The organism is Peptoniphilus hominis (ex Hitch et al. 2025) (genome assembly GCF_040096015.1).
Taxonomy (GTDB): Bacteria; Bacillota; Clostridia; order Tissierellales; family Peptoniphilaceae; genus Peptoniphilus_A; species Peptoniphilus_A hominis.
This window is the reverse complement of record NZ_JBBMFO010000006.1, coordinates 1-57,671: the sequence shown is the minus strand read 5'-3', so window position 1 is coordinate 57,671 and position 57,671 is coordinate 1. Positions and strand designations below refer to the sequence as shown.

General features: G+C 28.8%; 43 protein-coding genes and 1 pseudogene (1 of these 44 running past the window's edge). 2 read left to right on the top strand and 42 right to left on the bottom strand.

Annotated elements, in window-relative coordinates; all coding sequences use genetic code 11:
• From WMO19_RS03495 to WMO19_RS03445, 11 genes are all read right to left on the bottom strand, one after another.
• Positions 1-1,216 carry the 5' portion of a recombinase family protein gene (locus WMO19_RS03495; RefSeq protein WP_349170208.1) on the bottom strand. 503 nt of this gene lie to the left of the window's left edge, so 1,216 of the gene's 1,719 nt are visible here — the first part of the coding sequence; the start codon lies at positions 1,214-1,216; its stop codon lies off the left edge, out of view.
• Positions 1,217-1,314: 98 nt separating this feature from the next.
• Positions 1,315-1,482: a hypothetical protein gene (locus WMO19_RS03490; protein WP_000332792.1), complete on the bottom strand. Its 168-nt coding sequence runs from the start codon at positions 1,480-1,482 to the stop codon at positions 1,315-1,317.
• 451 nt (positions 1,483-1,933) lie between these two features.
• A complete protein-coding gene (locus tag WMO19_RS03485) occupies positions 1,934-2,338 on the bottom strand; it encodes a sigma factor-like helix-turn-helix DNA-binding protein (protein WP_072469600.1) in 405 nt (134 codons plus the stop codon).
• An 810-nt stretch (positions 2,339-3,148) separates the two neighbouring features.
• The gene (locus WMO19_RS03480) at positions 3,149-4,492 is read right to left on the bottom strand and encodes an MATE family efflux transporter (RefSeq protein ID WP_349170207.1); all 1,344 of its coding nucleotides are present in this window, start codon (positions 4,490-4,492) and stop codon (positions 3,149-3,151) included.
• 31 nt (positions 4,493-4,523) lie between these two features.
• Positions 4,524-6,269, bottom strand: a complete 1,746-nt coding sequence (locus WMO19_RS03475; RefSeq protein WP_349170206.1) for an ABC transporter ATP-binding protein — start codon at positions 6,267-6,269, stop codon at positions 4,524-4,526.
• Positions 6,262-8,052: an ABC transporter ATP-binding protein gene (locus WMO19_RS03470; protein ID WP_349170205.1), complete on the bottom strand. Its 1,791-nt coding sequence runs from the start codon at positions 8,050-8,052 to the stop codon at positions 6,262-6,264. The genes WMO19_RS03475 and WMO19_RS03470 overlap by 8 nt, the downstream gene beginning before the upstream one ends.
• Positions 8,042-9,508, bottom strand: coding sequence for an ABC transporter ATP-binding protein (locus tag WMO19_RS03465; protein WP_349170204.1), 1,467 nt, complete (start codon positions 9,506-9,508; stop codon positions 8,042-8,044). The genes WMO19_RS03470 and WMO19_RS03465 overlap by 11 nt, the downstream gene beginning before the upstream one ends.
• Entirely contained in the window at positions 9,493-10,254 is a 762-nt protein-coding gene (locus tag WMO19_RS03460; protein ID WP_435891045.1) for an energy-coupling factor transporter transmembrane component T family protein, read from the bottom strand. The genes WMO19_RS03465 and WMO19_RS03460 overlap by 16 nt, the downstream gene beginning before the upstream one ends.
• Positions 10,196-10,792, bottom strand: coding sequence for an MptD family putative ECF transporter S component (locus tag WMO19_RS03455; RefSeq protein WP_349170203.1), 597 nt, complete (start codon positions 10,790-10,792; stop codon positions 10,196-10,198). The genes WMO19_RS03460 and WMO19_RS03455 overlap by 59 nt, the downstream gene beginning before the upstream one ends.
• A gap of 141 nt (positions 10,793-10,933) precedes the next feature.
• Positions 10,934-11,572, bottom strand: coding sequence for a TetR family transcriptional regulator (locus WMO19_RS03450; protein ID WP_174124519.1), 639 nt, complete (start codon positions 11,570-11,572; stop codon positions 10,934-10,936).
• Positions 11,573-11,679: 107 nt separating this feature from the next.
• A complete protein-coding gene (locus tag WMO19_RS03445; RefSeq protein WP_349170202.1) occupies positions 11,680-11,928 on the bottom strand; it encodes a hypothetical protein in 249 nt (82 codons plus the stop codon).
• Between the two features lie 492 nt (positions 11,929-12,420).
• Between WMO19_RS03445 and WMO19_RS03440 the strand changes: the two genes are divergently transcribed.
• A complete protein-coding gene (locus tag WMO19_RS03440) occupies positions 12,421-12,789 on the top strand; it encodes a plasmid mobilization protein (protein ID WP_033647464.1) in 369 nt (122 codons plus the stop codon).
• Complete coding sequence (locus tag WMO19_RS03435) at positions 12,789-14,156, top strand: relaxase/mobilization nuclease domain-containing protein (protein ID WP_035111980.1); 1,368 nt, start codon at positions 12,789-12,791, stop codon at positions 14,154-14,156. The genes WMO19_RS03440 and WMO19_RS03435 overlap by 1 nt, the downstream gene beginning before the upstream one ends.
• 762 nt (positions 14,157-14,918) lie before the next feature.
• Here WMO19_RS03435 and WMO19_RS03430 read toward each other — a convergent pair.
• The 31 genes and pseudogenes from WMO19_RS03430 to mobQ form a co-directional block, all read right to left on the bottom strand.
• On the bottom strand, positions 14,919-15,533 hold the full coding sequence (locus WMO19_RS03430; RefSeq protein ID WP_033647560.1) for a response regulator transcription factor: 615 nt from the start codon (positions 15,531-15,533) through the stop codon (positions 14,919-14,921).
• On the bottom strand, positions 15,511-17,049 hold the full coding sequence (locus WMO19_RS03425) for a histidine kinase (protein ID WP_048949706.1): 1,539 nt from the start codon (positions 17,047-17,049) through the stop codon (positions 15,511-15,513). The genes WMO19_RS03430 and WMO19_RS03425 overlap by 23 nt, the downstream gene beginning before the upstream one ends.
• 30 nt (positions 17,050-17,079) lie before the next feature.
• Entirely contained in the window at positions 17,080-17,814 is a 735-nt protein-coding gene (locus WMO19_RS03420; RefSeq protein WP_033647424.1) for an ABC transporter permease, read from the bottom strand.
• Positions 17,798-18,715, bottom strand: a complete 918-nt coding sequence (locus WMO19_RS03415; RefSeq protein ID WP_033647426.1) for an ABC transporter ATP-binding protein — start codon at positions 18,713-18,715, stop codon at positions 17,798-17,800. The genes WMO19_RS03420 and WMO19_RS03415 overlap by 17 nt, the downstream gene beginning before the upstream one ends.
• Positions 18,716-18,721: 6 nt before the next feature.
• Positions 18,722-20,266: a spermidine synthase gene (locus WMO19_RS03410; RefSeq protein ID WP_035111984.1), complete on the bottom strand. Its 1,545-nt coding sequence runs from the start codon at positions 20,264-20,266 to the stop codon at positions 18,722-18,724.
• 20 nt (positions 20,267-20,286) lie between these two features.
• Positions 20,287-21,447 carry a site-2 protease family protein gene (locus tag WMO19_RS03405; RefSeq protein ID WP_035111985.1) on the bottom strand — a complete coding sequence of 387 codons (1,161 nt, stop codon included), beginning with the start codon at positions 21,445-21,447 and terminating at the stop codon, positions 20,287-20,289.
• Positions 21,448-21,449: 2 nt separating this feature from the next.
• A complete protein-coding gene (locus WMO19_RS03400; RefSeq protein ID WP_035111986.1) occupies positions 21,450-22,820 on the bottom strand; it encodes a radical SAM/SPASM domain-containing protein in 1,371 nt (456 codons plus the stop codon).
• Between the two features lie 651 nt (positions 22,821-23,471).
• Entirely contained in the window at positions 23,472-24,614 is a 1,143-nt protein-coding gene (locus WMO19_RS03395; protein ID WP_048949707.1) for a single-stranded DNA-binding protein, read from the bottom strand.
• Between the two features lie 33 nt (positions 24,615-24,647).
• On the bottom strand, positions 24,648-32,618 hold the full coding sequence (locus tag WMO19_RS03390; RefSeq protein ID WP_353963050.1) for an SNF2-related protein: 7,971 nt from the start codon (positions 32,616-32,618) through the stop codon (positions 24,648-24,650).
• A gap of 1,139 nt (positions 32,619-33,757) precedes the next feature.
• Entirely contained in the window at positions 33,758-34,066 is a 309-nt protein-coding gene (locus WMO19_RS09895) for a TnpV protein (protein ID WP_353963049.1), read from the bottom strand.
• Positions 34,067-35,245: 1,179 nt separating this feature from the next.
• A complete protein-coding gene (locus WMO19_RS09925) occupies positions 35,246-35,491 on the bottom strand; it encodes a type III toxin-antitoxin system ToxN/AbiQ family toxin (RefSeq protein ID WP_435891044.1) in 246 nt (81 codons plus the stop codon).
• Positions 35,492-35,912: 421 nt separating this feature from the next.
• The gene (locus WMO19_RS03380; protein ID WP_349170200.1) at positions 35,913-37,619 is read right to left on the bottom strand and encodes a DNA topoisomerase 3; all 1,707 of its coding nucleotides are present in this window, start codon (positions 37,617-37,619) and stop codon (positions 35,913-35,915) included.
• A 69-nt stretch (positions 37,620-37,688) separates the two neighbouring features.
• Positions 37,689-38,528 (bottom strand): nucleotidyl transferase AbiEii/AbiGii toxin family protein, encoded by an 840-nt coding sequence (locus WMO19_RS03375; RefSeq protein ID WP_349170199.1) that lies wholly within the window; start codon positions 38,526-38,528, stop codon positions 37,689-37,691.
• Positions 38,521-39,114 carry a type IV toxin-antitoxin system AbiEi family antitoxin domain-containing protein gene (locus tag WMO19_RS03370; RefSeq protein WP_349170198.1) on the bottom strand — a complete coding sequence of 198 codons (594 nt, stop codon included), beginning with the start codon at positions 39,112-39,114 and terminating at the stop codon, positions 38,521-38,523. Before WMO19_RS03370 ends, WMO19_RS03375 begins: the two co-directional genes overlap by 8 nt.
• A 312-nt stretch (positions 39,115-39,426) precedes the next feature.
• Positions 39,427-40,290, bottom strand: coding sequence for a CD1107 family mobile element protein (locus tag WMO19_RS03365; RefSeq protein WP_349170197.1), 864 nt, complete (start codon positions 40,288-40,290; stop codon positions 39,427-39,429).
• A 14-nt stretch (positions 40,291-40,304) separates the two neighbouring features.
• Entirely contained in the window at positions 40,305-42,659 is a 2,355-nt protein-coding gene (locus tag WMO19_RS03360) for a leucine-rich repeat protein (RefSeq protein ID WP_349170196.1), read from the bottom strand.
• Positions 42,656-42,913 (bottom strand): hypothetical protein, encoded by a 258-nt coding sequence (locus WMO19_RS03355; RefSeq protein ID WP_004837916.1) that lies wholly within the window; start codon positions 42,911-42,913, stop codon positions 42,656-42,658. Before WMO19_RS03355 ends, WMO19_RS03360 begins: the two co-directional genes overlap by 4 nt.
• Before the next feature lie 17 nt (positions 42,914-42,930).
• A complete protein-coding gene (locus WMO19_RS03350; RefSeq protein ID WP_349170195.1) occupies positions 42,931-45,894 on the bottom strand; it encodes a C40 family peptidase in 2,964 nt (987 codons plus the stop codon).
• Positions 45,895-45,903: 9 nt separating this feature from the next.
• A complete protein-coding gene (locus WMO19_RS03345) occupies positions 45,904-46,869 on the bottom strand; it encodes a DNA-methyltransferase (RefSeq protein ID WP_060799613.1) in 966 nt (321 codons plus the stop codon).
• Positions 46,841-49,336, bottom strand: a complete 2,496-nt coding sequence (locus tag WMO19_RS03340; protein ID WP_349170194.1) for a VirB4-like conjugal transfer ATPase, CD1110 family — start codon at positions 49,334-49,336, stop codon at positions 46,841-46,843. Before WMO19_RS03340 ends, WMO19_RS03345 begins: the two co-directional genes overlap by 29 nt.
• On the bottom strand, positions 49,333-49,671 hold the full coding sequence (locus tag WMO19_RS03335; RefSeq protein WP_002838958.1) for a PrgI family protein: 339 nt from the start codon (positions 49,669-49,671) through the stop codon (positions 49,333-49,335). The genes WMO19_RS03340 and WMO19_RS03335 overlap by 4 nt, the downstream gene beginning before the upstream one ends.
• A complete protein-coding gene (locus WMO19_RS03330) occupies positions 49,671-49,928 on the bottom strand; it encodes a hypothetical protein (RefSeq protein WP_019107263.1) in 258 nt (85 codons plus the stop codon). Before WMO19_RS03330 ends, WMO19_RS03335 begins: the two co-directional genes overlap by 1 nt.
• A 17-nt stretch (positions 49,929-49,945) precedes the next feature.
• Positions 49,946-50,809: a VirB6/TrbL-like conjugal transfer protein, CD1112 family gene (locus tag WMO19_RS03325; protein WP_004838430.1), complete on the bottom strand. Its 864-nt coding sequence runs from the start codon at positions 50,807-50,809 to the stop codon at positions 49,946-49,948.
• Between the two features lies 1 nt (position 50,810).
• The gene (locus WMO19_RS03320) at positions 50,811-50,891 is read right to left on the bottom strand and encodes a Maff2 family mobile element protein (RefSeq protein ID WP_202947905.1); all 81 of its coding nucleotides are present in this window, start codon (positions 50,889-50,891) and stop codon (positions 50,811-50,813) included.
• Between the two features lie 6 nt (positions 50,892-50,897).
• Positions 50,898-52,544: a recombinase family protein gene (locus WMO19_RS03315; RefSeq protein WP_349170193.1), complete on the bottom strand. Its 1,647-nt coding sequence runs from the start codon at positions 52,542-52,544 to the stop codon at positions 50,898-50,900.
• A gap of 3 nt (positions 52,545-52,547) precedes the next feature.
• Entirely contained in the window at positions 52,548-52,772 is a 225-nt protein-coding gene (locus WMO19_RS03310) for a hypothetical protein (RefSeq protein ID WP_036757784.1), read from the bottom strand.
• Positions 52,773-52,926: 154 nt separating this feature from the next.
• Positions 52,927-53,628, bottom strand: coding sequence for a replisome organizer (locus WMO19_RS03305; RefSeq protein WP_349170192.1), 702 nt, complete (start codon positions 53,626-53,628; stop codon positions 52,927-52,929).
• 87 nt (positions 53,629-53,715) lie between these two features.
• Positions 53,716-54,721, bottom strand: a pseudogene (locus WMO19_RS03300) (ORF6N domain-containing protein).
• 408 nt (positions 54,722-55,129) lie between these two features.
• Positions 55,130-55,657 (bottom strand): PcfB family protein, encoded by a 528-nt coding sequence (locus tag WMO19_RS03295; RefSeq protein ID WP_349170191.1) that lies wholly within the window; start codon positions 55,655-55,657, stop codon positions 55,130-55,132.
• Between the two features lie 183 nt (positions 55,658-55,840).
• A complete protein-coding gene (locus tag WMO19_RS03290) occupies positions 55,841-56,014 on the bottom strand; it encodes a hypothetical protein (RefSeq protein ID WP_349170190.1) in 174 nt (57 codons plus the stop codon).
• 73 nt (positions 56,015-56,087) lie between these two features.
• The coding region (gene mobQ, locus WMO19_RS03285; protein ID WP_349170189.1) for a MobQ family relaxase at positions 56,088-57,671 on the bottom strand (1,584 nt) is incomplete at its 5' end.

The following is a 57,671-nucleotide window of genomic DNA, read 5'->3' as shown; positions in this document are numbered from 1 at the left end:
CTTTCAAATTTTTATTTATATCTATACGCTGAACTTTAGAATATAGATTTTCATTAAATTCAATGTAGGACTTCATTATTTTAGATACTGCTTTTATCAAAGTTTCTTCTTTTATGCTGTGTCTTGTGCAAGATTTTCCCTTGTTGTACTTTGAACAGATATAGAATATCTCTTCTCTTTTTTTATACTTTACAGTCCTTCTAATCAAAGAACTTCCACATTCTTTACAAAAAAGCATTCCTGTAAAAATATCAATTTTGTCCTTTCCACGAGAATTATTCAAATCTCTTTTTAACATAGTATTTGCAATAGTAAAAACTTCTTTACTTATAATTGCTTCATGGGTATTTTCTACTCTTATCCATTCTTCTTTCTCTTTTTCTATCTGCTTTTTATTTTTATAACTTAAAGTAACACTCTTTCCTTGTAAAGTATTTCCAATATATACTTCATTTTCTATAATTCTATTTACTGTCTTTGCTGACCAAGTTCCACCTTTTGTATTTTGAAATCCATTACACTTAAATCCTTGACTTTCTTTATATTTTCTTGGAGTTAAAACTCCTAAATGATTTAGTTCATCTGCAATTGCCTTTGAGGAATATCCCAAGAGTTTCATATCAAATATATTTTTGATAATATCCGATATCTTTTTATCAATCACTAACTTGTTTTTATTCTCCTCAGACTTTTTATATCCATAAGGTGCAAAAGCACTGATAAAATCTCCTTTTTCTCTTTTTATCTTCTGAGAACTCTTTACCTTATTGGAAATATCTCTGCAATAACTGTCATTGATGAAGTTTTTTATAGGAAGTATAAGATGTGTATCGTTTATATCTGCACTTTTACTATCGTAATTGTCATTTACTGATATAAATCTTATACCGTTGTCCGGAAATATTCTTTGAATATATTTTCCAGCTTCTATATAATCTCTTCCGAATCTCGATAAGTCCTTTACAATAATTGTATTGAACTTTCTATCATAGGCAGCCTTTATCATTTCTTTAAAATTGGGACGATCAAAATTTGCACCTGAATATCCATCATCAACATACTCTTTGATCATTGTAATTTGATTTTTTCTTGCATAAGAGTTTATAATTTCTCTTTGATTGGATATAGAGTTACTTTCTGTTTTTTCGCCATCTTCTTTTGATAATCTTAAATACATAACTGCCAAATTTTCTTTTGCTAAATTGTTTTTAAACATAAAAAAGCCTCCTTTAATTCAATTTACATACAATAAATCGAACCAAGGTTAGGCTTCCACAAAAATATTATAACGCTCCTTATATTTTTTGTCAGCCCCTAATAGACAGAAAATTTTTCTTTGATGTATTCCTCTACTAAATTTTCTAAACTAAATCCATTTTCATTAAATTTAACTTCTATATTCCAACCATCAATTTGATTTATCATCTGTTTATCTTTTTTATCTGTTTTCATTTCTGTATTTATATTATGTTCATCACACATAATACCTTCTCCTTATCTTCAATATTTTTAAGTTTTTTGACATTAACAGGCGTGTAGGTCACGACATTGGAATTTCACCACCGCCCCTTTTCAAGATGAGCCGGCAACAACTGTAGAAGTATCATTATCCCCATTTGCTTCAACGCATCAGTTTCCTAGGCTGAATATATAATTTCTTTTTGTCGCTCGTTTTCTTTTATCCTTCTTTTAACTAGAGTATTTATTTAAACCGAAATCCTTATCAGCAGAAAAGTCATGGCGAAGAAATTATAAAGCTCCACAAATGGTTAATGTCCTGTCTTGGTCTATTCAGTTGTCAAGGTTCAAATCTATATATAACGAGGTTTTAAAAGTCCCTCTATATATAAACCTTAATTTTTATGCCTCTTGTTTCCATTTTTTTGAAGTATTTTTTAATTTCCCATAAAACAAGAAGATCCTTAGTAATTCCCTAATCTTCTACATCGAGTAGTTTTTTTAGTTTTTGTAATATTTTATTTCTTGATGTGAAAATTTTTTTGGAAGATACATCTTTTTCTTTTGCTAGATCTCGGATTGTTTTTTCTTCAAAATATAAAGCATCGATTATCTTTCTTTCTTCCTCATTTAAGTTATCAAGTGCCTTATATAGATCCCCTATTCTAAGCTTAGTCTCAATTATCTTTTCTACATTTACACTTTTATCTACTATATTTTCTATAGCATCATTTTCGCTTGTAAAATAAAGATCTCTATACTTTCTATCTAGTCTTGATAGATACTCTTCACGATTCTTTAGTTTCTTATATTCTCTATAAATTTCATCGCTTACATATATTTTCTTTCCATCCACATAAATATATTTTTCTTTAGACATCTTGTCCTCCTTTTCTTTTTCAAATTCTTTTTTGAAAATAAAAAAAGGAGGACTGCGACATTTAGACATGCCGCGTCCTCTAAAAAATAATAGTTTAAAAACTAAATACAGTTTTTTATTAAATCTAAAAAATAAAAATAAATATGATGTTTAAATAGGTAGATAAACTTATTATTTCCTTATATAGATTTTTTATCATTAAAGTATCTACCTCCATTACACATATATCTTTCTAAATATTGATATGAGTATAATTATCTTTTTTAGTATCTAAATATTTTATTGAAAGTATTAATAACTAAAGCTTGTCATGAAATTTATCAGCTTCCATGCTTGTGTGATTATCTAAATTATTATTAAAATAATTTATAAATCTGAGTTTTATTTGTTCTTCCAAATTCTTAAATTTTTTATCATCCTTAGATTCAACTAAAAAATAGCATATATAGATCTGAATTCTTCACAACTGAATATTTTATCTATTAATATTTCTATAATATTTGTATTAATAATACTGTCTACATCCTTTAATACAAATTCTATGAATTTCACAAAATTAAATTTTTCAGAAATTAAATCATATAAAATATCCTCTTTTCTTTTATAATAACTATATAATCATCCTGTACTTATTCCCGCTTATATATCATTGTTGACTTATTAAACCTTTTGGAAATAAATACTTTTTTCCCAGTTTTTTTGTATTTGTAATTTTTTTGATTGACGGATAATCTTTATCTTTTTGAATTTTCATTCACAATGAAAATCTTTCCTTTCAAAGTCTAAATATATTATTTTTTAAAATGTTATTTAGTTACCTTTTACCATTTTTGAAAGAGCTTTTCCTTGCATTATTAATCCAACTATAATCATCAATAAATCAACTGCCGGCTCTGCCCACCAAACTGCACTACTACCGAAAATTTTAGGAAGTATTAACATAGCTGGAACAAATAAAATAAGTTGTCTTAGCATTACAATCTTTCCTGCCTTTTTGCCATCACCAATAGCTTGGAAAAATGTTATGGTCATAACCATTACTCCGTATAAAATAAATACTGAGTAAAATAATCTAAGATTATTCAATCCTTGTGATATTATTTCTTCACTTACATTAAATCCTGATAGAATTTCTCTTGTAAATATTTGTACAGGTATCCAAAATATTGCAGCAAGAACTAGTCCGCCTATTGAAAATACTTTCATAGTTTCTCTTACCCTATCAAATTTTTTAGCACCAAAATTTGTTCCAACGACCGGTTGAAGTCCTTGGCTCATTCCCCAAAGTGGAATGAATGAAAAGGCATAAATTCTTAGAGTTGCTGCCATTAATATGCCGTTTGTCTCTCCTCCGTATAAAAAGGCTTGTTTATATAAAAGTGTCTGTTGAATCATAAAGAAAACTTGCATAATCATTGCAGAAACTCCTACACCAAACATTTCTTTATAAACTTCTTTATACTTTCTAATTTTTCCTATTTTTACATTTTCACTTTTATTTTTAAAGTAATATAAAGTTACAATAGCTTGAATAATTTGAGCAACTATGGTTGCAATGGCAGCCCCTTCTATGGCATATTCTCCCATAGCTTTCATAAGTATTGGATCAAGAATAATATTTATAAAGGCTCCCATTGCCATAATTCCCATGGCTCTTTTCATAAGACCTTCGCCACGCATAACCATATTAGCTGATTGTGTGAAGTTTACAAAAATAGAGCCTAAAAATATTACCCTTAAGTACCTAACTCCAAGTTCTTTAATCTCTCCACTTGCACCTACTAAGTCTAGAAAATGTGGAGCTAAAATTATTCCTCCAACTGTAATTATTACGGAAAATAAAATTACAAAATAAATCAAATTTCCCATAATCTTATCTACGGTTTCTCTATCACCTTTTCCAAGAGATCTAGATAAAATTGATGCACTTCCCACTCCAAGTAAAGTTGATGTACCACTGTTAAAAAATGTAAGTGGAAGTGCAACTCCACAAGCGGTCATTGCACTTTGTCCTATAATATTTCCTGCAAAAATTCCATCCATTAATGGATATAATCCTATAACTATCATTCCGATTACGGCCGGAATGGATAGTTGAAACATTAAAGATAATGGACTTTTTGTAAGAAGTTGTTCTTTCATATCCTGTTTCACGTACTTACCTCCATTTATAATAAATATTTTCTCACAGTATTTTTACGCCATTATTTTTATTTTGCAGCTCTACCATATTTTTATAAATCCCATTTAAAGAAATTAGTTCATTATGGGTTCCTTGTTCTACAATATTGCCTTCCTTGATTACAATAATATTATCGGCATCTCTAATAGTATTTAATCTATGAGCGATAACTAATAATGTTTTATTCTTTACCAATTCACTGATTGCTTCCTGTATATAGCTTTCATTATCCACATCAACACTTGCTGTTGCTTCGTCAAGAATTACAATAGGAGCATTTTTTAATATACAGCGAGCAATAGAAATTCTTTGTTTTTCACCACCAGATAGAGTTGCACCTCCCTCTCCGATCATTGTGTCAAATCCATCAGGAAGTTCCATAATAAAATCATAACATCTTGCTTTTTTGGCTGCTTCTATAACTTCTTCCTTAGTTGCATTTTCTTTTCCCATAGCAATATTATTAAAAATTGTATCTTGGAATAAATAAACTCTCTGAAAAACCATACTGATTTCTGACATCAATTCAGACAGTGAAACATCCTTTATATTCACTCCTCTAATCAAAATTTCTCCAGAGTCTACATCCCAGAATCTTGCCAAAAGATTAGCCACTGTGGATTTTCCTCCACCAGACTGTCCAACTAAAGCCGTCATTGTATTCTTATTCATTTTGAAACTCATATCATGCAAGACCTCTTTTTCACCATAAGAAAATTTAACATGATTAAAACAAATTTCAGGTTCTGAGGACTCAGATTTTGGTATATGTTTTTTCCCTACATCTTGTAATTCAGTTTCATTTAACACTTCTTCGATGCGATCCAAAGCAGCGTTCATTACAGTAAGCCTTGTAGCTTCACCATAAAGTGTTTTTAAAGGGCTAAATAAGTCAAACACAAACAAAATAAGCCCCAACATATATGGAAGTCCCAAAGTTCCTTTATTATTAAGATATAAAGCCACTGCTAAAATAAATGTGATACCAATTCCATAAATAATATTTAAACCGGTTGTCCATGGTGTTATTTTATTTTCAAATTTTATTGATGTGTTCTTTGATGATATAAAATTATCTGTAAGAGATTTAGAATTTTCACCTAAAAGGTTATAACTTTTAATAACACTGATCCCCTCAGCAAATGACAAAACTGCATCAGTGAGTTTTTCACTTTGTTCTTGTCTAATAACCGATTCAGATAAAGACATTTTGTTCATGCTATTTGCAAGCAATGTTGCAACCAGTGTCACACACAGCGCAATCAGTCCAATTCTGTAATCTAAAACAAACATGAATACTGTTAGTACAAGTGTTGATAATACATAGCTCATCATATTGGCAATCGTACTCATGGAAACTTCTTCAATAAAAGCCATGTCCGAACTTAAAACAGAATTTATTTTTCCTAAATTACCTGCTGTAAAATATCCCATTGGAAGCTTTCTAAGATGATTACCAAGCTGCATTCTTTTATCAGCAAAAATCATAAAGCCGGCTGCACTTTGTAATTTATCACTTAAGAAGTGAACCACAGCTTGTAATAAAACCACTAAAACAAGTCCTACTCCTACATATAGAAAAGTTTTGGGAGTATTCGTTTTTTCATAAAATCCAATCAAAACGGTAAATGCAATAAATATAGGCATTTTACTTAATATAGATTCAACAAAGGCAAATATAAATGCGGACTTTATTCTGTTTTTGTATTTACCTGATAGATTTAAAATTCTTGAAATTAGTCTAAACATTCATTTCACCTTTCTTTCTACTGATTTTCCAATCTTTACTAAATAGTGTCGCATCCCATAATTTACGATATTCTACCGAAGATTCTAATAAATCTTTATGCTTTCCATTCGCAACTAAACGACCATGATCCATAACCAATATCTGATCTGCATCTACAATAGACGGCAACTTATGTGCAATAACAATTAAGGTTTTCCCTTTTACAAGTTCACGAATAGCCGCTTCCATTTTTTCTTCATTTTCCGGATCTGCGTAAGCTGTTGCCTCATCAAGCACAACAATCGGAGCATTCTTTAATATAGCTCTTGCTAATGATATTCTTTGCCTTTCTCCACCTGAAAGCATCTTTCCTGCTTCTCCAGCTAAAGAATAAATACCATTCGGAAGTCTATTTAAGAACTCCATGCACTGGGCTTTTTTAGCTGCTTCTATTACCTCATCATCACTGGCATCTAAATTACCAATGCGAATATTTTCTAAAAGAGAGGTATTAAACAGATATTGGTCTTGTGCTACATAAGAAATTTGTTTGTTGAGTGATTCCAATCTTATGTCCTGTATGTCTTGTCCACCAATACTTATGCTTCCATCTAAAACATCATAATAATGAATTAAAAGTTTAGCCAAAGTACTTTTTCCTGAACCGGATTCGCCAACAATCGCTGTCTTTTCGCCGGCTCTTGCCGTAAAACTAACATTATGAATAACATTCTTAATATAGGTTTCAGGCTGTCCATTTTCTCCCATCCTGCTTAACTGATAGCCAAAGGTAACATTGTCAAATAAAATAGTCTGTCCTGTTCCCTTAAAATCATTTTCTCCCTGTTTTAAAGGAGCCATATTTAAGGCTTGTTCTAAAGCAGAAATTTTATAATTTAACTGCGGCATAGTTGGTAAAAATCCGAGAGCTTTCAGTAGTGGTAAGCCTATACTTAAAGAAAGGCATAATATTAATATTAAGTTAGAAAGGCTTGCATAGCCCATATATACAAAGTAGCCACCAAGCGGCAATGTTAAAATAATTGTGCATGGAAGTAAGGCACTGTATAACGCCATCCATGGCCATGCCGTCTTATACCAAGCAAGTGCATAATCTCTGTAATTACTGATATCTTTAGAAAGGCGTTCATAAGACTCTGTTTGCTTATTAAATACTTTTACAACTTCCATACCGTTTACATACTCAATAATGGTATTATTCATTTTTCCACTTGCCATATAATATGGACCCATTTGTTTCATACCTACAGAGTACATAATCATCATTGCGAGAACGCTAATCGGAATAGAAGCTAATGACATTAAAGCTAATCTCCAGTCAATAAAAAACATTGAAACATAAACCATAATAGGTACAACTAAATTAGCTATTCCTTCAGGAAGCGAATGAGCTAAAAGCACTTCTAAACTACCAATATCATCCACGAACATTTTTTTGATTGTACCCGTCCCTTTTTCTTCAACAACACCCAATGGAAGAGCTTCCATTTTTTTCTGTAAAGATGTTCGAAGTCCAAGTAACGTGTTGTATGCTGCTTTATGTGAGACATTAAGACCTACTCCACCTAAGACAGCTTGTAATACTAAACAAACTAAAATGCTTATCAATAAAAAAACAATTCTTTCAAATTCCAATTGTTTACCTAAAACAAGTGGATTGATGATTTTATATACAAATAGAAAGGGTAACACACCCATAATTACACTAATAAGCATAATAAAACTTGCTAAGTGAATTGATTTTTTATGCGTACCAGCATATTCGAAAACCTTATTTAACATAGTTTATCTCCTTCCATAAAATTTTTTTATCCATAAAATCCATGATCAACTCTTCATTTCCTTTTACAGATATTTTTTTATAATCCTTATCACCGAGCATTAAGACGGAATGACAGGTTTTAAATAACAGCTCTAAGTCATGAGTAATTATTATAATTGGAATCTCCTTTGCTTTTTCTTTCATTAATTCGGACATGATTTTCATACTTTTATAATCAAGCCCTGATGTTGGTTCATCCAAAATTATTAGCTTACGACCTGATAAAAATGAAGTGATAATTGCCAATCGTTGTTTTTGTCCCCCTGATAATTTCTGTGGGTGATTGGTTTTCTTATTCCACAAATCTGTATCTTTTAAGTAGTTACGGATTTCTTCTAAATCACTTTCTGAATTTTTATCTTTGCAAAATATCAGTTCATTTTCTACTGTGTCTAAAAAAATCTGAGCATCTACATCCTGTAATACACAGTATGAGTTTCTGAGCCTTTCCTTTTGTTTATGCCCATAGTTTACATCTAAATATTTTTCAGATAATCCGCATAATGCTTTTGCTAAAGTACTTTTCCCAATACCATTAGGACCAATAACTCCCATTATTTCGCTTTTCCCAAGCTCAAAAGTTAAATTTTTTATCAAGGTTCTTTTCCCTTGATGGATACAAGCGTTATTTAGTTTTATGTAGCTTTCAGCTACAATCGGTTCTATTTCTGATACCAATTCTCTTTCATTAAGTGTTCTTAACTCAAGTTCCTTACATTTATCATTACTAAGACTCCCATTCGGAAAAATACCACATATTGTACCATCTTTTATATAAATCAACCTGTTAAAAATCTCTTTTAAATAATAGAGTCTATGTTCCGCTATAATTATTGTCTTCCCCATCGCTTTCAATCTGAGAAGTATTTCTCTGAAGTGTTTTATACTATCGTAATCGAGGCTACTTGATGGCTCATCAAAAAAAATAATATCTGTATCATAGATAAGAGTTCCAGCTATAGCTACTTTTTGCTTTTCTCCTCCTGATAATTCAAAAATGGATTTTTTGCTGATATGGCTTATTCCTAATAAGTCCATTGCTTCTTCAACCTTTTCTTTTAATGTATCCCTGTCTAAGCCCAAATTTTCACCCACTAAAGCTATTTCATCTTCAACAACATCACAAAAAAATTGATCTTTAGGATTTTGAAATACATTGCCAATATATTTAGCTAACTCTCCTTTTTTATATGCCGTTATATCTTTCCCTAAAATCTTGATTTCTCCGTCCAAATCACCATCATAAAAGGATGGAATAAGCCCGTTTAGTAATCTTAAAAGTGTCGTTTTTCCGCATCCGGAAAGACCCGTTAAGACTACAATTTCGCTTTTGTTTACGGACATTTTTAAATTTTTTAATATCAAATCTTCTCCATAATGAAAAGATTTGATTTCTGCCTCTAAAATTTTTTCCATAAACTCGCCCCCAACAAAATCATCCCTCCGACTATCATTGCGATATCAATAAAAGTAATTTTCACCTCATGAAAACTTGTTTTTTTCCCATCGTATTCAATTCCTTTTGATATAATTGAACAAGTTAAGGTGTCGCTTATGTCTATGCACTTATACATAAGAGGAACAAAATATAACTCAAATGTTCTAATTGGTTTGAAAATACTTGCTTTAAATCCTCTAATTTTCATGCCGTTGTTTATTTCCTTCATCCTAATAGAGATTTCTGGAATAAAACGAAAAAATACTGTGATTCCTATACCTATTCCACCATCAACTCCAATCTTTCTAAATGCAGCAATTAGATGCGAGGAGCTATATGATGACAGAACTCTTCCTAATATGAAAAGTGGAGCAAACTTCAACACTATAAGTAGCATTGTATATATAGAGCCAATCAAAACATTTCCTAAATGAGGTTTTAGTAAATAAATAAGTCCCCATACTATAAGCAATGAACATATCGTTCTAAATGCTTTTTTGATAGAAAATAAAAATAATAACCCTAAAACAAAAATAAGGGAAAATAAGTATTGGGATTGTTCTCCTACCGTTAAAATAACTGAAAACAATAAAATCAACCCAACTATAGTAAGTGGGTTGATTTTATCTGATAGTTGGTGTTTGTTTTTATTATTTCTTTCATCTCTACAAAACACTTTTTTTCTTCCTATTGCTAAAAAATTTATTATAAGTGTATGTCCCAAAATAAGCACCTATGACTGAAGCTACAACTGAAATCAACAGACAAATCAATATGTTTTTAGGAGTGTAAAAATTATAAAGGAATGTTGCATAATCTTTTGTAAACATTTTTGGAAATTGCTTTGCAAGTCCTTCTACACCAAATACAAACATAAAATACATAGCATGTAAGGAATATATGAACATACCTGCTCCAAACGCAGTTCCAATCCTCATATTTTTATTCACATAATTTTCCTTCTTACCAATTACAAGTTCTGCTAAAATTCCTGCAATAGCGCAAACAACAATTACTGGCCACATTCCCATGAGAACATAGAAAACACCCATCAATAGAAAATATAAAAATGCTGTACCTCTTTGCTGAACCTGTTTACACATAATAACAAAAACCGGTGCTACAATAATTGTTGGCAGGGCTGACGATAAATATAAACTTGGGAGCATTCCAAAGGATCCCGTCAACAATCCTAATCCCATTGTCAATACAAATCCAATAACAGAGAATACTGCTATTTTTACAATACCTTTTAAATTCATAAGTTAATCCTCCTTAAAATTTTATTTATGTCTAATACATAGATATTAATTTTTAACTCCATAATCTCCACGACCAATATAACTAAGTTATATTTAAGTTAAAAATCAATTATAACTAAGTTATATTTAGCTAAAATTTATTTATAATCCTCGAATTTTTCTCCATCCTTCATTAAAGAACTGTGAAATCAAACTTGCATTTAATTTTACTTCTTCTTTATTTTGCGAATGAACTGCTACTTCTGACAAAGCATAAAAATATGCATGATTCAGCAAGTGTATTCCTCTATTAGTTATTACATCATTGACATTATTTTCACCATAAATCATACTTAGAATTTTAAAATGATTTTTGTCTTCTCTCTCAATGATACTATCTAAAAAGTTATTATGTTTTGTTCCATAAGAACCGAATATTAAAAGTTCAAACACATCTTTATGTTCAAAGAAATACAGTACCATTTCAATAGCACCTTGTGCTTTTGATTCCAAAACATTCTGAATAGCTTCTCTACTTATTGGACTTTCTTTCTTATAAACATCAAAACTCTTGTCTTCATACATTGTATAATATATGTTTATTTGGTCTATTAGAGGTTCAACCAATTTACAGAAAAGATCTTCTTTATCTTCAAAATGTCCATAAAAAGCACCTGTTGTCACGCCCGCAGCTTTACATATTGCTCTTAGATTAGCTTTTTCAAATCCTTTTTCTTTGAAAATTTTTTTACCACAATCTAATATCTTTGAGTGAGTTACCTCATAATCTCCATTAGCCACTATTCACTACATTCTCCTTTCAAATATAACTTAGTTATATTATAACACGCCTTGCTTTTAATTTCAATGCTAATACATGTAAGTACTATACTTTTAATATAAATAATTTAATTCCTATATGCTATAATGTAATTATTTGATATCTGAACCCCTTTAATTCCAAATTTATGTAATTCATTAATAATACATTCATTATCTATATTTTCCCATTCCAATGTATATAAAATCTGTCTTTGTAAAATTTTATCTCTATTAAGATTAATCAGAAACTTCCATTGAAACTTGTTTTTTTTAATGTGTTTTTTTTCTTTCATTATCAATTCATATTCATAATCTCCTACTCTCACATTTTCCAATACAGTTCCGTTCTTTATATAAAAATAGCAAAAATAGCAAAAATAGCAAGCACAGTAAGTGCATATGCACTTACTAAAAATGAAATAAGAATACTACGATTATATCGCTTATTTTTTTCCATTTTACTTGTTGGGGAATATCCCCAAACCCCTAAATTTATAATGATTAAATTCAGCAACAAACGCTTATAATAGCTTCAACGTAAACTTGAATATTATCTCAAAAAGTGATAAAATATGAATAATAAAAATTTAAATCAGGAGATTTCCAAACGAAATATATAGAATAAATTAAACCTGTAAGTCAAGTTATCCTACTTGAATTTACAGGTTTTTCTTTTTTATTTCGATTAATAAATTTATTAGGAAGAGGAGCTTCAAGGAAGTTTACTACGAGCTCTATCTATATAATTATTATCACATAATAAAGAGGGATTGAGAACAAAATGTAGTATTTATTATTACAACTACAATATACGAGGAGGTTAAATTATGACAAGTAGATTTAGAAATAACGGAATTTATTTAATGTTATCTGACGAGGAGTTAGAATTGCTAAATGAAAAACATAAAGCATCTAAGTGCAAAACTCTTAGGCAATTTATTATGAAATGTATTTTAGAAAAAGATATTTATGTATTAGATATGGATGTCTTTCGTGAAATGTCAACAAATATAAGTCGTACTTCAAATAATATAAATCAAATTGCTAAAAGGGTAAATACTACATCAATTATATATAAAGATGATGTAGAAGATTTAAAAAGCTTATTAGAAAATCAAGCAAAAGATATTTTCTCTATGCGTAAAAAAATATACTCTCTTACTAATTCTAATAGCATAAATACTGAGAAAGAATAATGGCAATTACTAAAATTCATCCTATAAAATCCACTTTAAAAGTAGCACTTGATTACATTATGAATAGTGATAAAACAGATGAAAAAATTCTAATTTCCTCCCTAAACTGTAACCCTATAACTGCTCATTTAGAATTTGAACAAACAAAAATAGAATGTAATTCTAAAGCAAAAGTTTTAGCAAGACATTTAATTCAAGCTTTTGCACCTGGAGAAACTACACCTGAAGAAGCACACAAAATTGGAATTGAATTATGTGAGAAGGTACTACAAGGAAAATATGAATACGTAATAACAACCCATGTAGATAAGGAGCATATTCATAACCATATTCTATTTAATAATGTTTCTTTTGATACAGGTAAAGCCTATCAAAGCAATAAAAAATCTTACCATCAAATTAGAAATTATAGTGATGACTTGTGTAGAAAATATAAGTTATCTGTTATAGATGAAGACTATATGAAGTTTAAAAATAAATATAAAACTAATGGGAAATCATATAAGGAATATATGGAATTTAAAAAAGGGACATCTTGGAAATATAGACTTCAAATATCTATTGATCATGCTATTCAAAAGTCTAATAGCTATGATAACTTTTTAAAAACTATGGAAGAATATGGATACGAAATCAAATTAGGCAAGTACTTATCTTTTCGTCATAAAGAACAAGGAGAAAAAGGACGATTTATTCGTGCTAAAGAAAATACTCTTGGAAAAGATTATACCAATGAAAAGATAAAGGAAAGAATCGAGAATAATATGAATAAAAAGTCAGTAAAAATTGATTTTGATTCTTCTACGAAAACATATAAAAAAGTCGACAATATAATAGACTTAAAAAATAATAAAAAGATACAATCTTCTGAAGCTTATGAAATATGGGCAAAGAAACACAATATGAATACTATGGCTGATACTTTAAATCAACTCAGAAAGTATGGGCTGACATCTAATATAGATCTAGAAAATAAACTTCAACAAGAAGCCATTAATAGGCAAAAAACTTTAAATGAAATTAAGAATATAGAAAAAGATTTGAACGAAATCTATACTGCAATTGAAGCTTTAAACACTTTACAAATAAATAAATCTATTTATGAAATCTATAAATCAAACTCTAAAGATAAAGAATTTTATACAGAATATAGAACTCAAATTATCACATACGAAAAGTCATTAACTACTTTAGACAAAAACAAGTATAAAAATTTAAGTATAAAAGAATTATCAAATATTTACGATGAATATAAAAGTAAAAAAGATATTCTTATGAAAGACTACTCTAATAAGAACACCTTGATTTACGAGCTTACTCAATTAAGAAAAAATACAGATAAGTATATTAATAATGAGTTAATATAAGTAATATATTTTTAAGATATTTAGAAAATAGGTTACGAAGTACTGTAACCATGACTTTCTCTCAATTGGTTCTGTAAAACCTGCTCTTCCCAATAGACTGTAAGCTGCTATTTTTCTTAATCAAAAAAATGCACTTTTATCACTAAATTCTGTGGTTCAAATATTTGTAACCTAATTTGGCACAATTAACCAATAAGGATAAATTTTAGATTATATCTTCAAAAATAAAATCAATTGTGATAGTATTTGACCCAATCCGCTTATTCTGCTTGTCCATTTACTTGAAGCATCCACCACTTCTAAATACAAACTTTTTTTATAAAACATGGTCATTTAAAAACATCATTTTGTTTTTTGTTACTTCTCTTAATTGTCTATTAAATAATTGTCTATTAAAGTTTTCCATTGCTATTATTTTTAAGTCTTTCATTTTGAAATGTTTAGATCTATGTTTTCACAGGACGATTTTACTATTTCTTGCTTGATCCATTTCTAATACTTAAAGATAATATTTTTCACCATATTCATAGTCTAAGTACTCGTCTAATTCTGCTTTTAACATTTGTTCCACTGTCTCACCTAAAATATCTTCTATTGTTTCTTGTGAGTCTTGCACTTTCTCTGAACGATATTATTCGATTTAACACTTTAGATATTTTATTTAATCTTATTTCTAATCTTTTATATACATAAAATATTACACAGTCACTCCTAAGAGTGCCTTAATATTAGTTCTATTAAATAAAGAACTTTTTAATTCTATTATTTAAAATATACAGGTTTTACATATCCATATTTCATTGCAATATGAACCATCTCTTGATAATTTCTAACACCCAATTTTTCGTATATGCGATTTAACGCTGTCGCTAATGAACTTTTACAAATATTACATTCCTTTGCGACTTCCATTCTTGTAAGCCCTGAACAATACAAATTAATAATTTCAATTTCTCTTTCTGTCAAATCATAATTCAAGTTAGTGTTTGCATTAAATATTAACTCTCCATTTACTACATCATTTAATTTCTTTACTAAAACTTTGATATTCTCATCTTTGCATATGAACCCTTTAGTACCTATTTTCTTCGCTTTCTCTTCAAAGCCTATTAAATCATATCCAGTTAGCATAACGATTTTTTGTTTTGGATATTTTATTAATATCTCATTAGCAACTTCTAATCCATCCTTATTGCCCTTCATTTTACTCAAATTAATATCCATTAAAATAATATCATATTCTTTTTTTTCTAATATTGATCCCAAATTAAAAATATCATCAATCAAATCAACAATATCTATTTCTTCTTCACGCTCTAAACTATATTTTAAACTATTAGAAAACATGGTATGGTCATCTATTAATAATATTTTCACAGATCACTTCCTCCTCTATAGGTATAGTTACATTAATTTTAATGAATGGTTCAACTTTGTCATAAAACTGATCAATTAATATTTTCCCATCTAATTTTTCAATTTCATCTTTTATAATCTCTAATCCTCTTCCATTCCCTATCTTTATATTTTCATAATCAAATACATCTTCATGATTGATTACGCTAATATATAATTCTCTATTATCCGTTTTTATATTAATCTCAGAATAATTTCCTTTTGAATGTTTGTATATATTTATACATAATTCATGCAAAATCTTATAAATAACCATATCGTATGGATAATTTACAAAAAACTCTTTATCACAATTTAAGTCTATTAATATATCATTTTTGTTAAACCTGTTCCTTAAAGATTCTATTAAATTATAGTAATTGTCTGCTAATGGTAAATCATAAATAATTGTAGGATTATATAATTCAATCTCGGACCTTGTAATTCCAATTAATTTATCTATTGTTTTAATTGACTCATCTAAAAATTCTTTTTCTCCTAAAAGAATATTCATTTTTATAGCTATTATATCTTGTAATATATCATCATGTAAAAAGTTTGAAATTCTTTTGTTATAATTCTTTTCTATATTGTATTGCTGTATTTTATTTCTTATCACTCCATTTGGATCTTTCTGTTTTTCAAAATAAAAGCAAAACATTAACATACTCTCTTTGTATATTGTTATTAGACTTATCCCCATATAAATAACTCTCCTTAGACCTTGTCCAAATAAATTTACAAATACTATAAATATACATAAAAACATACAGTCTATAATCATCAAGAGCATTTCATTTTTGTTTATCACTTTAGATGAATTTTGTTTTTTTAGTAGTATGAAATATAATGTAGTCAAATATATTGAATTCAACAAAAAGTATATTTCCAGCTTTTCTAACTTAGCGTTATTTATAAATATTCCGCTAAATATATATATAAATATTGAGGCAATAAATAAAAATGTTACCCCATATATTTTTGCACCAAACTCAAATAATATCTTTCGTTTCTTGTATGCCATAACAAAAGGACCAAATGTTATAATTACATACAAAATATAATTTATTATCTCTGCATACCCTAAATCAAGTGACTCAAACAATATAGCTAAAATTGTAAAAAATATAATAATCTTATTAAGTATTTTTATATCTATTAAATATGCACTAACGACTTTGAGTAAATTTGCTGTAATTACAAACACCGTTATTAGCTTAAATGTTGTGTACATATTACTTTTTAAAAAATCAAAAACGTCAACTACTACAAAAATATTAATACATAAAGTAGCTATTATAAAATTTTTAATCGTCTCCTTAACTCTATCTAATACCAAAATTTTATAGCTTATGTATCCGTATACTGTAAATAAACACAAAGAGAATAGTTGTATATTATTAATGCTATTATTTCCCAAATGACTAAGGACGAAATAACTAATCACACCTTGAACTATTATACATAAAACTAATAATACACTTTTTCTATTTATCATATACAGTACCTTCCATTTATCATGTTATTTTTAATTAATATCTGACTTTCTAAATATTAATATTGTTATTGTAATCATAATAAAAAAGACTATTAGGGATATAGTTGTAGGTCTAAGAGTTCCGTCTATAAAGTTTTTATTTATAATTACATTTTTTATTTGAGATAGCGGAAAAAATGTAATACTTTTTTTTATAAATTCTATAGGTATTATTCCCTGTAACATTGATATTACTACTGGAATTGCTAAAGAGATCCCTATTGTTTCTCCGATACTTTGGGTTGCAAATCCTAATAAAGAATAAATACTCGTTAAAGACATAAAGCATAAATTAGAAATAATTATTATTCTTACAATTTCAAGAATATTATTATAGTCTTTGATTGGTAAAAATCCATACTTTAAGCTTCCCATTATTCCTACTATAATTGGATACAAGTTAACAATTATAAAAGAAGCAATCATCAATACAATCAATTTTGATATTACAATGTCTTTTCGACTAATTCCTGAAGAAATCTGTCTTTGTATAATCTTTGAAGAAAAATCACTACCTATAAAATATCCACAATAAACCGCAATGAAAAATGACATAAATATATCTGAATAAGATTTTATAAAACCTTCATACCCACTGCTTATATTTCCCTGTACGGTATCTTGAAATCCACTTAATATTGATAACAATGTTACACTTAAAATTAGCACATAAAAAAACTTATCTTTCTTCAATCTTTCTGCATTAAATTTAATTAAGTTCTTCATTGTCTCCCTCCACTAATTTTATCATATATGTTTCTAAATTATCTCTTTTTATTTCTGTTTTACAGTTATTTAGTCTTAATTTTTTTATAATTTCTAGCTCTTCATCTTTTGAATATATGCCTCGAACCTCTAAAGTATTATTTTTTAATCTATATTCTCTTTCAGGGCATGCTATTTTCAATATATTATAAACTTCCTCGATATTTTCTCTATATCCTATAACAGATGTGCCTAAATCTTTCGTTAATTCTGTTTTTGAAACCACCTGTATTATTTTCCCCTTATCAATAAATATGAAATCTGTGGCTATCTCATACAATTCTGTTAATATGTGGCTAGATATTAATATTGTCTTATTTTCTTTTTCTATGAAATCTCTAAAAATTCTTCTTAGCTTTGATACGGATATTGGATCGATTCCGTTTGTTGGCTCATCTAAAATCAATAAATCAGGATTTTTCAAAAAAGCTATTCCTAATCCAAGTTTTTGCTTCGTTCCTAGCGATAAATTTTTAGCTTTCTTTTTTAAGCTATCCATTATTTCTAGTTGTTGGAATATTTCCTTTTGCTCCATTCCAAATTCAATCCCAAGTTCAATACAAGCTAATCTTATATTTTCTTCTGCAGTCAATCCGGAGTAAAAACTTGGAGTTTCAATCGTTGCACTGATATGTTCTCTACTCTTTATCAGTTCTTTTGAAAAAGATTTATTAAATAATTTTATAGAACCTTTTGTAGGAAAAATATTTCCAGTAATTATTTTAACTAAAGTAGATTTCCCAGCTCCATTTACTCCTATCAAACCATAAATTCTATTGCTTTCTATTTTTAAATCTATATTCTCTAGAGCGATAGTCTCTTTATACTTTTTAGAAATATTTTCTAATTGAATTACATCCATTTACGCTCAATCCTTTCTAATCTTCATTTGATTTTTCACTATTTTATTAAATTCTTCATCTTGAAGTTTCTCAATATTATTAATATCATCAGATAAAATATTATTTACATCTTCAACTTTTTGAGAATCTTTAAACAACTTTTTAGTCTCATCTTTAAGATGGTTTTTGTTTTGCTCTTTTAACGATAATTCTAAATTCTTTTCTGAACCATATACAATAACATTATTGTCACTTTTGGTTTTATATTTATAAACATTAGGGCAAACACATTTCAAAGTACCACTTAAGGCAAGCACAAGATTAGAATTCAGGCTATTTCCTAAACCTATATTCAATGCAATAATTCCATTTCTATTAAGATGCGCTTTACAATCCTCAAAAAATTCTCTAGTAGTTAGGTTTATTGGCATAGATATATTCTGATAAACATCAAGTATTATTAAATCATACATTTCATCTGTACTATTTAAATAATTCCTTCCGTCAGAAATTATAATTTTATCATCACTTTTATTAAAATAAAGCTCTCTTAAGTTGACAATATTTCTATCTATTTCTATCCCTGTAACTTCAAAATTATCAAAATTTTTATGCAACAAAGTAGACATAGTTCCCGTTCCATAACCAATAATTAAGATTTTATGCTTGACTTTATCATCAAGTAAATTATTAATCTTAACAAATTCGTCATAATAATATCCTGATTTCTTTTTATTCTTATCAACTTTTATTGACTGTGCGCCAAAAAATACATTTGTTTTTAAAGCTAATTTTCCATCATCATTTTGTGATACATTAATATAATTATATTCTGACTCTTCTTCGTGCACAGGCTTATCAAAGGCTAGACTTGTTGTTGATAAATATAACGACATACAAAGCCATAAAACACAAATAATTGAATTTAATAAAAAGTTCTTTTTTATTTTTTTGCTATATAATATCAAAATAATGGCTAGTACCGCTCCAAATAATAGAAAAGATCTTTTTACGCCTATTTTGGGGATTACTAATATAGTTGGTATCATTGTTCCTAACACAGATCCAAATATGTTGAATAAATATAAATTTCCCATTACATTTCCAGTTTCATCTAAAGAAGTTATACTTATTTTTGCTAGCAGTGGAGAGATTGTCCCCATAAAAATTAATGGAACACTAAATAATACTATGCTGCAAATAATAGAAGATATCATAATTATATTCCCTAATTGCACTTCAGAAGCCAATATTATTGACCCCATTATAACTATTTTAGACGTTAGTGGTACCGTACATATGAACAAAAAAGATATTAATAAATTTTTAACAATCCTTTCCTCACAAGTTCTTGTTTTTACTAATTTATCTGCACGTTTACCCCCAAAATAATTCCCAATTCCTATACAAATCATTATTAAGCTAATTTCAATTAACCAAATTAGAGTTGTTGAGCCAAAATAAGGAGATAATATTCTTGTCGCACTTGTTTCAATTCCCATTATACAAAACCCTGATATTAAAGCAGTAAAGTAATATATAATAACTTGCTTATTTTTATTTACATTCATATAGGCCCCCCATGTTCTAACTATTTTTTATATTTTTTTATGATTTTAACAAACAATAAAGATATGTAAACTAAAGATATTATATCTATAATTAAATTTGCTCCAATTTTGATTCTTTGAAATAGAAACAATTCTCCATAAAAAAGTAAACGAATTGATTCTAGTAAATTTCTCTTTCCAAAAACCACTTCTAATACTCTAATAATCCCAAAAATTATTATTATCAAATTCACTAATGCATACATCAAAGAATAAACTTTCACACACTTGCTACTTTCCATTGTATATGCTTTCCTTTTATTATATATTTTTTCATTATAAATATAATTTAATAATTTCATGGATCTACCATGAATATTCGGTTCATCAATAAAATCTGACAAAATCCAATATCCATCTAATCTTAAAAATGGATTCAAATTAAATATTATAAGAATTAAGTTAAATATAATTAGAGCATCCATAGTGTTATTTCGGATCATTACCGCCGAAAAAAAATACATAAATAATCCAACAAGCATTTGTAAATAAATCCCAGCAAAATCTATGATTAACCTTTTTTTATTACTTAATTTCCATGAATCACTTAGGTTAACATACATAACAGGTCTAAACATATATACTCCTATACCAATATTACCAACTTTACAATCAAGTGACTTAGATGAATATATATGTCCTAGTTCATGAACTACGAAGATTAAACCAAATGATATAAAAAATAGAAAATAATTAATACTGTTTATTCCGTTAATAAAATATATCCAATTAAATTCCTTTATATATTTTAGAGATATTACACAATAAATTATACTCAAAATTATTATAAGTGTTGGTTTAAATATAAATCCAGGTAATATCATTTTTAGTTTATCACCATCTATTATTGGTAAATGAAACCAAAATTTATATTGACTACTTTCATTATATTCGCTAAATACCCCAGTCATTATTAATCTATTATTTATTAAATCTTCTAATTCTGATTCTGATATCTCAAATCCTTCATTATTTAATTCATTTTTTACTTTATTTATGCTTTTTGTACCATCAAATTTTTTAATTATTTCTTCTACAATTGGCGTAACTCTTACCCTTTTCCCGTTATCAAAACTAAGTAGTAGTCTTCCATCATCTAGATATTCTTTAACGTAATGATTAGTCTTTAAATTTTCTACCATATTTACATCTCTAAAAATTTATACTTAATCGAATTTATATATTCTCTTAAAACTTCTTTAGCATTATTACAATAAGGGTCATTAATATCACCATTATTTTTTATAGCTGCGTAGGCACACCCACCGCCACAGAACGGAGCAATTTCACAATCCAAACATCTATCAATGTTCAATATACATCTATTACTCCATATTGAATATGCCTCTTTATTAAGACTAACTCTTTCATCGTTATAAAATCCTATAGCATATTGGGGATTTCCTATTGCTTCAGGACACGCATATATGTTACCCTCTGGATCATACACATAATATTGTCCTCTATTAGCTTCACAATACGTGTATTTTGCAAAATCTTTTTTTGCATTCTCAGAAGTTCCTCTCATTATATGAGATATTACTCTAAACATTGATAATCTATTTTCCATATAATTTGGAAACTTTTCATTTAATTTTTTTATAATCTCATCTTCCGATATTGTGTCCACAGCATTATCTGCAGTATGATCTGTCACAGGTGCTAAATCGAATCTAAAATTAGGGCTATCTATCCATTTTTTTGATTTTAAAAAATCTTCAAGCTCTTTTAAGTAGTTAATATTATACTGATTTATATTAACTCTTAAATTTATTTGCCTTATTTTAGTATTTACTAATAAATCCAATCCATTAACTATATCGTCAAATGTTCCTTTACCATTTTTATAAACTCTTCTAGAATCATGAATTAATTTAATTCCGTCAATAGTTATCTGTACGGAATCTATCGTATTTTCAAATCTTTTAAAAATATTTATGTAGTTTTCCACATGACTTCCATTTGTTATTATACTAACTGGAATATTATTTTTTTCAGCAAACGACAAAATTTTAATATTTATATCTTTGGTAATAGGAAGAATAGGTTCTCCCCCGAATAATTGAATTCGATGCTTTATATTTGGTTTATTCTCTTTTACTTTATATATAAAATCACAAATAGACTGACATTGATTATCACTAATAACTTTTTGTTGATTTCTAACCTTAGAAGGTTCAAAACAATATACACAATTCATATTACAAAACATAGTAGGACAAATAACATGAATCACAGATATATCACATAAATATTCATGAATTTTCATTTGTCGTTTCATCTCATTTAACTCATGATTTCTATCTTCAAATATATATCCTCTTTTCTTCAAAGAATCATATATATTTTTTTCTCTAGCATTCAAAGCTTTAATGTTATCTTGTTCACTAAACTTATGAATTATAGATTTCGTTTCCGAATCTATAATATCAATAGCACCAGAAAGTGCATTCACCATCAATTCATTTTCTTCGTTAATATTATAAAACGAAATATATTTTGTTAATATAGCCATGTTTAGTCCTCCTAATGTGTAGTATTATGGCGATGCCATTAATAATAACAACACCGCCATATTTTTTTGCGTTGTTCACTAATTAAGTTTCACAACTTTAAAGCTAAAAACGTTAAATTATACTAAATTCTCCAACAACACAAACAAGAAATATATTCTTCTCTTTCTTCAAGCTCTTCAATTTCAACTTCCGTCCAAAGTTTCACTTCATTAACTGATTTCATAAAAGTTCTCCTTTCTAAATCTTAGTAAACAACGCAAATACAACTTTTGTTGTACTGTCTTTATAATATTATTTAATCTTATTTTTGTCAGCTTACTTTTGTCTTATTTTTCTATATTTACGATATTGAATAATCGATTCTTCTAAAAGTTTATTTCAAGGACAATTTTCTAATTCTGTTAAGTTTACGTAATTTCGCAAAACTTTGAAATTTTATCATATATATTAATATCAATTGCAAAAATAAAATTACATATATGAAAATTAATGATCATTGCTGATTAATTTTAATTATCTACTAATAGTTTTTTGATTTAAACTTGTTGTTATGTTTATACATTATTATATTAAGAATATTAATGTATAACCGATATTGCAAACTTATCAAAAAAATAAAGGCAATCCTAAAACCTGCCCCCTATAATCTTTTACCTTTCTATGCTATTATCCTTTTTCTTCTTTTCATCCACTTTCATATCCCCTTTAGTCTTAAATTCCTTTAATTTTCCTAGTGTTGATGCTTTTGCTTTAGTATGCTCTTTAGCTTTTAATAACTTTGCAGAGTATACTTTTAGATTTGTGTATTCCTTATTATCCTTTCCCATACTTTTCTTTTCTTTGCCAAATAGGTGTACAAAATCTCCTTTTTTCAAATTTTTTACTTGATTGATTTTGTCATTATAGGCGTAGCAGCTGATGAATTTTGCATTTCCTTCCTTGTCATTTTCAGCAATAGAAAAGGAGGCTACTTTAAAGTCCCTCCCATCTTTTGATTTTAAATCTTTAATTTCTATATCAGTTGCTATATTTCCATCTATATTTAATGTATCCTTTTCTTTATTATCAATATCTTTCATCTCTTTATCTCCTTGTTCTTGATTAGCTTCTAAATTTTCTTTTAACTCTTCTTCGTCTATATATTCAATAAACTTTTCATCAATAAGACCCATAACTGAATCGTTCATATAATTATCATAGGCATTATTAAGAACATTATCATTTTCTACTCCTGTTTCAAGAGATATAATACCTTTTACAAATTCTTTATGATTATATTCTGCTAAAAAATCTATTGTATTTTTCATGCTTTCAAAATTTGTATTTTCCATATTTGCTATTGTTTTTATATCACTTGCGTATCTAACAGAATCCCATTCATACTTTCCACTTTCTTTGTTAAACTCTACTCCTGTGGCTAAAATAAATTGCTTTCCGTCAAATAAGGTAGCTTGATTATCTTTCACATCCAATACCATAGTGTCTCCAAATTCAGTTTTAATTACATTTCCCTTTTTTATATTCATTTTTATTCCTCCATTTCTATTTTTATCTTTCTTATCTGTTAAATCTTTTATTTCTTCTTCCTTTCCGTCACTAATAATAAATTGTTTTATTTCTTCAACTGTTGGATCATCAATTGTAGTCTGGATAAATCCAACTAATTTATCTTCTGAATCGGCAAAATTTTTAATTCCATATTCAACTATATTGTTGATTATTCTCTGAGTATTACCATCAAAAGAAAAATTTTCTCGAATAAATTCATTAAATCTATCTCTATCAAATTCCATATTCTTTTTCCTCTAATAATCTCATTAAAAGTTTTATCTGCCACATGGTTCACTATTATTTATTTCTTTTATATTATTATTTACTGCTAAATTTCCCTTATATTCCTTTAATTTATCCATAATAGATGTTTTTTCTTTCCTTTCAAAATCTCCTATTTCCTGCACTTTACTATCTCTAAAGTCAGCATCATTTCTATCTATTATTCCATCTAAATCCATATCTTTAGATAATGGATCATAGAAGTTGCCATCATCATCTATTTCAAGTCCCATTACTTCTCTCAGTTTTTCTTCATTTACTGATACAAGCTCACTAAAATTCCAAAAGCCAATAGATGTCTTTATCTGTACTAGCTCTTTTAAATCACTTGCATCTAAGGGATCATAGGTGTATTGAAAGCTGTCAATTAGGTTCTTATCTACATAGGTGTTCATCTTGTAATTTATTAAATCTAAACTTACTTGTATTTCATGTTTTTCATCTGGTGTAGTTGTATAAGCTATTCCTATATCTGTTAAGTCAGGAAATATAGTATCAAAGTCCTCTAACCTGTTTTCTTCATCATATTCTCTGTTAAGGAAGTCTATCAATTCTTCCTTTACTTCTTCTAGTAATGGATTATCTTGGCTTATATCTTCACTTTTTCCCATATCTAGTAAATTATTTACTTCTGCAAGTCTTAGTGTCTTATCCTTTAAAAGTTCAGCTTGTGGAAATGTCTTTTGTATTTCAATTTTGGCTGTTTGAAATTGCTCTTCTGTATCTTTTAGTTTTGAAATTGTATTTTCTAATCTTTCTGGTAATTTATCTAATACATTATCCATTCTTGTTATATTACCTATTCCATCTGTTCCAAACTCTCCTCTATATTCTCCCTTACCTTTTAATATAAAGTTATATTTATTGAAAAAAGAATCATATTTTATGGATAAATCAAAATTTCTATATTCACCTATTTTTTCTCCATCTTTATCCATTTCCCTATATATTTTAACTCCCTTAATTTTGTTCAACAAAAACTCTCCAGCCATTTTCTTATCTGTATATTTCTTACCATCAATGGTTAGTGAAGTAAATTTATTATCTTCTTTTGTATTTTTATCTATAAACCTATAAGGCTCAACACTTTCAATATCATTCTTTAATTCGTTTATCCTCTCTTTTAATCTTTCTATTTCCTTTGGATAAAATTTAACTACTTTATCTTCCAGCTTGTAAAGATTTGATTTAAAATTGGACTCTAGCATTTTAAGTTTAGATACTTCAACATCAAGATCCATTTTCTCCTTTATTAATGGGTTTCCTGTAGCAAGAGCTTTAATTTCAGCATAATTTAATGTGGCTTCGTCTACATCTTCTGCTACTCTTACTGGTGTCTTTGAAGTCATAATTTGGGAAATATATTTTTGTTTATTCTCTAAGGTTTGGAATAGGTAGGCATCAAAAGTATTTTCTGTTACATATCTAAATATATGGACTTCCTTATTCTCATTTCCCTGCCTCACAATCCTGCCTGCCCTTTGAGAAAGATCAGCAGGTCTCCATGGTATATCAAGATCGTGAATTGCAATTAGTTTGTCTTGGGCATTAGTACCTGCTCCCATTTTCTGTGTTGAACCAAGTAAGACTCTTATTTCTCCCTTTCTTACCTTATCAAAGATAGCGTCTTTTTCCATATTGTTTTTTGCCTTATGAATAAATTCTATTTCATTTTCAGGTACTCCCATATCTATAAGTTTTGTTTTAATATCATCATATATATTAAAATCATTACTTGGTGTAGACATATCGCAAAATATTAATTGAGCAGATTTTTTATCTTTATATTTATCCCAAATGCTAAATACATTTTTTATACAGGTATTCACCTTACTCTTAGGATCATCAGGAAGTAAAGGATTGATTAATCTTTGATCTAACGCCATCTTCTTCCCATCATTTGTTATTAATAGCATATTATCAACACTTGAATCTACCTGCTTATCACGAACCTTATCTGCTCTCTCGGAAAAAGTTTCAAGAATTTCTTTTTGTTCTTCGGTAGGCTTTGTTTTTATAGTTTCATAATGGGCAATTGGTGTAGGAAGATTTAAAACATCAGCTGTTTTAATATCCATAAATCCTTTTACAGTATTCATAAGTTCAGGAAGATTATAAAATTTTGCAAATCTGGTTTTGCTCCTATAACCATTACCCTCAGGATTTAATTCTATTGCCGTTATTGTTTCTCCAAAAGTAGACGCCCAAGAATCGAAATGTTGCAATTTCATCTTTTTTAATTCATCATACTGTAAATATCTCTGCATGGTATAAAGTTCAGCCATACTGTTACTTACTGGTGTACCTGTAGCAAATACTAATCCTTTATTATTAGTTATTTCATCCATATAGCGGCATTTCATAAGCATATCTGATGATTTTTGTGAATCTGTAGAAGTAATTCCTGCTACATTCCTCATTTTAGAAAATAGATAGAGGTTTTTGTATGCGTGGGCTTCATCTACAAATAACTTATCTACTCCCAGTTCCTCAAAGGTTACAACGTCATCTTTCTTATAATCAGCATTTAGTTTTTCTAACTTTGTCTCTAATTTTTTCTTTGTTTTTTCTAATTGCTTTACAGTAAATCTTTGATCCCTTTCTCTTTTATATTCATCTATATAGTCAATGATTTCATCAATTTGACCTTGCAATTCATATTCTTGTCTTTCTTTTGATATAGGAATTTTTTCAAATTGACTGTGCCCTATAATAACAGCATCAAAACTTCCTGTAGCAATACGACTACAAAATCTTTTTCGTCTATCTGGTGTAAAATCTTTTTCTGTAGCACATAATACATTAGCTCCTGGATAAAGTTCATTAAATTCTCTTCCAAATTGCTCTACAATGTGGTTAGGAACAACAAACATTGACTTATTACTCATACCAAGTCTTTTTGACTCCATGGCTATACCTATCATTTCAAAGGTTTTTCCTGCTCCTACTTCATGGGCAAGTAAAGTATTTCCACCAAACAAACCTCTTGCTATGGCATCTTTTTGATGTGCTCTTAATTCTATTTCAGGATTCATTCCTTCAAAAGTAAGATTAGATCCATCATATTCCCTTTGTCTTATGGAATTAAATCTTTCGTTATAATCTTCTACTAATCTATTTCTTCTTTCCACATCATCAAATATCCAGCTTTTAAATTCTTCTTTTATCATCTCTTGCTTGCTTCTTGCAAGCATTGTTTCTTTTTGATTAAGCACAGATTTTTTCTTTCCATCACTGTCTTCTACTTGGTCAAATACCTTAGTATCTCTTAAATTTAAAGTATCTTCTATCAATTTGTAGGCATTTACCCTATTTGTACCATAGGTAAAAGAAGCAAGGTCATTGTCCCTATCAGAGCTTTTTCCTTCAACTCTATATTCTCCTGTAAAGTCAGAATACTTAATATCTATATTCCACCTTGATGAAACTGGTGTTTTCAACAAATCAAACATAAATTTTTTGTAATCTTGTTCCGGTATCCATGTTGCACCCATTCTAACTGTAATCTCACTTGCATCTAGTGCTTTAGGCATTACTTCCACTAGCTTTGCTTTTTGAAAATGTAACTCTTCTAATTCTTTTTTTAAGAGTTTACTATCCTCTAGATTTTCTTCCTTTCCTAACTCTTTTTCGATGTTTTTGATATAAGAGTCTACAACTTCAATTTTATCTCTTATATTTCCTGACAAGTATTCATCAGCACTTACGTAAGGTCTTGAAAAATCTCCTAGCTCATTAGCAGACTTAAATGGATTTATATCATTAGGTTCAAAGGAATCTAAATTTAAAAATATTTCTCCCTTTAATTCTTCTATTAATTTATCTCTTGTTTTTCCTGTCAATTCTTCCATATAATCAAAATTTATTTTACCTTTTTGACTAATAGAGAGTACCAGAGCATCTATTGCCCTATCTGTATGATCTATTATTACAGCTTTTTTTATAGTTCTCTTGTTAAAGATGTCAGATTTTCCTATAAAGTTGCCTTCTTTATCTAATTTTTCCAAAGTTGAAATTAAAGAAAAATTGGCATCTTCTCTAAATAACTTTTTATTGTTTTTTGAATTTAGTCTTCCATGTTTGCTATTGAAATCATCGTAGAATTTATTTAGATTTTCTTGTTCTTTTTTTATCTCTTCATCTGAATAGTCTTCTCTTTGATAGGTTATAACTTTCCTTAGACTTTCATTTAATCTTAAATATTCTTTTACCTTATCTTTATCCTTTTGGTTTAAGGATATTCTTTGCATAATTGAATTTTCTCTAAAATATATTTCATCATCCACTAAAGCAAAAGAATAGTTTTTAACACTATCATCAGCTGGTATTATTTCTTCTCCTAAATCATCATTTATTTGAGCTTCTTCATACCTACCTTGAATATTTTTAATGGCTTTTTTTAGTCCTTCTTCTAAAGAAATATCTTTATTTTCAATACATGCAAGGCTTGTCCCAAATCTTGACGGTATTTCTTCCATAGTCCCTATTACCATCTGAGGATTATCTACAAAGTATTTATTATATATTAGTCCTTTTGTATCTTTGTCTAGCTTTATCCAGTCTTCATCTATCTTTAATAGCCTATCTCTCTTTTTTAAAAAGATTATATCTGAAGTTACTTCTGTTCCAGCTACCCCTTTAAATGTAGTATTTGGTAGTCTTATTGCTCCTAAGAACTCTGCCCTTTCCGATATATATCTTCTAATATCTTCACTTTTTTTATCCATTGTTCCTGAAGATGTTATAAAAGCAATGATGCCTCCATCCCTAACCTTATCTAAAGTTTTAGCAAAAAAATAATCGTGAATTAGAAAGTTATTTCTTTCATACTCACGATCTGCTACTTTAAATTCTCCAAAAGGAATATTTCCTATGGCCACATCAAATAGGTTATTAGAAAAATTGGTTTCTTCAAATCCTTTTATTTGTATATTGGCATTAGGGTAAAGTTCTTTGGCAATTTGTCCACTAATGCTATCTAATTCAACTCCATAAAAGTTTGACTCTTTCATTTCTTCAGGTAGATTTCCTATAAATCTCCCTGTCCCAGCACTTGGTTCTAATATATTTCCTTTTTCAAATCCAAGATTAGAAAGACTTTCATAGATAGCGTCTATAACTACTTTCGGTGTATAAAAAGCTGTTAAGGTTGATTCTCTTGCCCTATTATATTCTTCCCCAGTTAGATTTTCTTTTAAAAAGTTTCTTGCATCAAGCCATTGACCTTCCTTTTCTTCATCAAATATATCAGAAAGTCCTCCCCAGCCGATATATTTTGACAAAATTTCCTGTTCATCTTTTCTTGCACTTCTATTTTCTTTTTCTAAAGCCTTTAAGACATTTATAGCTTCAATGTTGTTTTTTAATCTCTGTGAAGGTGGTAGGTTTTCTTCTTCATTAATAATTTTATAGTTTTCTAAAGAAACTTCAGAAACCCCTTCTATATTTTCTCTATCAGTCTTTTTGTCTTTTTTAACTTCTTCTTCTTCGTTATTATTGTCAATATCTTCAAAGCTGATTTGTTCTACTAGTTCCCCTTTATCAATAGATTGTTTTTCTTTTTCACTAGATTTATATACTTCTAAATCAAGATTTTTGTAATCATTAAAAAGAATTATTTCACTTCCTGTAATAAAACCATTCATTAGTCCTGTGCTATCTTCTAGTTCTATAGTTTTAGGACTTGTATTATCGTTAATGGTGGTTATAGTGTATTCTTTTCCTTTGTATCTAACACTCATACCTTCTTTAAATGGATTTTCTTCTTGCCTTGTTCTATCATTTTCTATTTGCTGATTTAAATATCCATTTAAAAGCACTTCTCTATGTTTGTCATCAAGTAAATAAGGTAAGTTACTTAATATGTCCTTATAACTTTTATATTTTATAGCTTGATTAGAATTTAAAATATACCCATTGTATCGTAAATTTTGTTTAAGAGATTTCCCCTTAACATCTAAGATTAGCTCTACCTTATACCCTTCTTTTCCATCTATAATATTTTCTGGTTTTTTTAATAATCCATCTTCTATTTTCTTTGACAGTAGTAAGTATTCTTCATTTTGAGGATCAAAATAGTATTCCCTTTTTTCTTTGATATCCTTATCTATTAACTTGGAAAGAACTTGTTTCTTATCTCTTATTTCTTCAATTTTGGATTTTTCTTCTTGCGATAAATTTATATTAAAAGTAATTTTATTTTCTTCATTTATATGTGCTAAATTTTGATATGCTCCACTGATTTCAAGATTTTTATTAAAAACATATATATCATTATAATAATCTGGAAATTGCTGATTAAAGCTTTGAACATCTATATCATAGCCTTCCTCAAATTTTGTAACTTTATCATCAGTAATTTCAAATAAACCTTCCCTTTCGAATTCTAATACATCATTTAAATTTGTAAGGTTTACTTCTTTCATTTTGGCAGTAATTTCATCAAACAAATTGTCTATTTTTCTGCTATCTTCAAAAGATTTCCCTTTATATAAAGTATAGATCTTTCCTTGTGAGTTTTCCTTTCTTGGATAAACTCTAATTCCTGTTTCTTCTAGTTCTATATCCTTTGTTTTCTCTTTATCTACTAAAGCATAATAATATCCTACTTTTACTGCTAATTTATCTTCTACAATCTCTTTTGTTAATTTTTCTTCTACTTCATTTCTTAATACTTCTAAAGCTTTTAAATCGCTTTCTTTAAAGGAATGTGAGAATAGTTTTAAGTCCTTATCAAAATAGGCATCATATGAATAATATGTTATTGGATTATGGTTATTATCATATCCACTGGAAATATCTTTTATTTTTAAATATTTATTATCCTCTGTTCTAACTATATCTCCCACTTTTATAGAGAGTATCTCCTTATCATCTTCTATATTGTTTTCAAGTGAATTATTTAAATACTGTCTATATCTATTTTGGGTTCTAAGACTTAATTCTTTAACCTTATCTATTGCCTTCATATCATCCGGAAGATTTCCCTGCTTATCGGCAACTTCTCTCATGATTTTCGCATATTCTCTTTGGAATACAGAGTTAAAACTTGCTAAGGTATTATTTCCTAAGTTTTCTCTTGCCTTTATAATTTCATTTTCTAAAACTTTATCCTTAACTAATACATCAAAAATTCTATCTTCAATTTGGTCTATGGAAATTATTTTTTCATCTATCTTATTTTCTTCTATAGTTTGATTAAGTTCTATCTGACTTTTTCCTATTTGTTCATAAAGAAATTCAAAATCTCTTTGGTTGATCTCATTTCCATCACCTATGTCTATCTTATAGTGATCAACAATTTTTCCATCTACTATATGGTCAAAATAGAATTTGGAATACCCCTCCCACTTATCAGTCATCTGCCCATATTCATCTTCTCCTAAGGTCTTATTATGAAGTCTTATCTTTTCATCTATTTCTCTTATTTCATCTAATAGTTCTTTGGTCAGCCTTTGTCCTGTATAATCTTTTTCTATTAGACTCGAACCCTCATTAAACTCAATTATCCAATAATCATCTTTTATATGGCTATCTAAATCAAAACCTATATTCTCTTTATTTTTATTAGGATAAAATTCCTTAAATTCTTCAAAACCATTTACTATATCATCATCTATAACTTCTTTGTTAGAATTAACTATAATATTTGGAATATCATCATATTGACTTTGACTTTCTAAAAGGTAATATTCTCTTCCTTCTATTTCTTCCTTTTCTTTAATATAAAAAGTGTCATGTATTCCCTCAAGAATAATTCCATCGTCTAACTGGTCTAATGGTATATCTAATTGTTTTTCAAAGGCTATGGAATATATATCTTCTTTTAAAAAGTTTGGTATAAATTCATCATAAATGATAAGTTTTCCATCATCACCTATACTTGCTACAGACTGTCCTTGATAATAATATATAGAACTATTATTTGTTCTTTCTATATATACATCATTATCAGTTGGAGGCAAATCATCTTGATAATTTATATACTCCTGGCTTTCTTTTTCTGTTTTATTTATTTGCTGATCTGTTTTTTTCTCCCTATTTTCTTCAAAACTTTCTTCATCTATATATCTATTCTTTTTAATAAGGTCATTAATTCTTCTTGCAACATTAGACCAAGATAGTAGTATTTCTTTTGCATTACCTTTATTATATTTTATTCCCTTCGCATCGTGCCACTCACCACTTTCTCTTGCAGCAGATAGTGCATGAGAACTTCCACCTACGCCATATTCATTTTTCAAGAAATCTGCTTGTTCTTTTAAATCATGCTTTTCAGTAAAAAATTCATATATTCTTTTCTTTCCATCAGAAAACCCGCTTCCTCTTTTTAGGCTTTCATCTATTTCATCTTGTGTTATAAAACTCTGAATAGGTGCAATATCCTTTAAATTTGACCTATATAATTTTCTTTCTATTTCTAAATCATTGATATCATTATAGATTCTAGATAATTTATAATGATGAAATCTTAAAATATCAGGATTAATCTTATATTCTTCTAAAAATACCTCGTATTCTTTTCTGAGTTTATTTATAAAATTTTTATCTTCAAGTTTTTTCCCGAGATTTTCTTTTTCATCTTGGAAGCCTATTCCTTTTATATCATTAAGACTCGATAGATATCTATCCTTAGTTTCATCAGTAAGATCTCTCTTTAAATACAATAATGTTTCTGCTATTTTTTCTCTTTCATATGTCGCGCTTTCTACAATCTCAACATTGCTAGCAAATTCTCCTCTATCTAATAAATTATTAATATTATTAGCTAAATCTTTCCAAGAAACTATATGCCCTTCTCTATATCTTGCCTCATCTCCATCTTTAAAAATTGCTCCTTCCTTTCCAAACCATGCAGATATCTTTCTTCCTTCAATTTCAAGACCATTGGCTCCCCTATATATTTCTTTCAAAAAGTTTGCCTGTTCTTCTAAAGATTTACCCTTAGAAAATTCTGCTATTACTGCTAATCTTCCATCTTCATGATTTCCTCCATGAATTAAAAATGTATCTATTTCTCTTTGACTTATTGGATTTGAGAAGGATATTTGCTCTCCCTGATTTTTAGCAGAAAAAAAGGAAGTAGACTCTACTTCCTCATTTTTTAGATTAAGATTATCTCCCTTTCCCCTATTTCTTGCAGGGTCATATCCATGTTCTTCTTCAATCTCAGATATTTCAGATAGTCCTCTTCTTTCAGTTCTTCTGTCAGCCCCCAAGTTTCCATCATTTTGACTTCTTCCCTCGTGATAAAGTCCTCTATCTCTTTTTCCTTTGATAGAAGATGATCCATTAATATCCCTTGCAAATACATTATCTGATAATCCTCTTCTTTGTTCTCCTTGAGAAAGTTCAATCTCATCCTTCCCCATCTGTTGAGTTTCTTTAAATCTATTTCCTTGGGAATTGCCATATTGGGTATTAGGACTTCCATGCCTTCCTCCAATTCTTCCATCTTGTATGTCCCTCCCTGTCTCTCGAAGGAATTCTCCTTGACGATTGGTGTGTAAATCCCCTCCTCCATGAGGTATTCCTTGCCTGCCAATGTTAATTTCTCTTTCATCTTCCAAGCCTCCTTTAAAATTTATTTCACCGTTTATATCAGAACTTAATTTATTATAACGCTCCTTAAGCTCTTTTGTCTGCTCCAAATCTTTTCTTTCTTGAATTTTCTCTAAAATTTCTAATCTTTTTATTTCACTTCCCAAATCAAGTAAGATATTTTTACTTATATTAGCACTTATACTTAATACTTTGTCTATGTCCGAACTTGATATTTTAGAAAGTAAAGATAAGTTTTCTTCTTTTAGCTGATATGAGACCTCCATTCTCTCGCTTATGGAAATTTTTACGGATTCTTTTAACAAATTAAAAAGGTCTACCTTTTGAATGCTTTTTAAACTTTCATCAGATAGACTTTCCAAAATTTTATTGAATTTTCCTCTAACATTACTTTCTACTAAGGCAGCAATTTTATCTTCTTGGCTTAATAGAAGCTTACTATCTTTTTCTTTAAACTTATCTATCATTTCATCTAGTAAGTTTAAATGCTTTTTGCTATCATATTTCCATAACTTTACCTCAGAAATATTATGATTAATACTTACTGTTTGCCTTATGTCGAATATATATTTTATCCTTCCACTATCTATATCTAAAAGTGGTATTCCTTTTTCGCCTCTTTTAACGCTTCTACCTATACTTTTCCAATAATCAAATTCTGCACAGGCTGTTGCTTTTGGATCCATATTGTATATAGATATTTGATGTATATATGGATACTTATAGTTATTGCCTGATACCTTTAAATATTCCTCATATTTTTTTATATCTTTCTTAAATTCTTCTTTTGCAAGATAGATTGTTCTGCTTAAATCTACTATATCATATCTTGGCATTTTATCCCTCCTCATTATAGTGATAAAAATGAACTAAATTTTTATATATTTATTTATTAAACTTTATTTCTTTCTATTTTTTAAATTTCTGTAAGCAAAAGATAACTTTAGCATGTCATTTACTCTATCTTTTTATTGCAATAAAAAAACGATTAGAATTTTTTACTTTTCAAATCGCTTTAACTGCCTTTATCCTATTGCTTCCAATCCAACATTGCTTTTTCTAACTTTGAAAAATTACAATTTGCTCTTCTTATAATTCCTGTTTTCTTTTGCTTTTGGTATATTTTTTCTACCTTTATCAAGACCTTTGTTTTTACCTTTAAACAAAAAGCATATTCTTTTTGAAATAAGTCTTTATATCTGATATCCTCAAGCTCATTAAATTCAATTCTTTCATAACAATCAGCCGGTACAGGAATCATTTTCTTAATATCCAATATAGATATTATGTGCATTTTTCTTTATCAGAATAATATTTGTAGATATCTCCATCTATATTAATACTATTATTGATCACTTCATAAATCAAAAAATGCTCATCAGAAACATTCTTCCATTTTTTGCGTTTTCCTTTGCAGAAGAAATTGGAATAAAAAAATAGAAAGGTTTTAACCTCTCTGTTTGCTTTAATATTTTACCTTTGGGATGTAGGTAGTGATACACCTTCTTTAATGCTCCACCTTTAACGGTAGCGGGACACCATCTTTATCTGATAAGAGTATAACGTATATTTATAGTAATGTCAAATAAGCAAATTTCCTAATACCTACTCTTTTATCACTTATATTATACCCTATTTCTTTCATAAATCATTCCTTTCTTCATTCCTATAATTATATTCAAGTTTTTATAATCAATTTACTTATAGTATTTACCTATGGTATTTTTTATTTCTTCTTCAATTTCTTTTAAAAAATTCTCTTTATATTCCTTACCCTTTGCTATATCACTTAATCTCATTTCCCATTTTGCTGTTGTCTTTGGAGATTTAAACTCATCTATAACTATAGTCACTAGGTTTAATCCCTTTCTAGTTGATATTAGATTTTTCTTTTCTCTTTTTATATAACCTTTGTATATCAAATTTTCTATTATTCCCGCTCTTGTAGCAGGAGTACCAAGTCCTTTTCTCTCAACTTCAACATCCTTAACTAATTCATCATTCCCAGCTATTTCCATTGCTTTTAAGAGTGTGTCTTCAGTGAAGTGTTTAGGTGGATTTGTATACTTCTCTTTTATATCTTTATTTTCAATATATAAAAAATCTCCTATTTTTACATCAGGAAGTTGTATATCTTCTTTCTTCTTTGATTTATATTCTTCTAAATATTTTGTAAATCCTTCTTCAGCAATTATTTTATAAGTGTTTATAAATTCAAACCCGTCAAATTCAGCCACTATCTTTGTTGTATTTTCTACAAGTGGGTATCCAAAACTTGCATAGAGTTTATTTGTTATAAGTCTATATACTTTGGCTTCACTTTCCGGAAGATCTGAAATATCCTTATTTAACGAACTTATCGTTGGAATTATTGCATGATGATCTGTAACTTTTTCAGTATTAAAAACTACCTTAATTCTTTCTGTATCAAAATCATTTTTCCCTATAATATTATTTACAGTGCTTTCTATCATGTCTACTGTCAAATATCTTGAATCTGTTCGTGGATAGGTAATATACTTCTTTTCATACAGACTTTGGGCATAATCTAGTGTTTGTTTTGCACTGTATCCAAAATACTTATTACATTCTCTTTGAAGTGTTGTTAAATCAAGTGGTAGATTAGGCTTTGTGATATTTTCTTTTTTAATTACATCGGTTATTTCAATTCTTTCTTCAATTAAGTTTTTTAGCTGCTCTGCCACTATCTTATCATCAATTCTATCTGTCGACAGTGTTAATCCATTCATGGAAATCTCCACTGTATAATATTTTTCTTTTTTAAAACTATTTATCTCATCATCTCTATTCACAATCATTGATAAAGTTGGTGTTTGTACTCTTCCTACACTATAATTTTCATTATATAGACAGGAGTAAAGTCTACTTATGTTCATTCCAACAAGCCAATCAGCTATGGCACGAGCCTTAGCTGAATCAAAAAGATTATCATAGTTACTTCCATCTTTTAAGTTGCTAAATCCTTCTTTTATGGAAGAATCTTCCATTGAGGAAATCCAAAGACGTTTCATTTTCTTTTTACAATTTGCCATCATATATACAAGTCTAAAGATAGATTCTCCTTCTCTACCAGCATCACAAGCATTAATAATGGTGTCAACTTCAATACTATTCATTAGCCTTTTAAGAATATTAAACTGTTTTTTAGTTGTCTTCGTTACCTCATACTTGTATTCTTTTGGGATAATAGGTAAATCTTCAATTCTCCACTTCTTATATCTTTCATCATACACATCAGGATTTGCCATTTGTACTAAATGTCCAACACACCATGAAACAATATATCCATTTCCCTCATAATATCCATTATTTCTATTTTTTGCTCCTATAACTTTTGCTATTGATGCTGCAACACTTGGTTTTTCTGCGATTACTAATTTCATTTTTCCTCCTTTAGTTTTTTAATAAAAAAATGAGAGATTAAATTTTCAATCCCTCATTTTTTTATAGCTCTACTGATTTTTTATTTTATCTATAATATTTATTCCATTATCTATTACATCTTCAAACTTTATATCTCTAGCATAAAGATTTTTCTTCGAATAAGAATTCCATCTATCTAAAAAAGCTTGATCTGTTTTTAACATTCTCATTAAACTGATGATTTTATCTATATCAAACTCCGCTTTTCTATAATCAAAAGTTCTAATACATGCTTCTTTTAATATCTTGGTATCAACTTCTTTATCTTTTAATTTATAAATTATATAAAGATCGTAGTAATCCTTACTTCTGCTATTTAAAAACCCCCTAGAGTATATTGTTTGAATTTTTTCTGCCACAATTGTTTCAATAGGATAGGCTTTAATTAAAATATCTTCTTGCCCAAAAGCACTTATATATTTGTAATCTATGGGATGTGGTGTGATAACATCACCTGTTGCAATATCAAGAGGTACAATTTGTCTTATATTCTCCATCCTACAAAGTATACTTACACGAAACCCTCCATACTGGTCATCTTCCTTGATTTTACTTATTCCATGTACTTTATAGGATATATCATCTGAATAACTTGCTTCTAGTGATTCTTGTATTGTTTTTAATACATTTTCTTCTGATAAATGCATATTTCTTAAAAGAAAATCTATATCTACTGTACTTCTTGAATCTATGCCTACTACATTTGATAAAAGAAAACCTCCTTTAAAAATAAATTTTTCATGATACTTACTCTGTGCTAATTTTTTTAATATGCTCTCCAAAAAATAATATAACATTACTGAATTAAATGGGAGTCCTGATTCTTTACTTATATTATGACAAATGGCGGTTAACTTTGCTTTATTCATATACCACCTCCATAACTTCCTTTACTTTATCTTCTATTCCCATTTTTCTTGCTATTTCATATAGAGAATGTATATCCTTATCCTTATATTTAGAATAGGAACGAATGAGTTTTACATAAACTTCAGTATCCATTTTTTCTTTGTTATAAATAAAATCACAAAGTATTCTTTCATAGGAGTAAACATTCACAATGTTTCCAAACATTGTTTTTTTCTGTATAATTCCTAGATTATAAATAGATTTTTTTACATAATTGATATTAAGTGTATCTTGCTTCTCATTAAATTTATATCCATTGTATACTGTAACATCTTTTCTCCATGGAATTTTATCCGTTACCCCAAGTAGGAACAAAGCTGTCTCATAGGAAAATATCGCCTTTCTATACTGATATTGAAAAAAATAGTAATCATCGTAATCACTTTCTTCAATAATATATATTCCTTTTTGAACTCTAAACAATTTTCCCTCTTTTGCTAGTCTACTTAAATATACTGTAGGTATGTTATTTTCTCTGCAATAAGCAGATGTTATAATTCCACCTGATTTTTTTAGATGTATTTCAATTTGCTTTCTATAATTCATTATATTCATCCCCTTGTTGCGTTTACACTTATATTATATACTTTTATAAGTGTGTTTGCAACAAACATTTGAATTTCTAGCCCAATTTATTTCAAAATTATCAAGAAATTTAATATCAGCGAATTCTTAATTATATAATCCATCATTTCTACTTAGCTTTCCTTATATATTAAGTTTGGGCTGTCGTTTTGTTCATCGTTTTTTATTAAAGTTCCAGAATTGTAGTTGTACTTTTCTATCGTATGTTTATAAATTTATACGATAATTGAGTTTATTGTTTTCCTTAATCTACTGCTTAAATCATTGAGAAGATTAAAATTCATCTTCATCTGGAATAATTTCTGTATCTTCCTTATCTTCAAGATCATAATCCTCCCCTTCAGATTCATAATCATCTTCTAATTCATTATAATCTTGCTCATCTTCAAAACTTGCTTCTTCATTTTTTTTATAGATTTTGAAGTAATATCCTGCACCCATTACACCAACAATAATTAAACCCATAAATAAATAAAGTCCTATCCCTGATTTCTTTTCTTCTTTCTCCTCTTTCTTCGGTTTTTCCTCCACCGGTTCTTCTTTTTTTACTACTTCTTCTTTTGGCTTTGCTTCACTTTCTCCTTCAATCATATTTAGTAGATCTTGTTCTCCAACTTCTGTTAGTAATTGTACATTTTCTTGATTTTCCGAATGATCTACAATGAGGTGCATAGTTTTTCCACTTTTAGTTTGAAATGTTAAAAATTGTCTTACATCTACTGGATTTTCTTTATCTTTTTCTGTATCTCCACTTGGTGTAATATCTTTTCCATTCCTATCTACATTCTCAATTACTGAACCTCTTGCCTTATTTTCTTGTGTCGCAAGATTATTTACTGCCTTAGTATTACCACCTTTTACAAGTGGTGTTTTCTTAGGAGTATTATTTGAAGGCTTGTTTGCTTCACTTATATTTCCTGGTATTCTTGGAACATCTTGATAAGGAATCTCTTCTTTTGATGGTGTAAAAACATCATCTTTCAACATTTTTTCAAATTCTTCTTTTTGTGGTTCATAGATTGATTCGTTTTGACTTTCTATTTGATCTTCATTTGTCATCGCAAATGTAGTTGCTGGTACTGTAAATGTAAAAAGGAGTAACGCTATGGCTACTCCTCGTTTAATACTCTTATTCATTTTTCTATCCTTTCTTATTTTACATTTTTAAATACATAGACTGCTTTTCTAGTATTGTCCCATTCTATTGTTTGATTTTTGCCATCTTTAATATCTCCATGACTTGCTCCAAAAGCTTTAGCAATATTTGAAATTGAAGCATGAATTCTTCCATTTATAATAACTGGCTTAACATCTGAATTGTAGACCTTTCCATCTGAATCTTTCATGACACCAGTATCAATATTTAGTCTTAATGTCTTTTTTGCTAAGATATTATTCTCTTTATTTGAGAAAATAGCTTCACGAGTAGAGTTGTCATACTCAACATTAAAACCTAGAGTATAAGCAATATATCTTACTGGAATCATAGTTCTTCCTTGATCTACATAAGTCTTTACATCCATATATACTGTTGTCTTACCATCTTTGTTGATAATGTTATAAAAGTTTTTGTCTACTTGGAAAACTGCAAATTCTTTTTCATCTTTAACTTGTTTTTTGCCTTGTTGTTCCTCTTGCTTTTTCATCTTGTTAAGATCAAATTGATTTAGGATATTCTTGTCATCAGCTTTCAAAGTTTCGTCCCACTTCTTATCTTGAGATTTCTTATCTTCTTTCTTCTCTTTATTTTCTTTTTGGAGTTTTAGAAGTTCATCTAATTTCTTAGATAAGTCTTGGTTTAGATTTTTGTCTTTTTCATCTTTAGCTTGTTTCTCAAGTTCTTCTTTCGATTTTTTATTTGCTTCCTCGATTAACTTCTTTGCTTCTTCAATTTTCTTATCTAAATCTTCTTTTAGCTTTTTAATTTCTTCTTCAGAAGCTTTTTGTTTTTCTTCTAGTTCTTTAATCTTCTCTTCTAATTCTTTTTTTGTATTTTCAGAAGTTTCTTTTAAACTATCAATAGACTTTTGAAGCTGTTCAATTTTCTTACAGCATTCTGACTTAGAATTTTCTGTCTCTTTCCTTTTAGACTCTAAGTTTTTTATCTTAGTATCTTTTTCATCAAGAGCTTTTTCCAAACCCTTAATTTTATTATCTTTATCCTCAATTTCTTTAGTCTTCTTTGCAAGTTCTCCTTCTAAAGACTCGAGCTTTTCTTGCATTTCTTTGATTTTATTTTCGTTTTTATCGGTCTTTTCTTTCTCAGCCTCTAACTCCCATTTTGTAGATGAATAATCTTCTTTTAGTTTTGCATTTTCATCTTGTAATCTTTTTAATTCATCTTTAAGCTGAGTAATTTCTGCTATTAGTTCATCATTATTAGAATTTTTAAGTTCCTCAATTTCTTTATTCAATTGAGCAATCTTATTATCTTTATTTCTAATCTCTTCTTCTAGCTTAGCTTTTTCTTGTTTTAGTTTCTCTCCATTATCTTTGCAAGATTCTAACTTTTCCTTTAACTCATCTATCTTTGATTGGTCTTCTTGTTTTTTATCATTTAAATCTTTGATCTGATTTTCTAAATCCTTAATGTTTTTAGTTAAATCATCAATCTTATTGTCCTTTTCATCAATATCTTGTCCTGTTAAATCTGTTTGAGTATCAATGGAATATTTATTTGGATTGTATATAGTCATCTTTCCTTGATACATATCATTGTTATAATCAAATTCAACTTCTACACTATCTACATTCTTATCAAAGACAAACTCTCCATTTTCATACCTCAATCCATTAGGAATAAATTTGAATCCTTGATTTCCGTTGAAACCAAAATGATTTTCGTAAAATGGATTTTGTTTTGGTCTATACTCAACTTCTTGATTATGGAATACTCCCTTACTGTTAATATTTGGATTGCCTAAAACTTTTATAGTGTGCAATTTATTTCTTGAAAAAGCATACTGTTCAATTGTCTTCACAGACTTAGGTATAGTTAATTCTTGAAGGTTATTTCTTTCAAAAGCATTATGTTCAATATTTACCAAAGTATCAGGTAAAGTTACTTCTCTAAGTCCACAATTGAAAAATGCTAAACCACCAAGATAAGTTAGACTATTTGACAGTTTTACTTCATCTATACTTGCTTCGTAAAAGGCAGCATAACCTAAATGCTTAACAGAATCAGGAATAATTACTTTATCCCAATGTTTGCCACGTCCAAATTCTCTTTTATATCTAAGTTCATCATTTGAATGACTTAAAGAATAATTTCCATTTATAGATTTCGTTCCTTCAGGAAATACTAGAATATTTGTCTTTTCTTTCTTTTCTAAGCCCTTATCACTAAAGGCAATTATATTTCCCTCAGAGGAATACATAAAATCATCTTCCGTCCACTCTACCTTATAATCTGTACTTGCATATACAGGACTTACAGCCACTATATTCACTAGACTTACAAGTAGCATTATCACAGCTAAAATTCCACTTGTTATTTTTTTCATAAATTTTCCTCACTTTCATTTGTATCTTTTCTTTTAAGTTCTTGTCTTTCTCTATTTTCTTCTTCCTTATTTTTTCTAACAATAAATAAAAATTCATCAAGAGATATTTTTTGACTTCGAAATTCCTTGATGACCTCTAAATTTTCTATTTCTTCTTGTTCCTCTACTAATAACTGAAGTTCTATTTCAATTTCTTCTTTTTTCTTTCTTAAATTCTTCTGTTTTTCTATGTTTCTGATTAATTTTTTATTCATAGATTTTTACTCCCCCCTTATTTTGGTCTACCAAAGGAATAAAAGTGATTTTTCCAATATTTTGAGTTTATACTGGTATATTGGATAGGATCTCCTGCATGGAGCATCATTCCATTTCCGGCATATATCCCTACGTGAGAAATTGGCGTACCGGAATTATATGTGCCTTTAAAGAAAATAATATCCCCAGGTTTTGCCTCGCTTGGAGATATTGGATTACAATAGTTTTTATAAATAAGCCAAGCTGTAGTTCTTGGCATTCTCTTTACACCAGACTTTGTAAATGACCAACATACAAAACCTGAACAGTCAAAGTTAGATGGTCCACTTGCTCCAAACACATATCTTTTGCCTATATGTTTTTCTGCTTCATTAAATAAGGCTTTGGCAGTTTCAGAATCAAAAGCAAGACCGGGATTTCCAAAGTTTGGATTGTCTATAATCTCTCCCAAGTTCCCATAGCTTGATCCAAAATATCCACTCATATTTCCCTGACTATCAAGTAATGCTAAATAATGAGCCATATTTGTTTCATAGTTTGCAAATTCTTCTCTTGCTATTTCATCAATACTTTTCTTTTTTATAGTTAATGTTAGAATTCTATAGGTATATGGATTTCCTTCACTGTCATATTTTGTAATAGACTTTGAAGTATATTTTTTCTCATACATTTGATTAAATAGTTTTTTTAATTCTTTTTGTATCTCTTCAGCTGACTTAATCTCTCCATATCTTGCTGTTAAATAGCTAAAAAGCTCGTGTAGATCATGACCAACAGAATCTCCTTTTATATGATATTCATCATAATTTGGATAATTTTCTTTAATACTATCTATTTCATCTTGTAATGCATATTCATAACTTGTAAATTCATTATTAATATCCATTAAAACTTCTTCTTTTGATAGATAGCTTGTAGCTATAACATTACTTGTTAATCCTGAAGTAAGACTGCCAACATTGCTAATTCCTTGAAATAGCATAAAAAAAAGTCCTAAAATACAAAGGGCAATTAAAATTTGCTTATATCCTTTGTTTTTTAAAACTTCCAATGTTTTCTTTCCAATATTAGCGAAAGATTTCTTTATTCTATTTACTAAACCTTCCCCGTGTTTCTTCCTAAAATCTCTCTGAAACTTCTTTTTCATAAAAAATCGATTCAATTTATTAGAGTTTTGATAAGCTTTAGTCTTCTTCAATTCTTCAAAATTTCTTTGAAAGAGGAGTTTACTTTCTTTCTTATAAATTTTTCCTTCTAAAGATTTTATTTTTCTTTGAGTTTTTAAAGGTTTTTTTCTTCTAAGATGGCTAATTTCTCTGCCAATAGCTTCGGTAGTTCTACTAAGCTTATAAGCAGCGTTAACGCCTGCATTATCATCTTTCCCACTATATAGGTAGTTTGCCGTCATAGCACTCGCAAAAGTAATAGGTTTTTCTAAACCCGATTTTTTTGACTTTTTCTTATACTTAATTAACTCTTTTTCCTTTTTATTCTTTTTCTCATATAGTTTTGATATTTTTTCTTCCTTTTTATAAAACTTATCTTTTTCACTTTTGTTATCTTTTTTAGAATGGAATTTAGTTTTATTTTTTGTATCTACCTTATTTTCTTCAGATACATTTTTAGAATCCTGTACTTCTTTTTTTGTCCTGGTGTATTCTTTCTTTGGATCAAAGTTGCTTTTCTTTATAGTATTATCAAAAGAGTCTTTTATTTGTCTTTTCTTTCCCTTGTTTTTATTAGAAATTCCACTATGATTTAAATCAAGTTCATCTACTTCAAGATTCTCATTTTTTATTACGTTTTTTTCCTGTTTGAAGATTTCTTTTTTCGTGCCTATTTTTTCTTGATTCTTTTTATTTATATTATATTTATCTTTATTTTTTTCAGATTCACTTTTAAATCCTTCAGATAGGCTATCCTGTCTAAATTTCCCACTAGAAACCCTACCCATTAGCATATTTTTTTCTTCTAAATTTCTAACTTTGCCTTTGAAATATTTGCTATTTTGTTTTTTATTAGTATTCAGGTCTTGAATTATTTTTTTATCTTCTTCATTTGCCTTATATGATAGATCTTTTCTTCTAAACTTCCCATTTAAAGATTTTAATTCTGCTTTTTCCCCTTTATCCTTAAACTGACTTTGAGATTGATAAAGTTTTTTTAAGGTGTTTTTTTGAAAGCTTTCTTTCCCTTTCTTACCAAGAATAGAATAACCATCCCAATTTTTTCTTTGCACATCAGAAGATGGTAAATACTTATAGTCATCTCTTGTATCCCTATAGGATACATTGCTATCACTAAAGTTCATGTCATAGCGATCTATGACACCATCATTATCTGAGTCCTGTGATAATGGATCATATGTTGAACTTACCTCTCTATTAAAATTCTTATCTTCTTTTCTAAATCTCCTTATTTTTTTCTCTGGCACATCATTAAAAGTTTCACTCTCAACGTTTTTCTTCCATTTTAAATTACTATCCCCCTTGCAATTTTTTTGAGGAGAAATGCTACTTTTTATATTAGAGTTATTTGAAATTACTCCATCATTAAAATCTTCTTTAAAATTACTTAGCCTATATTCTGTTTCTTGCCCGTGATATTCACCATATCTACTTTCCTCATTTTCTTCCATTTTTCTATGCTGCTGTTGCGAATATTCTGGCTGATATTCATTATGATAGAAAGTTTCTGAAAATTTTTCCTCATGGTTTTTTCTTTGTCTTCTTCCTCTATTTGACTTATCTTTTTCGTTGAGTAAATCCTGACTATTTTCTTGCAAATGAGATGAATAATACTTAGAGTTTTCATCATTATTGTCTATGTTATTCCTGCTTTTTACTTTATTAATTTCTTTTTTTGAAAAATCTGATGTTCTCTCTGTACTACTGAATTTTTCATTGCTTTCTTCTTTCTTTTCTGATATAAGTTTGGTCTTTGGTACATCTCTTGGGTTTACTTTCCCTTTCTTTTTCATATATACCTCCTATTTCATATTTTTCTCTATCCTTTCTTTAGCTATTTGACAGTAGTCTTTGTTTATGTCAATTCCAATATATTCTCTGTCCATCCTAATAGCTACCATTCCAACAGTTCCTGAACCCATAAAAGGATCAAGAATTAAGCCTTTTTTAGGACATCCTGCTTTTATACAAAGTTCTACCAGTTTTGGTGGAAATACCGCATAGTGTTTTCCTTTAAACGCACTGGTGTTAATAGTCCAAATATCTCTATTGTTTCTAAACTTAGGGACATTATCTCCTATATATTCTCCATACTCTCTTGCTTCATTTATGCTCTGTCTTTTAGCTCCTGTGCCTTCTTGTAAATACTTATTATTATTTCCCCTTGCCCTCATATATCTTTTCTTGCTTATTTCTTTTATTGGTTCTTTCATAGCGTCAAAGTTATAGAAATACTTTCTTGCTTTTGATAGTAGGAAGATATGTTCATAAGACCTTGATGGTCTATCTCTACAAGACTCAGGCATGGCATTTTCCTTATGCCAAATAATATCGCTTCGTAAATACCAACCGTCCTCTCTTAATTTTAAAGCTAGTTGCCAAGGTATCCCCATTAAGTCTTTTGCCTTGTAGCCACTGAGTTTTTCTGTAATAGACTCTTTTTGACCACTTCTTCCTTCTATATTTTTAGGATCTTTATATTCTTTTTTGCTTCTTGTCCCTGCATAAGAATCTCCAATAACTACCCAAAGTGTTCCTTCTTTTTTTAATACTCTTTTTACTTCTCTAAAGACTTCAATTAATTTATTTAAATATTCCTCCGGACTTTCTTCTCTTCCAATTTGTCCTTCTGCTTTATAATCTCTAAGTCCATAATATGGAGGAGATGTAATACAGCAATCAAATGTTTTATCTGGAAATTCCTTTAGAGCAGAAATTGCATCTAAATTAATAATATAGTTAGTTTTTAACTTCTCTCTGTCTATCAATTTCTATCCCTTCCTTTAATTCTTCTGGTTTAGTTGTCATTAACTTATACAATTTTGTATCTTTAGGAAATCTATCTACAAAAGGTACTATTGTGTTTCCGTAGAATAGTAATCCCTCTCCCTCATTGGAATTTGTGACGTAGGATAACTGATAAAGAGATATATTTAACTTGTTAGCTAAAATTTCCCTATCTCCAGATGCTTGATTAAGCATTAAGATAAAATCTGTATTATCAAATATATTTTCTATTTCGGGACTGGCTAAAAGGTCCTTTACATTTTGTGTTAATCCTGTTGGAATTCCGCCCCATTTTCTAAATCTCTTCCAAATTTCTATGGAATATGAGGCTGTTTGTTCTTCTCTTAAAAGCAAATGGAATTCGTCACAGTAATATCTGGTTTCCTTCTTATTTCTATTAATAGTTACTCTATTCCACACTTGATCTTGAACAATTAACATACCTATTTTTCTAAGTTGCTTTCCTAATTCCTTAATGTCATAACAAAGAATTCTATTTCCTGTATCTACATTAGTCCTATGGTTAAATACATTGAGGCTGCCTTTGACATAAATTTCCATTTCTACAGCTAATTTTTTCCCTACCTTTTCTTCTTGTTTTAAAAGTAAATTATATAAATCTTCTAAAATTGGCATATTTTCAGAAATTGGATTGTCGAAGTAATCCTTATATAATATTGGAAGACATCTATCAATTACTGAAGTTTCTTCTGCACTTAATCCTTCCTTTCCTACTACAAGTTCAAACAGTGAAAGAATAAAGTCAGACTTTAAAGATAAGGGATTGTCTTCATCGGCATAGTCTACATTTATATCCAACGGGTTTATATAATCCTTACTTGTTGGCGATATTTTTATAACTTCTCCACCTAGTGCCTTAGTTAAATTTCCATACTCACCTTCCGGATCACAGATAATGATGTCATCTTGTGTGATTAAAAAAGCATTGGTAATTTCTCTTTTAGCCGAAAAAGATTTACCACTACCAGGCGTTCCAAGTATTAAACCGTTTGGATTCTTTAAAAGCTTTCTATCTGTCATAATAATGTTACGACTTAAAGCATTTAATCCGTAGTATAAGCTCTCTCCTTCTAAGCACAGCTCTTCTGTTGTAAAAGGAATAAAGACTGCTGTAGAGCTAGTTGTAAGTCCTCTTTTTATTTCGATTTCATTTTTTCCAAGTGGTAGGGATGAAATTAGTCCTTGTTCCTGTCTATAGTTAAGATTTTTCAATACACAATTATGCCTACCTGCTATTGAATTTAGTTGAAAGATTATATTACTCAATTTCTTTCTACTTTTTTCCATATTTGTAAACAAAATAGTTATGACAAACATTCTCTCATTATGATTTTGAAGTTCTACCAATAGTTTCTTAGCATCATTACCATAGGTAATTAAATCACTTGGAAGAATATCAATATCATATCCTGATCTTATAGCCTTCTTATTTTCTTCAATTTTCATTTTATCCAAGTCCGTTATTTTTCTTTTAATCATCTTTATAGCTTCTGTTTGATCAATTGAATTTATATGAAATGTTACAATCATATTTTCTTCAACTCCTAAAAATTCTGATAATAATCTATCTGATAATTCAGGTGCTAGAATTTGCAGAAAGTTTACTTCTCCAAAGTATTCTCCAATTTTAAATTGATTGTGAGATGAAAAGTTAAATGATGCTGGTACTATATAATCCTTAGTAGATAGTCCACTATATTTTAGGTCTTCAAAGGAAAAAACAAAATTCTTATTCGGATTTAATATATCGTGAATAACCTTTAACCTTTCATATCCACTTAATACATAAGCTTTTACTCCCATCTGCTTAAAGTTATTTAATATATCCATTTCCATTCTTTCAAGTCTTGTAGTAGCCTCTTTTAAATCTTGTGCTTGTAAGCTAAAGGTGATATACATATATTTAGTAAGTCCATTATTTCCTTTTTGACTCTGGTTTTTTAGCATTTCCCTGTACTCTTTTCGTATTTCATTATATGAATCGTTTCTATCCGGAACATTGATGTTTTTTTCTACTTCTTCATTTTTTCCTATGCGATTAATATATGAAAGTTCTATATCAACACTTGGATCAAAATAGTTTAAAAAACTTGAAAATTCATTAAATATACTTTCCTTATCTTCTTCTGTGGAAAGCTGATAGTTAATATCTAAAAAACGTATCATTTTATTAAATTTATTCTTCTCAACTTGGCAAATCCCATTTCTCATCATTCTTAAATAAGGGATTGTTTCCTGAACGCTCTTTTTCTTCTTCCCACCAAAAAAGGAAAGCTTCTTTTTGGGCTTTCCTTTTTCTTTAGAAATATTTGCTTTTTTCATCTTTTTTTGACTTATACTAATGCTTTTTAAATCTTCTTTTTGTTTTTTTAAATTTCTTTTTTCTTGATTTAATTTTTTCTGTTGTTTTTTCTGTATTTGATTCATTTACTCCTTTCCTTTCTTTGTTTCTTTATATCATAAATACATTCTGTCTTGTATATCCTTATACTTGTCTGTCTTTTCTTATCTATAATATACTTTAAATATTTTTCAAAATAGATCCCGTCCTTTTCATAAAGAGTTGCAAATATTATAGGAAAAGACACACCTATCATAATTAACATAGATAGGTCATTAGGCAGCACTTTTTTTACCATTAAATATACTGGAAAGCCTATTAGACCTGCAATTGTAAAGCCAATTAATTGTCTTTTTGTTAGATTTAGAGCTACCTTTGTTTTTACTTTTGTTAAGTCCTTTGGGACATTTACATAAGCCATTATTCTAACCCCTCTAAGTAAAAGCCATATATATCTTCTCTGTTCAGATCTTCTAATGATTTTCCCATATTCACTGCTATTTCTAAGACTTTTTCATTCGTTTCTTCTCTATTATCTAAAACTTCCGATGTTTTTCTTATAATCATTCTATTTTGTATTTCTCTTGTAATATATCCTCCTATTAAAAGTATTGGGAGTCCTATTGTTCCAAGTGTTTTTAGATTAATTTTTTTGTCCTTTTTTCTTCTAATTTTCATCATCTTCTCCTTTTTTATTAATGAGCATTTAAAATTGATTTTGCAATACTTCCTGATTTCATCATAGTTATACCGAGTATCAAGGTGTATCCTAGTAATTCAAAAATACTTTTGTGTATGTCTGATATATTTAAAGTCTTAACAAGTACGGCATAAATTCCTACGCATATAAGTAAGAATAAACCTTGCAATCCAAGTGCGAAGAGCCCTCTTATATAGTTTGTTCCAATACTTCCCCATTCTTTATTACCCATTGTGGCAAAAGGTATTGCGCAAACTGAAGTATAAATATATATTTCTATCATCCTGCCGTATAGAATAACTGTAATGAGTATTGATATCCCTTGAATTATCATCTTTACAATTGATGTCTCTAGTACTATAGTCATTAATTTTCCTATTGACTCTCCTTTTAGGCTATCTACCATATTAGCTATATCACCCGGAGAAACTTTTGCACTAGCATTTGCCACACCTGCTGCCTTTCCTATTAAATTCTGTGCCACATCAAATACTGCCATAGAAAAGTCAAAAGCATGAGATACAAGCCATACTGCTATCCACATTTTTATCATATATTTAAAAAAATCAAAGGTATCTGTGTCATGCATATTATTTTTGTTCATTACCATTTGAATTAATTCAATACATAGTACGGCCGTTATGATAAGACCTGCTATGGGAAGTATAACATTTTCTGAAATAGACTTTATGAAGTGGAAAACCTCCGAGTTCCATCCACTCGGAGTCTTTCCTACCTCATTTGCTATCGTTGATACTTTGTCATTTATATCAAGGAGCATTCCGCTTAAATTTTCCTTGATCATATCAATAAGTATCTCCGAAAAAAACTCTTTGATCTTATCTACTATATTAAACATTTTATTTTAACACGTTTGCTAATAGCGGTATTAGTTTTAAACCTATGAGTACAATTCCCCCTCCAGCCATAAGCTGCTTTATGCCTAATTAGAGATTGTAAAATACTTGTAGTGTGTCTGTATTTCCTATGAAATTGTAGTAAATATCAATTGTTTGGGTGATTTCTCCATTCACTACTTCTTTTTCGTGAACGTAGATTTTTGAGATGAGTTCGTTTAAGGTTTCTTTGTCCAGCTTCTTTATATCCTTATGTTTTTTTATGAGTTCAATCCATTTTTTGACATTAATATCTTCAAGATCTTCTTTAACAATCAATTTTTGATTATCTTCTATTCTTTGGTTTAGATAATCTTGTTCGTTTTGTGATTTTTCAAGAATTTTTTGGAAGTTACTTTCACTTATCTTGTTATCGAGCCAGTCATCATATAGTCTTTCAATCTTTTTAGTTAAGTCTTCTACTCTTATCTGATCTTCGTAAATCTTATCCATAATAAATTTTTGTTCTTCTTCATTATCAATTTCTCGTGATTTTTCAAGTGCTTTTATGATTTCTTTTTCATCTTTTAATGCTATTTCTGCATTTTTTCTAATATCTTTAAGCACTATCTCATAAAGAGTATCGTAATAAATTCTATGTTGACTACATAATGACTTTCCGTATCTTCTATAAGTGTTACAAGTGAGTAACTTTTCTCTTTTTTTCGATTTGTTTCTTCCAAGATTTAAAGATTTTCCACAATCGGGACATTTCACAATGCCTGCAAATATACTTTCTTCTCCATTTTTAAATGGTCTTCTCCTGCTCTTTAATTTTTCATTTGCTATATTATAAATATCTTCAGAAATAATTGGTTCGTGTGTATTTTCTACTATTATCCATTCCTCTTTAGGTTTATCGGATAACCAACCTACTTTGAATTTATAATTAACTTTTTGACTAGCAATATGACCAATATAAACTGGGTTTTCAATAATTTCTTTTAGGGTTGTGCAATCCCACCAATACTCTCCACCATCTACGGTCATTTCTAACTTAGTTTTTTTATTTCTAAGTCCTTTTTTTCTATTCCACCAGGTAGGTGTAGGTATTTTTTCTTCAAAAAGTCTTCTTCTAATTGCTTGTACTCCATAACCACTAAAAGCAAGATCAAAAATTTTTTCAACAATCCATGAAGTTTCATCATCGATTACTAATTTATGTGGATCATCATTATCTTTCCTATATCCTATTGGAGCAAGACAACCAATAAATTTCCCTTGCCTTGCTCTTGTCATATAGGCAGATTTCATCTTTTTAGAAACATCTCTTGAATAAAACTCGTTTAAAACATTTTTAAAAGGAACTATTTCGTTGTTTTCTTGAAAGGTATCTACTCCATCATTTAAAGCTATATATCTGACATTGTTCTTTGGGAAGAAATTTTCTGTATAGTATCCAGTCTGCAAATAGTTTCTTCCAAGCCTTGATAAGTCCTTAGTGATGACTATATCCACTTTTTTATTTTCAATATCTCTAATTAGTCTTTGAAATGACGGTCTATTTGTATTTAATCCAGTATATCCATCATCTATATATACATCGTAAATACTCCAACCTCTTGATTTTACATAGTTTTCTAAAAGCTCCCTTTGGTTTTGTATGCTGGCACTCTCTCCTTTCTGCTCATCATCTTTAGATAGTCTGCAATAAATTGCAGCTTTGAATGAAAAGTGATTTGAATTTGTTTGTATCATTTCCTATTCCTCCTTGTTTGAGTTTTCGGAAATAACACAACTTTCTCTAAAACTATTTTTATTATAGCACTCTTTTTTATTACTATCAATATTATATTTGTTATACTCAATTTCATTGTCCTTACTTAATTTGCTTGATTTTTTTATTAGTCTTAGAAAAGCGTCTGTGTCTGTTCTTCTATTATCATAATTTCTTTTTACAATATATTTTGTTTGTCTTTTTGTCATAGCTTATCCTTTCATGCAATAAAAAAAAGGCGATTAGATTTTTAATTTTCTAATCGCCTTTAAAGTGTCATATTTATCTTTTTATTATCTCTGGCATACTTTTATACCTTTTCATACTTAAAGTCTTTAATAATGCCTTTCCACCTCTTTTTATCTATAAAGATTCTCCTACATCATAGTTCATTTTTTTATTTCCACCTTTCTGTCTTAGTTTGTCTTTATCTTCTTCATACCAATTAAGGATTGTTACATAATGGTCTTTATAGTATTTCCCAGAGCTTTTGATATATCTTGATAGCTTTTCAATCATTGTATCTGTATGACTTTGCAGCTTACCCTTTAACTTATGATATTCTTCTTTGCTTAGCCTTACATTTTTGAATTCTCCATAGAATATGGGAGTGGACTGTTCTTCTCTCCCCTTATCTATACTAACCTTATCTAATCTACCCTTATCTATACTGGGTTGACCACTTGACAACCTTTGGTTAACCAGATGACAACCAACTTTTTCTTCTGAAATATATGCTCCATTGTCCGTTTGATAAAGCTGCTGTTTCTGCTCTATATACATTGTTGGCTTATATCTGTCTTTTCTAATAAAGTTATTTATCTTCCAATGAGTAATGACGATAATTCCTTGATCAAAGACTATCACAAAGCCTTTTGTTATTAAGATTTTTAGGTCATCTTCATTTGCTCCTATGATTTTTATTATCTTCTTTGGATTGTCCACAAAACCATCATCATCTGCCCTCATTGATAGATGAAAATACAGGCATTGACTACTTAGTGGCATATCCAAAAATAAGTCGCTATCCACTATCTTTAGTGAAAACATTCTTTTATCTGCCATGCTCTCCTACCTTTCTTCAAATAAAAAAAGACGATAGTTTTTAATTCTACCGCCTTGTGTATTGCTATGATTTAACATCATTATATATTAAATTTTTAAGTCTTTATTATTTAACATCTTACTAACACATATCATGGTACATATCTTTAGAAGATTCTTCTATCTTGGTAATACTTGATATTTTATTTCCTGCATCCTTTGACGATGCTCCGCAAAGATAAAAGGCTTCATTTTCTGTTCCATAGTCTATTGCTATATATCTATCGTGATATTTTTTACCTGCTATCTTCAGTTTCAGGTCTATATTGGGATAGTCTTTTCTAAAATCATCTAAGATATTTTTTGTAAGCATATCCTTGTTCTTGACATTATCACTAAAGACTATGATTTGAGTCTTATCTCTTGCAGCTCTTAAAAGTTCCAATGTTTTAAGTCCTACATAGTTATCTATTACATAAATGCTTTTCTTTGCTGATTTATATATTTTTGTATAGGCAACATCAGCTTCTATCTTATCTCCATTCATCAAGAGGAAATGTTTATATGTTTCCGGGTCTATAAAATTGTCCATTACCTTTTTCAAATCTTCTTTTGTAGCCATTTGAGATTTTATTTCTGCAATATCTTTTGTGTTTTGGTTGGTTTGAATGGCAATTTGTACTAATTCTTTTGAACTGATAAAATCTTGATTTTCAATAATAAAGTCTTTCATTTGCTTAAACATTCGTATTAAAGCCTTGCTCTGTTTAACTGCAAGTTCTCCCCTTAATACAGTCATGAGCATATATATTCCCTGTTCTGTAAAGGCATATGGATTATACTTTATATTACTTCCTCTACCTGTTCCTCTCTTCAAGGTCACATTTTGTGATCTTGAAAGTTCATATACTTCTTCATCGGTTAATTGAAACATAAAATCATCATCAAATTTTTCATTATTTCTTTTTACCTGTTGATTAAAAGCTCTTGTTTCATACCCATATATTTCAGCAAGCTCAAAATCAAGCATAACCTTTTGATTTCGTATATAGTAAATCTTACTTTTAATTGTAGTTTCATCTATAACTACAATTTCCTTGTTTTGTTCTGCCACAAAATTCACCTCCTATATATTTTTGGGGCTACAAGTTGTAGCCATTTTCTCTTTATTTCATTTAGCTTACAGCTCTTAAGCCAATTATCCATAATATTTTCAAAATCTAATTTCTATAATTATACCAAAAATATTAAATCTTTTCTATCTCTCCCTCTCTCTCATTATCTATCTCTATATCTTTCTCTATCTCTATCTCTTGTCGGACATGGGTTGGACTCATTAAGGACAATGTCCTCTGTTTATTTTGTCTGTGAAAAATTCTTCTTTTAATTTTATCCAATAATATCTTTTGTTTGTTGCCATATCTGCTCCTTTCTTGATTTTCGATAATCGAAATTCTTGATTTCCGATTTTCAGAAGTCTTGTTATTATAGGTATTTAAGGGTGTAACTTTTCGTTACTCCCTTAGATTTCTCTGGTCATATCTGTTTTACTTGGTTTTACTTTTTCTTTTACTTTCCTTTTGACTTTCTCTTTTGTCTTATCCTTGTTCTTGGATAGGTCTTTGTATTTCTTTATTTGCTTTAGGATACTTTCTTTTTCTTTTTTATTTTCCTTGGCTATGACTTGCTTAAAGGCATATTCCATTACTTTTATGTCTTTGGCTTGGAAGAATATTTCATAGTTTTGAGTTTCTTTGTTTCTCATTACTGAAAAACTTATTCCAAGTTTGTTTAGTTCTTTTTTTAAGTCTTTGAGGTCGCTTTGATCTATGCTTATATTTTCTAGTTGTCCTTTTTTGTAGAGGTCTTTTATTTTCATTTCATCGCCCATAAGGCTTTTTAGGTTTCCGTTTGCTTTTTCTAAAGTTTCATTCATCTTTTTTCTTATTTCTTTTTCAAGATTTATTGATTCTTTTGCTGCCTTTATTGTGTATGATATTATGGTTTGTGCTGCTTGACCTGCTTCTTTGCTTATTTCTTCGTTTATCATGTTTTCTCTCCTTTGTTTGAATTAAAAAAAGGGAAGTATAGGCTTTAATTTTTCTATACTTCCCTTTGATTGTTTTTATTTGCTTGTTGTTGGTGGTGGAATGCTTTATTTTGATGTTTTTATAGTTTTCTTAGGTATTTGTACCTTTTATAATTTAAAATAGCTTACAATACCTTTCCACCTTTAGTAGTTTGTGTGTGTTCTTTTGTCTGATAGATAGTTTTGCATGTTGGAATATAATATCTGTACTTCTTCATTGTTCATCGCTTTTATTTCTTCTGTGCTTTTATATGTTTTGTATATTCCATCTTGATCCGCTTTTATTAGTTCATCTATTAGCTCTTGCCTTTTATTCATCTCTATTACCTCCTAGATCTGCCTTTATTATCTTGGTCATATTATAGCTTGGATAAGATATTTTTACCAGGTCTTATCTTTCTTGATTTTTGTAATAGTCTTTGACTGATTGTCTTTTTTTATTAAAACTGTCACTGTCTTGCTTGTACTCTTTTATCTTTTCTATGATACTTTCTTTCTCTCCTCTCTTAATCGCCTTGTCAATTTCTATGGATAGGTCGATACCATATTCTTTATTCACTACTTCTACTGCATATTTAATATGATTTATTTCCTTGTATCTTTCTCTTATCTTTTCTGACTCTGTATTTAATTTGCTTATTTCATCTTCTAAGTTTTTAATTTCTCCTAACCATTCTTTTTCTCTTAAATTTTTCTTTCCACTGATTTTTTCAATTAAGGTTCTTGCCCTTATATGTTGGTCTATTTCCTTTTGATTATTCTTGTAGAAGCTTTCTTTGAATATTTTCTTGCTTTCATATTCTTGGTAGGTTGCTTTTGTTTTTCTTACAGTCTTTGCATAGGCTAAGCACTTATTAAGGTCTTCTATCTTTTGACTGTTTTCTTTTATGGTCTTATATATTTCAGAGTTTTTACTTCTTAGGGTGTTTATATGCCCTTGTAGGTCTGATATGGTTTTTATTTTATTTTCTCTTATATAATTTATTCCACTTGCATATCTTTTTAGATCATAGATTGCTTTGTTTCTTTTCCCATAAAATGATAATCCAGCTCTATTATTTTCTTGCATTTCTTGATAGAAGCTTAAATATTCATAGAGGTTAAAGAGTCCTGATTTATTTTCGATTTGCTTTTTACTTTGGTCTTTATATTCCTTATATGATTCTTTTAGCTTATCTTTAAAGCCTGCTAACCATGATGTTATTTTCTTTATTTCATTGCCTATGTTTTTTAATAGTTCATTCTGTTTTTTTATTTCACGATTTATATCTCCTTTTTCTGTCCTTATCCCTTTTCTTTCCATTGCACTAGCACTTGCTCCTAGATGTATTGTTGGTATTTGTTTTATGCCTTGTCTCTTAAAACTCCTATGGTCTACTCTTTTTTCTATCTTGTTTTTTGCTAGATATTCATTGCAAAGGTCTGAAAAATTTTCTCTCCATTTTTCTACATTGCCCTTATCGTTCCAGGTTGTTAGTTCTACTTTTCTTGTTTTAGGTTTTCCATTTTTGTTTAATACTTTTTCTCCTTTTTCATCTAGGATATATTCTTTTTTTGATTTTGCTAAGAACTCTCCTTTTTCGTTTATGGGTCGCATTATGGTCATTATATGACAATGAATATTTCCATTTTTATCTTGACTCTCATCATGAATTGCATAATCTACTATCATTCCTTGTGATGTTAGATTTTCTTTTATAAATCTTTCGACTAGGTTTTTATTTTCAATTAAAGATAATTCTTTTGGTAGTCCTATTATGAATTGTCTTGCTAGTTGTGCATTAGAATTTTTTTCTGCCATTTCTACTTTATTCCATAAGGTAGACCTATCATTAAATTCTTTTGGTATATGATCAGGCAATATTATATTTTTTACTAATACTTTTTCTTTTCTTGTATAGTCATGGGTTACTCCGTCCCATTCATTTTTTATTTTTTCTCCACTTATATATGCTGCACTTGCTACTGCACTTTT

Excerpts from the sequence above, each read along its gene's own strand:
- WMO19_RS03490 (WP_000332792.1), bottom strand. The coding sequence starts at position 1,482 with ATGTGTGATGAACATAATATAAATACAGAAATGAAAACAGATAAAAAA.
- WMO19_RS03485 (WP_072469600.1), bottom strand. The coding sequence starts at position 2,338 with ATGTCTAAAGAAAAATATATTTATGTGGATGGAAAGAAAATATATGTA.
- WMO19_RS03475 (WP_349170206.1), bottom strand. The coding sequence starts at position 6,269 with ATGTTTAGACTAATTTCAAGAATTTTAAATCTATCAGGTAAATACAAA.
- WMO19_RS03470 (WP_349170205.1), bottom strand. The coding sequence starts at position 8,052 with ATGTTAAATAAGGTTTTCGAATATGCTGGTACGCATAAAAAATCAATT.
- WMO19_RS03465 (WP_349170204.1), bottom strand. The coding sequence starts at position 9,508 with ATGGAAAAAATTTTAGAGGCAGAAATCAAATCTTTTCATTATGGAGAA.
- WMO19_RS03455 (WP_349170203.1), bottom strand. The coding sequence starts at position 10,792 with ATGAATTTAAAAGGTATTGTAAAAATAGCAGTATTCTCTGTTATTGGA.
- WMO19_RS03440 (WP_033647464.1), top strand. The coding sequence starts at position 12,421 with ATGACAAGTAGATTTAGAAATAACGGAATTTATTTAATGTTATCTGAC.
- WMO19_RS03435 (WP_035111980.1), top strand. The coding sequence starts at position 12,789 with ATGGCAATTACTAAAATTCATCCTATAAAATCCACTTTAAAAGTAGCA.
- WMO19_RS03425 (WP_048949706.1), bottom strand. The coding sequence starts at position 17,049 with ATGATAAATAGAAAAAGTGTATTATTAGTTTTATGTATAATAGTTCAA.
- WMO19_RS03420 (WP_033647424.1), bottom strand. The coding sequence starts at position 17,814 with ATGAAGAACTTAATTAAATTTAATGCAGAAAGATTGAAGAAAGATAAG.
- WMO19_RS03415 (WP_033647426.1), bottom strand. The coding sequence starts at position 18,715 with ATGGATGTAATTCAATTAGAAAATATTTCTAAAAAGTATAAAGAGACT.
- WMO19_RS03410 (WP_035111984.1), bottom strand. The coding sequence starts at position 20,266 with ATGAATGTAAATAAAAATAAGCAAGTTATTATATATTACTTTACTGCT.
- WMO19_RS03405 (WP_035111985.1), bottom strand. The coding sequence starts at position 21,447 with ATGGTAGAAAATTTAAAGACTAATCATTACGTTAAAGAATATCTAGAT.
- WMO19_RS03400 (WP_035111986.1), bottom strand. The coding sequence starts at position 22,820 with ATGGCTATATTAACAAAATATATTTCGTTTTATAATATTAACGAAGAA.
- WMO19_RS03395 (WP_048949707.1), bottom strand. The coding sequence starts at position 24,614 with ATGGAATTTGATAGAGATAGATTTAATGAATTTATTCGAGAAAATTTT.
- WMO19_RS09895 (WP_353963049.1), bottom strand. The coding sequence starts at position 34,066 with ATGGCAATTCCCAAGGAAATAGATTTAAAGAAACTCAACAGATGGGGA.
- WMO19_RS03380 (WP_349170200.1), bottom strand. The coding sequence starts at position 37,619 with ATGAAATTAGTAATCGCAGAAAAACCAAGTGTTGCAGCATCAATAGCA.
- WMO19_RS03375 (WP_349170199.1), bottom strand. The coding sequence starts at position 38,528 with ATGAATAAAGCAAAGTTAACCGCCATTTGTCATAATATAAGTAAAGAA.
- WMO19_RS03370 (WP_349170198.1), bottom strand. The coding sequence starts at position 39,114 with ATGAATTATAGAAAGCAAATTGAAATACATCTAAAAAAATCAGGTGGA.
- WMO19_RS03365 (WP_349170197.1), bottom strand. The coding sequence starts at position 40,290 with ATGAATAAGAGTATTAAACGAGGAGTAGCCATAGCGTTACTCCTTTTT.
- WMO19_RS03360 (WP_349170196.1), bottom strand. The coding sequence starts at position 42,659 with ATGAAAAAAATAACAAGTGGAATTTTAGCTGTGATAATGCTACTTGTA.
- WMO19_RS03355 (WP_004837916.1), bottom strand. The coding sequence starts at position 42,913 with ATGAATAAAAAATTAATCAGAAACATAGAAAAACAGAAGAATTTAAGA.
- WMO19_RS03350 (WP_349170195.1), bottom strand. The coding sequence starts at position 45,894 with ATGAAAAAGAAAGGGAAAGTAAACCCAAGAGATGTACCAAAGACCAAA.
- WMO19_RS03340 (WP_349170194.1), bottom strand. The coding sequence starts at position 49,336 with ATGAATCAAATACAGAAAAAACAACAGAAAAAATTAAATCAAGAAAAA.
- WMO19_RS03335 (WP_002838958.1), bottom strand. The coding sequence starts at position 49,671 with ATGGCTTATGTAAATGTCCCAAAGGACTTAACAAAAGTAAAAACAAAG.
- WMO19_RS03330 (WP_019107263.1), bottom strand. The coding sequence starts at position 49,928 with ATGAAAATTAGAAGAAAAAAGGACAAAAAAATTAATCTAAAAACACTT.
- WMO19_RS03325 (WP_004838430.1), bottom strand. The coding sequence starts at position 50,809 with ATGTTTAATATAGTAGATAAGATCAAAGAGTTTTTTTCGGAGATACTT.
- WMO19_RS03315 (WP_349170193.1), bottom strand. The coding sequence starts at position 52,544 with ATGATACAAACAAATTCAAATCACTTTTCATTCAAAGCTGCAATTTAT.
- WMO19_RS03310 (WP_036757784.1), bottom strand. The coding sequence starts at position 52,772 with ATGACAAAAAGACAAACAAAATATATTGTAAAAAGAAATTATGATAAT.
- WMO19_RS03305 (WP_349170192.1), bottom strand. The coding sequence starts at position 53,628 with ATGGCAGATAAAAGAATGTTTTCACTAAAGATAGTGGATAGCGACTTA.
- WMO19_RS03295 (WP_349170191.1), bottom strand. The coding sequence starts at position 55,657 with ATGATAAACGAAGAAATAAGCAAAGAAGCAGGTCAAGCAGCACAAACC.
- WMO19_RS03290 (WP_349170190.1), bottom strand. The coding sequence starts at position 56,014 with ATGAATAAAAGGCAAGAGCTAATAGATGAACTAATAAAAGCGGATCAA.